Origin of the sequence: Exiguobacterium sp. s152 (genome assembly GCF_018618335.1) — a bacterium.
In the GTDB taxonomy this organism is placed as follows: Bacteria; Bacillota; Bacilli; order Exiguobacteriales; family Exiguobacteriaceae; genus Exiguobacterium; species Exiguobacterium chiriqhucha.
The window spans coordinates 1-52,775 of sequence record NZ_JACSLX010000009.1; the positions used below are offsets into that span (position 1 = coordinate 1).

Genomic DNA, 52,775 nt, shown 5'->3' on the forward strand with positions numbered 1-52,775 from the left:
TCTTCAGTTTTGAGAGAACGATCTCTCTATGTCTGGTGGCGATGGCGAAGTGGTCACACCCGTTCCCATGCCGAACACGGAAGTTAAGCACTTCAGCGCCGAAAGTAGTTGGGGGTCTCCCCCTGTGAGGATAGGACGTCGCCAGGCCAACGCGAAAGACGATCGAGCATCCGCTCGGTCGTCTTTCTTTATGTGATTATTTTAAACAAAATTACCTAATAGTATTGCTATATCCTAATCGATATGCTAATATAATAATTGTCTAGTGGCGATAGCGAAGTGGTCACACCCGTTCCCATGCCGAACACGGAAGTTAAGTACTTCAGCGCCGAAAGTAGTTGGGGGTCTCCCCCTGTGAGGATAGGACGTTGCTAGGCCAACGCAAAGGACGATTGAGCATCTGCTCAATCGTCCTTTTTGTCGTTCCCGAAACCTTTACATCTCTCTTCTCGTATAAAAACGTGAAGAGGGGGAAATCATCATGTACATACGTAGAGCCACAGCCTCGGACCAGAGAATGTTTACTGAGGTCTCACGGGCGAGTTTCAAACAAGAGGCAGATCGTCTCCGGTTGCCATACCGGGACTTAAATATTGAGCCACCCGGTTATGATGACGAGGCGATGAGCCTGTACTTGATTGAACAACTGGTATGCTATGTCATCGAGCTTGAAGGACAAGTCATCGGGGGAGCCGTCGTGACGTTGACAGGGCAAGATTACGGACGGATTGACCGCATCTTTATTCACCCATACAGACAAGGTAAAGGGATTGGGAAACAGGCACTACAGTCAATCGAGAAGCTTCATCCGACTGTTCGAATTTGGGAGTTGGAGACATCCACAGCCCAACCTAACAACGTAGCATTTTATCGGGCTGCTGGTTATCAATCCGTCTTCGAATCAGATGAAGAAGTTTGTTTCGTCAAGCGAGTGCAACAACGAACAGATTACATGGTATTGCGCTATGAAGAGCGTTCAATCACAGGTGCTCAAGCGTATGGGGTGGATGCGAGCCGTGTCTCCATAACGAATAGTAATGTCTCAGAGCTTCAGGCAAGCAACTGTAATTTCACGAAGAGTCAATTTCGGAATATCAACTTCAGGGAGACGGAGTTCGATGATTTGAATCTATCCGGTTCTCAGTATCGTTTCGTCACCATGTACGAGTCAGGGAGACCGACGACGTTTTTCCATACGAATCTGACGAACACAATCTTTGAAAACTGTCGGCTCGATGGTGTCCGCATCGAGGACTCATCGATTGATGGCTTAACGATTGACGGGGTGAACGTCAAAGATCTGTTGGAACATCATCGAAAAGAAACGGGAGGAATGAAACGCTATGAGTGATCTCTACCAAACACAGCACGACTTACAACAACAGATGGCCGAACGGGACCGACTCGCTCGTAAATTAAAGACACTCGATAAACAAATTGCCGAACACGAAGCTGTACGAAAACAACTTCTCAATTCGTTCACGAAGGAACAGCGTGACGTCTACGACTTAGATTCATTCTCGCTCGTCAATGCGTGGCGTAAGCTCCGGGGAACATTCAACGAACAAAAAACGATTGAGTTGGAAGAGGCGGCCCGGGCCGAATTGAAATTACGGGAACACGAGGCGATGTTGGATGAGTTAGCGCTTGAACGTCGTGACTTATATGAGACGTTTGAGACCTATAATGGAATTGACGCGGAATGGGAAACGTTCATAAAAGAGAAGGAAACTCATTTGAAGCAAGATTCTACTGTTAGGGAAGAGTTATATCGCCTCACGGATCAACAGGTGAAAATGACCGAGTTAGTTGTTGAATATAAAGAAGCTATCGTTGCCGGGAACTCAGCGCGAACGGCCATCTCCAAAACACTCAAACATCTCGATAGTGCGAAAGGTTGGTCGACGTATGATACGTTCTTTGGAGGTGGATTGATTGCGACTGCAATGAAACATGACGCCATCGATGCTTCGGAACGGAAGATGCATGAACTTCAAGCTGCGCTTGAGCGCTTCTCGCGGGAATTGGCTGATGTGAAAGGAGTTGTCAGCGGCTTACACATTGAACGCGGTTCGCTCATTCAATTCGCTGACTACTTCCTCGATGACATCTTTTCCGAGTGGACGATGCATGGACGAATCAATGATTCGCTCGACAAGGTAAAAGGTCTTGACCGTGAAATCACTCAACTCATCGAGAAAATGACGAGAGAAGTGGAACGGCTGGAGCGACAACTTGAAGAAACCGAAACGAAACGAAAACAGCTCATCCTCACACGATGAGCTGTTTGGTCATTCTGGTCGTTTCAACCAATGACGTAATCCTTTACCCGCGTGCGGGCCGTCGGCGTAACGAGGGATGACGTGCAAGTGAGCATGCGGAACTGTTTGATTTGAAGCGGTACCCACATTCCAACCGAGCGTATAGCCGTCAGGGCCATATGTCTCCTCGAGGAATGACTTCACTTCGTGAAGCAATACATATGTATCGTGCCATTCCGAAGGCGTGAGGTCGAACGTCGTTGCGCGATGTTGTTTCGGGACGATGACGCCAGAGCCGACGAGCACGTCCTGCTCACGGTCGTGCATCAAGAAGTAGCATGTCTCATTCTCGGCGACGATCGTCTGAGACGGATCTAGTTGCGGATGACAAAATGGACAAGTTGACATCGGATTGGTACACTTCCTTTCTGTATAAAGTGTATCAAAAGGGGGAGCAGTATGAATGAATTGATTGATAGAATTGTTGCCCAGGTCAAGCGCGAGCACCGCACGATTATTGGCATCTCAGGGCACGGGGGTGCGGGGAAGTCGACATTCGCTGACGCTTTACGAGCGAGTCTTGGAGACGTGAACTACATTAACACCGACCCATATATCACGGACTCGACGTTACGGAAAAGTGCCATGCTCGATTACAAGGTCGACGGGCAGGCACATCATTACAAGATGACAGCCTGTCATCCGGCGGCACACCACTTGCTGTCACTTGAGCGTGATGTCCGCATGGTACGTGAAGGCATCGGCTTCTATACGATTGACGTTCCATACCTTGAACGAACGTGGATCGACCCGACAAAGCAGATCACGATCATCGAAGGCATGAGCGTCGCGTTTCTTGCATCTGATTGGTGGGATGTGTCGGTTTATCTATATACCGACAGCGACACCGAGTTTGCGCGACGTTCCGTGCGCGACGTCCAACAACGAGGAATGGACATCGCGTACTTAAAGGAGTCACACGACGAGCGTCGACTCCAATACGAGCTGTTCATGCATCCGCAGCGCGAGAAGTTCCAAACGATCGTCTCGACGAGTAACGATGTTTGGACAATTGAAAACCACCGCTCATGAAGAACGGTGGCTACGTAACGTCTCTTGGATACCGAGTCCAAGTCGATCGTGTTCTCGTTCGAGTTGGTCCCACGTGAGCGAGCGATGGCGCATCGTGACGTCATTGGCGATCGACTCGAGCGTACGCTGCTTCTCGATATTGTCGAGCCAGTAATACACATCGACCCCATCTTCGTCGACCCGCCAAAACGATTTGACGACTTCAAATTCGTCGGCCCAATCACCGACCGGTTTGAATCCGTATTTCTCGACGAACGGATACGGTCGTTCTTCTCCGATTGGGTCGATGACGTTACGGACGAACATGAGTTCGAGCCCAGCGTGTTCAGTCGCCTCCAATAATCGTTTCAAGGCAGGGAGCGGTTCGACTTCGACTTTCTCGATGACATCGAACCAGACCCGTTTTCCATCGGTGTCCCAAACGGTCGCTTCGACGCTGTATGGTGCTCCGGCGGTGGAGGGGGCATACATCGTCAAATCGAACGTGAACGGGATGTGTTCTTCAGCACCTGGTTCGAGCACGGCCGATAGGGCGATTGGGACTTCTTGCAAGTCGGCCTCCCGATTAAACTCGTTGCCTTCGAGCGTGATATCTTTGAACGTCGTCAAAAAGTTAAGCGTCAACTCTTGCAGCCGCACGACATGCGAAGTGGTGTTCAGCACCCGCAGTGTTCCATGGACGGTCTCGTTCGGAATGAACGGGACGGTGTGAAAATAGACGGATGCGTCCAGTTCGGAAAAGAACCATTTTTTAAAGCGATTACCCCATTTCGACATGACGGTCGCGCTCCTTTTCTCTTATAAATTGTACTCTCTAAAATGTTCCCGATTCCAATTCTGAAAAAACATGAAGAAAAAGGTTGCATTATATAACTACTTCACTTATTATAGAGGATGTCGAAACAATTCAAACCATCGCGGGGTGGAGCAGTCTGGTAGCTCGTCGGGCTCATAACCCGAAGGTCGTCGGTTCAAATCCGGCCCCCGCAACCAATTTTTATTTAATTTCATATGTCGTCGCGGGGTGGAGCAGTCTGGTAGCTCGTCGGGCTCATAACCCGAAGGTCGTTGGTTCAAATCCAGCCCCCGCAACCAATTTTTAAATGAGATAGCGAAACGATGACGTTTCGTGTTTTTTTTTGCGTAAAATTGAGTGTACAATGAGTACGTATCGCTAGAACCGACTAAAGGAGAAACATCATGTATACATTGATTACCCATTCTGCGGCTGAGACGCAGGCAGTGGCAGAGAAGTTGGCCACACTTGTCAAAGCCGGGACGGTCATAACGCTGAACGGTGACCTCGGTGCCGGTAAGACGACGTTCACCCAGGGCTTTGGTAAAGGCCTCGGTGTCACGCGTAACGTCAACAGCCCGACGTTCACGATCATGAAGCAGTATCAGGGGCGCTTGCCGCTCTACCATATGGACGTCTATCGTCTCGAAGATACTGGGGACGATATCGGCCTTGAAGAATATATCAACGGCGATGGAGTCGCCATCGTCGAATGGTCAAACTTGATCGAGTCATCGCTTCCGACGGAGCGGCTTGCTATCACCATCGAGCGGATCGGGGACGAGGAGCGTCAACTGACGTTCGCGCCCGTCGGTGACGCATACGATGCGCTCGTGAAGGAGGTGCTCGCATGAAGCAATTGATGATGGACACGTCGACGACTCGTTTGTCTGTCGCCTTGAGCGAACATGGACAAATCCAAGCCGAAGCGACGGTCATGGTCTCGAAAAACCATGCCGTCACGCTCATGCCGATGATTGAACAACTGATGAACGCGGTCAAATGGACACCGACCGAGCTCGAGCGCATCGTCGTGACGACGGGGCCTGGATCGTATACAGGCATCCGCATCGGTGTCACGACCGCGAAGACGCTCGCCTACACGCTCCAACTCCCGCTCGTCGGGGTTTCGGCACTCCGTCTCATGGCGGCGGCGCCGAACACGGAGCTCCCGGTCGTCTCACTCATCGACGCCCGCCGTGGCAATGCCTATATCGGCCACTATCAACAGAACGAGGCCGTCTCACCGGATTGTCACGCCTCTGTCGTAACTTGGCTTGAAGCTAATATGACAGGACCGTTTGTCGTCGTCGGTGACGTCGAGCCGTTCCGTGACGCGCTCGTGTCTTACGACTATACAGAAGCCCCGGCTGCTCACAGCTATGGACGTGCGAGCGATCTCGTCGCCTTAGGTGACGTGACGGACGATGTCCATGCGTTTGAACCTGAGTATCTCCGCCTCGCTGAAGCGGAAGCGAAATGGCTTGAGGGACAAAACAATGGCTGATATTAAAATCCGGCGCATGAACTGGCTCGATGTCGAAGAAGTGACGAAAGTCGAAGAAGCGTCGTTCGCCATCCCGTGGACGAAAGAAGCGTTCATGAACGAGATGCTCAAGAATGATCAGGCCGTCTATTTCGTCGCTGTCCATGAACGTCGCGTCGTCGGATTCGTCGGCGTCTGGCAAATCGTGGACGAGGGACACATCACGAATATCGCCGTCTTGCCAGAATACCGTGGGCAAGGCATCGGCAATCTGCTGTTGACGCAACTCGTTGCATTCGCCCGCTCGAAGTCACTGGCGGCGCTCACGCTCGAAGTGCGCGTCTCGAACATCGGCGCCCAAAAGCTGTATGAACAGTTCGGTTTCGAAAATGCCGGACGCCGGAAACGCTACTATCAAGACAATAATGAAGACGCCTATATCTATTGGGCGAAGTTAGGAAGTGAAACAGAATGAACACATCGCTCATTCTCGCGATTGAGTCGAGCTGTGATGAGACGTCGGTCGCGCTCGTGCGTGACGGCAAGACGCTCTTATCGAACGTCGTCTCGTCGCAGATTGAAAGTCATAAACGGTTCGGTGGGGTCGTGCCCGAGGTCGCCTCGCGCCACCACGTCGAACGAATCACGTACGTCATCGATGACGCCCTCAGTGAGGCCGGTGTGACGATGCAAGACGTCGACGCCGTCGCGGTCACGCAAGGACCAGGTCTCGTCGGGGCGCTCCTCGTCGGCATCAGTGCGGCCAAGGCGCTCGCGTTCGCCCACAGTAAACCGCTCATCGGCGTCCACCATATCGCCGGGCACATTTACGCGAACGAACTCGTCGAAGAGATGGAGTTTCCACTCGTCTGTCTCGTCGTCTCAGGTGGACATACGGAGCTCGTCTACATGCCGGAGCACGGTGTGTTTGAAGTCATCGGTGAGACGCGTGACGATGCGGCCGGAGAAGCGTACGACAAAGTCGCGCGAACGCTCAGCCTGCCTTACCCGGGCGGCCCAGCCATCGACCGTCTCGCAGCCGACGGGGAAGATACGTATAAGTTCCCACGGGTCCGGCTCGAAGCCGGAAGTTTCGATTTCAGCTTTAGCGGACTCAAGTCGTCGGTCATCAATGCTGTCCATAACGCCGAACAACGCGGGGAGATGGTCATCCCTGAAAACTTGGCGGCCAGCTTCCAAGCGAGCGTCGTCGAAGTGCTCGTCGAGAAAGCGATTCGTGCCGTGAAAGAGAAGGGCGCGAAGCAACTGCTCGTCGCGGGCGGTGTCGCGGCCAACCGTGGACTCCGTGCTGCGCTTCAAGAAGCGACGGACCGTGAAGGGATCCGTCTCGTCATCCCACCGCTCGATCTATGCGGAGACAACGCCGGTATGATTGGGGTCGCGGCCCATCACGCGTATGTGCGCGGTAAGCGCGATACACTGGCGATGAATGCGGTTCCTGGGTTATCCTTAGAAGAGAGCATGACAGTCTAGGGGGAAATAGAGACATGACGAAACGCATCATCATTGGAGGTCTGGTCGTACTGCTCGTCGTCGCGACGTTTTTGCAAGTACGAGAGATTATCCGCGCTTATAATATCGCTTATCAAGAAGAAATCGTACCGGAAGCGACACGCGTCCGGTCGCTCACGGGAGCGGAATCAATCGAAGGCATCGGCCGGGTCACAGGTGAGAACACGCTCGTCGAGACGTTGTACGGTTATAAGAGCCTAGACGATCAAGACATCGAGAGTGTCATCGTCGTCGACCGCAATCTCGGCGTCCAACCGAAAGCGAGCGACGCGTATTATGAGATTGCCCCGGGCCGGGAAGCGACCGAAGAGGAAGCGGCCAAGTTCGAGGATATCGTCAACGAGTTTGACGAAGAGCAACTGTTCGCGCAAGTCATCTCGACACATGAGGCGAAGTATGTGACGAACCGTGAGGAGACGCTCACGTTCTATAAAGTGTTCGTCCGTGACGTCGATACGAACGAGTACGTGTTCTTTATCACGGAAGACGGTCTCAAGCTCGACTTCCATACACGCGGGTTCCAACCGCTACGTTATTTCTAACTGTTAAAAGGGAAGCCGGTCTCCAACTTGGAGACGGCTTCCCTTTTTTATACGTCCGGATGATGTTTGTTCTGTTTGTGCCACATATTCACCCAACTCACGATGAAGACGAGCAGGGCGAGCAGCCACATGAGGAGCGTTGACTGATAGAAGTGTCCCCACACTGAGCCTGGGGTGTAAAAGCTGTGCACGGTCACATCGACCGGCCAGACGACGAGGCGGATGAACAGCGTGCTCATGAGCAGGCCGCTCAACAAGCTGATCACAATCCCGCTCCACGTCTGGATGATGAAGCCGATGACGACCGGCAAGAAATAAAACAGGAACGACGGGACGACCGTCGGCTCCCCACGAATCAGTTCGGATACGAATTCCGTCCCCGTCGGCACGATATAGGCGAGACCGGTCAGGAAAGCATGCATCCATTCGATTCGCATCGCACGGAATCGCATCATGAATGGAGCTCCTCCCATTCTGCATACAGTGCCGTGATCGATTCTTTCGTCGCATCGGACTCGGTCGACAGTTCCTGTGCCCGAGCGAAGTCGTTGAAGACGTCCGGTTCACACAAGAGCTGCTCGATTTCCTCGAGACGGGCCTCGTGTTGTTCGATGGTGAGCTCGATTTCCTCGATCCGTTGTTTCATCCGGCGTTCCTCACGTTGCTGTTCCTTGTCGGCGCGCTGCTTCTTGACGATGACTTGTTTCGTCTCTTCGCGGGCGAGTCGGGCCAGGTCTTCGAGTTCTTCTTTCTTCTCGACGTAATATGAATAATCGCCGAGATACTCGTCGATGCCGTTCGGCGTGATCTCTAAGACGCGCGTCGCGAGCCGATCGATGAAGTAGCGGTCGTGCGACACGAACAGAATTGTGCCCGGATAGTCGACGAGGGCGTTCTCGAGAATCATCTTCGAATCGAGGTCCAAGTGGTTCGTCGGCTCATCCAAGATGAGCAAGTTCGGTTGCTCGAGCTTTAGTTTCGCGAGCGTCAAGCGGGCCCGTTCACCACCCGACAGTTCATGGACACGTTTCATGACATCGTCACCGCTGAACAGGAACTGTCCAAGCAGACTCCGCACTTCTTGTTCGCGCATGAGCGGCCAGTCGTTCCAAATCTCGTCGATGACACGGTTGGCGTCCGACAAGTTCTGTTGCTCCTGGTCGTAGTAGCCGATTTCGACGCCGGTGCCGTAGCGGATGTCACCGGTAAGGGGCGGCTGTTGTTTCGTCAACACTTTCAGGAGCGTTGATTTGCCGACTCCGTTCGGGCCGACGAGGGCGACCGATTCGCCGCGCTGCAATTGGAAGCGGAGATTTTGGGCGATCGGTTCTTCATAGCCGATGGCGAGGTCGCTGCCGCTCAATACGTCGTTCCCGCTTTGACGTTTGATTGAGAACGAGAGGACGGCGCTGCGCTCATCACCGTCCGGCGCTTCCATCCGGTCGACTTTCTCGAGCCGTTTACGGACACTCTGGGCCCGCTTCGTCGTTGTCGCCCGGGCGATGTTACGCTGAATGAAATCCTGCATCTTGGCAATCTCTTCTTGTTGCGACTCGAACTGTTTCTTCTCTTGCTCGTAAATGGCAGCCTTCTGTTCAAGGTACTTCGTGTAGTTGCCGACGAAGCGACGGCTCCGGTGGCGCGACAACTCATAGACGACCGAGACGACGCGGTCGAGGAAGTAGCGGTCGTGGGAGACGATGAGGACGGCGCCTTTATAGCCGCTCAAATACTTCTCGAGCCAACCGAGCGTCTCGATGTCCAAGTGGTTCGTCGGCTCATCCAAGATGAGCAGGTCTGGACTCTGGAGCAGCATTTTCGCGAGGGCGAGGCGTGTCCGTTGTCCGCCGGAGAGCGTATCGATGCGGCGTTCGAAGTCGTCCGGATAGAACCGCATCCCGTGAAGGACAGAGCGGATCGTCGCCTCATATTGATAGCCGCCACGGTCTTTGAACGTATGCTGTTCTTCATCGTAAGACGACAAGAGGCGCTCATAGGCGGCCGGGTCGTTCAAGATGCGCTCGGAACCCATGTCTTGCTCCATGCGGCGCAGCGTCTTTTCTTGTTCGATTAAATCGGTGAAGACAGTCAACATTTCGTTCCACATCGTCTCGTTCGACTCTAACCCTGAGTCTTGGGCGAGATAGCCGATGGTGACATCTTTCGGCTTCATGATGTCGCCCGAATCATAGTTGTATTCCCCGGCGATGACTTTAAGCAATGTCGACTTGCCGGCACCGTTACGGCCGACAAGGGCGACACGTTCGCCTTCTTGAATTTCTAGTTTGACGTTCTCTAAAATCGGCTCGACGCCGAATGATTTCGATAAGTTATTGACTTGCAGTAGGATCAAGTGAAAAAACCCCTTTCTCTCTATTTAGTATACTTTATTTCTTCCCCATTTCAGGTATATTCATTGAGTGGTCATGTGAATTCGTTTACAATCAAGGTGTATGAAATTAGATTCGTTTGAAACGCGTCGTAAAAAGGAGGCTCTTTCCGTTGAGTCAAAACGAACCAAAGATTCCGCAAGCGACAGCCAAACGGTTGCCACTATACTATCGGTTTATCCAAAGCCTACATTCATCAGGAAAACAGCGTGTCTCTTCTGCTGAACTGAGCGAGGCGGTCAAGGTCGATTCGGCCACAATCCGTCGCGATTTTTCGTACTTCGGTGCGCTCGGGAAAAAGGGATATGGCTATAACGTACAGTATCTGTTAGACTTTTTCCGTAAGACACTGAATCAGGACGAGATTACGAACGTCGCCTTGGTCGGGGTTGGTCATCTTGGGACAGCTTTCGTCAACTATAACTTCCTTAAAAACAATAACACACATATCGTCGTCGGGTTCGACGCAGACGAGACAAAAGTCGGCACGACGATGTCCGGTGTCCCGATTCATCACGTCGATGAGATGGAACAGATCATGAAACAGAACAAGATTGACGTCGCCATTCTCACGGTGCCGTCTGCCTATGCGCAACCGGTCGCGGACGACTTGGTCCGCTTCGGTATTCGCGGCATCTTGAACTTCACACCGGCCAGACTTACTGTGCCGGATACGGTCCGCGTCCACCACATCGACTTGTCGATCGAACTCCAGTCGCTCATTTACTTTATGCAACACTATCCATCTGCTGAGGGGGTCCATCAATAATGGAATTACTATCATCGTTGCTCGTCGTCGGTATTCCAGGCGGCGCAAGTATCTTCATTATCGCCATCGTCGCGCTCATTATCTTCGGGCCGAAGAAATTGCCTGAATTCGGACGCGCCGCTGGTCAAACGCTCCGTGAGTTTAAAAATGCCACGAACGGTATGATGAATGAACATGACGAGAAAGATAAGAAAGAACTTGAGAAGAAAGAGCAGTAATCATGAATCATCAACCTGATCAAGAGCGGGCGCTGTCCGATCACTTGACAGAGCTGCGGAGACGACTGATGCTGTCGGCATTTGTCGTCTTTGCCTTCTTTTTGATTGCTTTGCCGAGTGTCAAATACGTGCTCGCCTATCTGCAGGCGGACCTCGTCGAACGAGGGCTCGAGCTGAACGCCTTTGGGGTCGCGGACCCGCTCATGATTTACTTGAACTTGGCGCTCGTCATCGGGCTCGTCGCGTCCGGTCCGTTTCTACTGTATCAACTGTGGGCGTTCGTCGCACCTGGTCTGCATCCGAATGAGCGGAAAGCGACGCTCGCGTATATCCCGATCATCTTCATCTTGTTCCTGATTGGTCTCGCGTTCGCCTACTATTGGTTGTTCCCGCTCGTCCTCGATATTTCGACGGACCTCGGGCAAGACCTCGGTCTGACGCAAATCATCGGGGCGTCGAACTACTTCACGTTTTTGCTGCAACTGACCATCCCGTTCGGATTGTTGTTCCAGTTGCCGGTCGTGACGATGTTCTTGACGCGCATCGGTGTCGTGACACCGTACTTCCTCTCAAAAATCAGGAAGTACGCCTACTTCGCCTTATTCGTCATCGCGGCCTTCATCACGCCGCCGGATTTGACGTCGCACCTCATGGTGTCACTGCCTCTCTTTTTCTTGTATGAGATCAGTTTATCGATTTCACGCATCACGTACCGGGGCGTGCTCCGACGTGAGAAAGAGGCGATGGTGAAAGAGCAAGTCGATTTGATGAAACAAATGAATGAGAAGTAAGCATCGTTCTTTAACGGGACGATGCTTTTTTTGTGATTGGGAATAAATGTTTTTAACAACAAGATAAACATTGGACCCACGTGATACGATAAAACTACTTAAACATCAGTCAGGGGGAGAAGCGATGGCTTGGGAGTACTACGGGGATGAACTCATCATCATCGGCGTGTTGACGACAATTTTGTTGATTGCCGTGCTGAACTTTCTGAAGTCGCGATTCAAGCGGAGACTCGCCTTCTCGTTGACATTGCTCGTCGTGGGGTACGTATCGTGTATCATCGGACTCGTCTTCGTCCGTGGTTGGGACGCGCTGGGCTGGATTTTGATTGGCTTCAGTCTGTACGTGATCGGCCTCCTCACCTATATCAGCGTCGTCACTTACCACTGGTTTAAAGCAAGACGCACGACCCATTCATGAATGAACCGTTCCGGTTGCGGAGCGGTTTTTTGTTGTCACACCAGCCGTTCAAACTTTAGACATAATTACGTGAAAAATTGAGCAAAGGGATTGTCAAACCTTCTTGTGAAATAGTACACTAAGTTCAGAAAGCAAATGTGATATTTATCACAAACGCTAACTTGCCTAACACTCAAAGGAGAGACAACCATATGAAAATCGCAGTCATCGGATGTACACACGCAGGAACAGCAGCAGTCAAAGGATTACTCGCCAAGCACGACAATCTCGACATCACGGTGTATGAGCGGAACGACAACGTCAGCTTCCTCTCATGTGGGATCGCCCTCCACGTCGGCGGTGTCGTCAAACGTGCGGAAGAGCTCTTTTACGCGTCACCGACCGAGCTCGAAGAACTCGGCGCGACGATGCGCATGAAGCACGACGTGTTGAACATCGATACGGAAGCGAAGACGGTCCATGCGAAAAACCTCGACACGGGAGAAGACGTCTATGACACGTTCGACCGTTTGATCGTGACGACTGGTTCATGGCCGATCGTCCCGACGCTTCCTGGCATCGAGATGACTGGGATTGAGCTCTGCAAAAACTATGGCCACGCCCAACGCATCATCGAGCGGGCAAAAGACGCGACGAACATCGCCGTCATCGGTGCCGGCTATATCGGTGTCGAGCTCGTCGAGGCGTTCGAAGTGTACGGCAAACACGTCACGTTCATCGATAGTGCCGACCGCATCTTGAACAAGTATCTCGACAAGTCGTTCACAGACCAACTCGAGGCAGACATGACGTCACGCGGCATCGACCTCGAACTCGGCCAGACGGTCGAAGCGTTCCGTGGGACAGATGGAAACGTCACGCACGTCGTGACCGATAAAGGTGAGTTCGAGGCCGACCTCGTCATCCTCTGTGTCGGCTTCCGCCCAAACACGGGACTCCTTCAAGGCCAAGTCGACATGCTCGGCAACGGCGCCATTATCGTCGACGAATATATGCGCACGAGCAACCCGGACGTCTTCGCGGCTGGTGACAGCTGTGCCGTCTATTACAACCCGGCGCGCACACATGCCTACATCCCGCTCGCGACGAACGCCGTCCGCATGGGGACGCTCGTCGCCGAGAACTTGATCGCACCGCGTGTCCGTTATCAAGGGACGCAAGGAACGTCAGGTCTCCGTCTCTACGATTGGAACATTGCCTCGTCTGGACTTACAGAAGAAGCAGCTGGACTGTTCGGCCTCGACGTTGAGAGTGTTGTGATTGAGGATGCGTACCGTCCGGAGTTCATGCCGACGGCTGAACCGGTTCAGTTCAAACTCGTCTATGAAGTCGGCACACACCGCGTCGTCGGCGGACAAGTCCTCTCGAAAGCGGACATGACGCAAGCGGTCAACACGTTGTCGCTCGCCATCCAAAACGAGATGACGGTTGAAGAGCTCGCCTATGTCGACTTCTTCTTCCAACCGCACTACAACAAGCCATGGCACTTCATCAACAGTGGGGCGCTCGCGGCGATGAAAGATAAAGTCAACGCATAAAAAAACTCGGGAGCCGCGGCTTCCGAGTTTTTTTATAGATAGCGTGGGGCGTCCTTCATCGAGTTGGCGAGAATCATATAGATGAGGACGTTCCCCGGTACGATAAAAAAAAGCAGACGAACACCAAGCGGGGACAGGTCGAAGTATTCAGCGATCCCGCCACAGACACCGAAGAGTGAGCGGTTCGTGGCAGATTTTCGAAGCGGACGTTGCATAAGCGTGGCTCCCATCTCAACTATGATATGAAAATTTTACCATATAAATTGGTGGCAAGCGTACAATGCACACAGGTTTTTTTTCGTCTGAAGCCGGGGAAGGGGTAAGAGAAAGGCTACGGCACGCAGACGAAGAACTGTGAAGGGGAGTCGGACTACATGAAGATTGGTATTTTAGGAGCAGGGAAAGTCGGACGGACGCTCGGGCGCAAGTTCGAGGACGTCGGCTATGAAGTGTTGTATGGGACACGTTCAGAACGGGAAGGGACGATGTCGCTCCAAGAAGTGGCGTCGAACGCACAGATTTTGTTATTGACGACACCGTTCGCGGCAGCCGTTGATTTGATTCAATCACTTCGGGACTTGGACGATAAAATCGTCATCGATGTGACGAATCCGATTGCCAAAGAGTTTGATTCGATCGAGCGGCCGGAAGGGAAGTCGGGGGCCGAGCATCTGCAAAAACTTGCGCCACACGTCCGCATCGTCAAGGCGTTCAATCAGACCGGCGTCGAGAACTTGGAAAATCCGAACATGTCGATGATGTTCATCGCCGGAGACGAGCAAGAGTCGGTCCGAGCCGTTCAAGACCTTGCCTCGAAGATTGGTTTCGACGCCCACACGCTGCGTCACTTGAAACTGGCGCGAGAACTCGAGTCGCTCGCGTGGTTATGGATTCATTACGCGACGAAAGAACGGAAGCACCGGAACTTTGCGTTCTACTTGAAAGAGAATAGTTTTTAATAGAAAAGACGGTCACGCGTTGGCGTGACCGTCTTGGTCGTTAAAAGGCAGCTTGACGCTCAGAGCGAGTCTTCAACGATTCAATCGTCTCGCGCTCGATCGCTTCGACTTCGCGTTGTTGCCAGCCTGGCATGAGGAACGCGTCGACGAGCGCCCAAATGCCTGCTACGAACAATCCAACGAAACCAATCAAGACGACGGTAAGGATGATTGAACCAACCGTAAGAGCTAGCATCCCAAGGGCGCTACCTGTCTTTTTAAAGTAGAAACGGTGTGCGCCGAAACCGCCGAGGAAGAACCAAAGCAAGTACGCGACGACGAGATTGCGCTTCTTTTTCTCGACTTCGCTGTTGACGAGGAGCATTTCCTCTGTCGATAAATCGATACGTGAATAATTCATGATGTGATGTGCCTTCTTTCCAAAAATTGATATAATGAATGCAGTCTTTATTGTACCGGGAAACGGATGAATTCCCATGATTTTCTATTATTTATTTTTGGAAGCGAGGAACAACCGAATGGGTTTTGCGATTGTGACGTTCATCGTCGCGTTTATTCACGTGATCGCCGGAGCGGTCGTCTTACATAAGTATCCGCAATATAAATCAATCGCCATCAGTGTGATCGTGCTCGGTTTCTTATATGGTGTGTTGACGGTCGGGTTTATTGTGTTATGAAAAAATCACTGTGGCCCCGTGCATCACTCAAGCAAAGGGATAAACTGAAGCTCGGAATGTTCGCCATGCTCGGGTTTGTGATTGGGGATATTTGGTTTGGCGAGGTGCCGGATACGACCGTCATGATGTCTGCGCTGTTCTTTTATGCGTGGCGTCGAGACATCGCGTTTGCCCACGATGAAAAAGTCGGTCAAGCCATTGGACGTGAGGCGAATGAGCTCGCTTTACGTATCATCATCGTCACTTTGGTCATTGCTTCCTTCGTGTCGTTCATCGTCGACACAATGAGTTATCCGCTTGAATCATTTGTATATTTTACCTTGGCGCTTGTGTTCGGATTAAAAGGCATTGGACTTTGGTTTTTCATGCCGGACACAACGGTCGAAACCGAACTGAATTAATTATAAAGAACGATGCGGCACACGCCTCATCGTTCTTTGCTTATGGTTGATGTCAGACGAAAACGTGAATAGGACAAAGAGTGCTGTTATTGTCTGCATTGGATCGGAAGGAGTTTTGTTATGTGTACAGCAATCACGTACGCTCCGCACGCCCACTACTTCGGCAGAAACTTAGACTTGAACGTGTCCTATCACGAGCAAGTGACGATCACCCCCCGACACTATCCGTTTAACTTCAGACGGATGGGCGAGAACGTTAACCATTACGCGATGATCGGGATGGCGACCGTCGTGGAAGACTACCCGCTCTATTACGAGGCGACGAATGAAAAAGGGGTCAGCATGGCCGGGCTGAACTTCCCAGGGAATGCCGTATTCAAGCCGGAAGTCGACGGAAGAGACAACATCTCTCCATTCGAGTTCATTCCGTGGATCCTCGGGCAATGCGCGACAATCGAGGAAGTGAAAGAGCGACTGGCGACGATTCAGCTGGTTAATCTTAATTTCAGTGACGCTCTCCCGCTTCATCCGCTACACTGGATCATCGCCGACAGAGATGCCTCGATTGTCGTCGAGCCGATGGCGGACGGGTTGCGAATGTACGACAATCCAGTCGGCGTCTTGACGAACAATCCGTCGTTCGAGTATCAGCTGTTCAATCTGAATGATTATCGGCACGTCTCGACGAAACTGCCGGCCAATACGTTCGCGCCGACATTGAACCTCGATGCCTATTGTCTCGGTTTAGGCGGACAAGGCTTGCCGGGTGACTTATCGTCGACGTCGCGCTTCGTCCGGGCAACGTTCGCTACCTTCAACTCGGTCTGCGAACCGACCGAGGCGTCCGCGGTCGGTCAATTTTTCAAACTGTTGGATACGGTAATGCAAACGCGGGGCTTGAACGAGGCTTGGGACGGGACGTACGAGTACACGATCTATTCCTCATGTTGTAACGTCGATGATGGTATCTATTACTATCGGACGTATGACAACAACCAAATCACGGCCGTGTCACTGTTCCATGAACCGTTAGAAAGTGAGCAATTGATTGCGTATCGGCTACAACACCACCAACAGATTCATTATGAGAATTGAGAACAGCCCTCTTCGCGCGAAGGGGGCTGGGTTTTACAGTGTGCCGTTATAGAGCGGGGCCTCATCGTCCGTGCTGATGACTTTCAGGTGACGCTCGTCTTTTACATAGACGCTCTTATAGGCGACGCCTTCACCTGCATAGAACAAGATGACACGGTTGCCGTCGTTGTCCGTCTCGACTTTCGGTTCATACTGTGCGATCTCGATCGTCTCTTCGAGCACGCCATACTCGTCGTATGTAGACAGGTCGTCTTCGTTTGAGCAGGCGACGAGAAACAGGGAAGCGACCATCGCGAGAAATGCTTTCTTCATCGTATCTCTCCTTATTTGATAGTTTACCTATCAAATATACGCGGATTGATATCTTTTTCAAAAGCGAATGAAACTTCTATCATCTTTCTTCGTATAGTTTGAACAGAGGAGGGGAGATGATGAACGGACGTAACATGGCAGTAGCGGTGAGTATTGGTTTAGTAGCCGGGGCCGTCCTGTTTGGGGTGTCCTCGCATTTGTTGTTTCTCATAGCGAGTGTGTTGTTTTATCGGTGGCATCGACGAAAGGCCGGACAGTATCCGTCATCGACGCGAGAGCACCTGTTTTGGCGTTCGAGTGAGAAGACATGGCTGGTCTCCGTCATTTTGTTTGTCGTAATCTTTTTAATTGGGTTTGATGCGACTCGTGTGACCCAATCGACACAACAGCTCGCACTGACCGCGTTGACGTATTTGTTTGCGACAAAAGGGTTATTTTTAATGAATGAGATACATATGTACGAGCAGGAGCGGAACGAGACTTGAGTTTTGTCAGGATGTCATCATAGATTAAGCTAGAAACACCGCTCAAACTATAGAAGAGAGGTAAAGAATGAGACTCACTAAAAAATGGTTCATCGTTTTATTAATCCTGTGGTCCATGTTGCTCGGGATAGGTATATGGCACGGTGAATATGTGATGAGCGCAGTCACCGGATTCGGGGTGACGATGGCGACGTATTACGAACAAAAATTAGATCGAATAGACAAACAGAAAGCCGCAATGATTCGCGATTCGGCAAACTCGAAATTGATGACGTTCGTTTTTGTCGCGCTCATGCTCGCATTCATCATCGGTGTCTTCTTCTTCGATCAGCCAACGGTACCGTTACTCGAGACGTTTTATCTTGTCCTTGGTGTGTTATTGACGCTTCGAGGCCTATTTATGCGAAGCGCTTATCAAGATGCGTTGATCGATACTTCAAATGTGATTCGACTATGAAAAATCCCAAGCGAGTCCGCTTGGGATGTTTTTATGCCGATTTATCGGTCTTTTCTTTTTTTGCTTTTCGGGCGAGTGTTAAAATCTGGTACACCTTGAAGAAGTCATATGCTGCTACGGCGATGATGAAGTACGTCCAGAAGCTGAAGCCATACTCCTGCACCGAGTAGTAGGCGAGGACAGTGAACAGAATCCCGAATGAGAGACTGAACAAAAACATAACTTTTAAGTGTCGCGGCATCAATGCCACCTCATTTCTACATTAAGAATAATACGACCATGACGAGCGCGTTGTTAAACGCGTGAATCGCGATCGGTACGATCAAGCGACGCGTCTTAGCGTAAGCGACCGTGAAGGCGAAGCTCATCGCCACGTAAACGAGAATCTTGTTGTCCCCGTGGATGAGCGCGAACAAGAGAGAGCTGACCGCGAACGCGATCCAGAACCCGAAGCGGGCGCTCAAGTTCCCGAATAAGATATGACGGAAGAGAATCTCTTCCATGATTGGGCCGAGCAAGACGACTGAGAGCGTCATGACCGGGACGAGACGGACGATATCCGCGATTTCCTCAGTGTTCTGAGACCCCATGACGTCACCTGATATTGCCGTCTCAATCAAGTTGGCGACGATGACGAGCCCATACTGCATGAGAATCCCGAGCCCAATCCATTTGACCGTGTCGTTCAAATTTGACTGGATGCCCTGCTGCTTATACAGCTTCAAGTCGGGCCAGAGCAAGAAGATCGAGATGACGATCGTCAAACTGAACCCGATGGCGAACCAGAGGCCAGTTGCCGTCGGCGTGATCCATTCTGGGCGCACTTCGCTAATCAATACCGGAAAGAATTGAACAAACGCATACAGCAGAATCGGGATGATATGCCGGAGCCGAATGTTAGGCGCCATCGAAAAACGGGTATTTATCGATTGGTTTGAGTTTAGTGTAGCCAATTGAACACGTCCTTATTCCTAAGAGTCAACGTTCCTTTTGACCATTGTATCAAATAAGGTCTCTTGACCGCGAGTGGAAGCATTTTTTTGATGTTCCCGCTTGCATTTTCAGTCGTCTCATACTACACTAATCAGTGTTAGCACTCCTTTTTGATGAGTGCTAAAACTTACGATTCAACGATACATCATTCATATTCGGAGGAGGTTTTTTCTATGTTAAAACCACTAGGCGATCGCGTCGTCATCGAAGTCGTGGAGAAAGAAGAAAAGACGATCGGAGGCATCGTGCTTCCTGACACGGCGAAAGAGAAGCCGCAACAAGGACGCGTCCTCGCAGTCGGTACAGGCCGCGTCACGGACCAAGGTGAGCGGATCGCGCTCGACGTCAAAGAAAATGATTTGGTCATCTACTCGAAGTACGCGGGTACCGAAGTGAAGCATGAAGGCAAAGAATACTTAATCGTTCGAGAGAGCGACATTCTCGCAATCGTAGGCTAAGACTCACCATTCTTCAAAAACTTTTCTAGGGGGAAATGAACAATGGCAAAAGAAATCAAATTCTCAGAAGACGCACGTCACGCGATGCTTCGCGGTGTCGACGCACTCGCTGACGCGGTAAAAGTCACAATCGGACCGAAAGGACGCAACGTCGTCCTCGAGAAGAAATTCGGCTCACCGCTCATCACAAATGACGGTGTGACAATCGCAAAAGAAATCGAACTCGAAGACCACTTCGAAAACATGGGCGCGAAGCTCGTTGCTGAAGTCGCCTCGAAGACGAACGAAGTCGCAGGGGACGGTACGACAACGGCGACAGTCCTCGCTCAAGCGATGATTCGTGAAGGTCTCAAGAACGTGACAGCGGGCGCAAACCCGATGATTCTTCGTAAAGGAATCGACAAAGCGGTTCGTCGTTCACTCGAAGAGTTGAAAGAAATCTCGAAACCGATCGAGTCGAAAGAAGCGATCGCGCAAGTTGCGGCCATCTCGGCAGCGGACGAAGAAGTCGGCGAGTTGATCGCAGAAGCGATGGAGCGTGTCGGTAACGACGGCGTCATCACGATCGAAGAGTCACGCGGCTTCACGACAGAACTCGACGTCGTCGAAGGAATGCAGTTCGACCGTGGTTACTTGTCACCATACATGATCTCAGACTCAGACAAGATGGAAGCGGTGCTCGACAACCCGTTCATCTTGATCACAGATAAGAAGATCTCGAACATCCAAGAAATCATCCCAGTTCTCGAGCAAGTCGTGCAACAAGGGAAACCAATCCTCATCGTCGCAGAAGACATCGAAGGCGATGCGCTCGCGACACTCGTCTTGAACAAGCTTCGTGGTACGTTCAATGCGGTCGCAGTCAAGGCACCAGGATTCGGCGATCGTCGTAAAGCGATGCTCGAAGACCTCGCGACGCTCACAGGCGGCCAAGTCATCACCGAAGACCTCGGCCTCGAGCTCAAGTCGGCAACGCTTCAACAGCTCGGACGCGCATCGAAAGTCGTCGTCACGAAAGACACGACAACAATCGTTGAAGGTGCTGGAGACGAAGCAACGATTAAAGCACGCGTTCAAACGATTCGCAACCAAATCGAAGAGACGTCATCTGACTTCGATCGTGAGAAACTCCAAGAGCGTCTCGCGAAACTCGCGGGCGGTGTAGCCGTCGTCAAAGTCGGCGCAGCGACAGAGACAGAGCTGAAAGAACGTAAGCTCCGTATCGAAGACGCGCTCAACGCGACACGCGCAGCCGTCGAAGAAGGGATTGTCGCAGGTGGGGGTACAGCCTTCATCAACGTCATCCCAGCCGTTCGTGCGTTGCTTGCAGAAGTGACAGCGGATGAAGCGACAGGTGTGAAACTCGTCCTCCGTGCCCTCGAAGCACCGGTCCGTCAAATCGCGGAAAACGCGGGTGAAGAAGGTTCGGTCATCGTCGAGAAGCTCAAGAACGAGTCGGTCGGCATCGGCTACAACGCCGCAACTGGCGAGTACGTCGACATGATCGCACACGGTATCGTCGATCCGGCGAAAGTGACGCGCTCAGCGCTTCAAAACGCAGCATCAGTATCAGCCATGTTCCTCACGACAGAAGCGGTCATCGCAGACAAGCCAGAACCAGCAGGCGCTGGCGGTGGCATGCCTGACATGGGCGGCATGGGTGGAATGGGCGGAATGATGTAATAGGATATAGTAAAAGCGTCGAATCTTTTCATAAGATTCGACGCTTTTACTATATCTGTGGATAAAAATATACAATGAATGTTAATGTAATAATATGTATTTAGCTGAATGTATTACGATGATGACTTTTTTTATGCGTTTAAGAATTAAGAAATATATCAAAATTCAGAAACTGAGCATACCAATTGATTATAATAATTTGTGTACATGAAAGGTAGTGGTTTTTTGGGTTTGAATAGCCATAAAAACTTTATTTATGAGATAAGTCTAATGACAGAGGAAGAACTAAATACTGTAGATTTGCAAGTATACTTAGTTACTAAAGCTGCTCAGAGTGATGATCTGTATTTTGCAAAAAAAGAGATAATAGCTTCTGAATTGAGAAGTTGGTTAAAAATAAGAATAAGAGAAGAACTAAATGAAATAAAAGTTGATAGTGCAGAAGGGAAAAAGTTTTATACAGAAGAATATAGTCATGAATTAACAAAAGCAGACTATATTGCTGAATTGTCAATTAAAGATGATAAGGATTTAATGTTAAAATTTCAAAAACTTATGCAATCTTTAAATAAAGAGAAGGATTCATTTTTGGATAAAAAAATAAATTTTCAGATTGTTAAATTTTCTAAAAATGAAAAAAATGCTTACTTTATATTTTATCGAGGTGTTAAGATTTCTGCATTGGAACGGCGAAAGGTAAAAAGAATTCCAGCAGTAAGGAATGGTGAGCAACTCGTTATTCAAAATCAGAATATCATTGAATTTGGGGGTAAAATTGAACTTTTTGTATGTGAGGAAGTAATGTATATTTTGAATCCAAGAACATTGGAATATTCTTTTAGTTATGATGACCATATAAAAAAACAAAGAGACTCAAATATTAGTAGAATCGTTACAATGAAATTCTTTGATAATGAATCAAATGTAGAGGAATTTATTAGCATGTCTAGTCAATATATCCTGTCTAGAGGACTGGCTTCAATAAAAACCGAAACACTAGAGGCATTAGAAGAAAGCTTTAATGATAGGTGTGAGGAACTAAAAAAAATCAAAACTGATTTACCTAATGAGGAGCCGGATAAGGGAGAATATTTAAAGCGCTATGGTTCATTGTGGCCGCTTTATGAGCATATTGATATTGAAAATCGAAAAGTAAGGTTTAATCCGGATTACGAAGTAACGCCATTGCTCCATTTTTTCTCTGATAAAATTGTTGAGTCATTTCTTACGAAAAAAATCAAAACGGATATTTACTAATTGAAAAGAGGACTCGTGCTATGTGGAGTAAATTGCAACAAGCATTATTATGGATTATAACTTACTCGCCACTAGTCATTGTAATGATTTTTAGATTTATTGCGGGAAATAAATATTTCGGCTTCGATAAATGGTTAGTTAATCAATCCTGGATAGCTAAGGATCATATTTTAATTAGTTATTTTAGCGCCGAATTTTTTTTCGTTATTACTTTGATAATCTACACTTATTTTAGTTATAGGTATACTATAAAATGGTTCATGGCTGGATTTGAGGAGCGAATAAGAGTAGGGCAAGATGGTCAAAATATGTATATAAGGAAGGCAGAAAAATTGAGTGCGAATGATTATTCATTTTTCTTGTTAACATTACTTATTCCTCTAATCTCACTGGATCATTCCTCGATAATTAATTTAGCCGTTTCTTTAATTATAATTGGTTTTGTCATTAGTATTTATGTAAAAACAGACGCAATAAGTGTCTGTCCTTTGTTATTTTTCTCAGGAAGAAGTGTTTATAAAGGAGTAATTTCTTTCGGTGAAAAAGAACAAGAAGGTGAAGATAGTTCTCTAAGAAAAGATGTCATTTTTATAATGATGAAGGACAAAATAACATTTAATCAAAAAGTTCGTGGGGAAAAATTAGTTAACGATGTTTATTACTTAACAAATAATGAAAGTTAAAAAACGAAGTTATAAGTTAGAAGTTGTAATTTGGAAATATTATAAAAATAATAGTGTCCATTGTGAAAAAATATGAATATGTGTAAATCCTTTAAATTTGTTCAATTCAAATGATAGTTTGCAATCCTTAAAACATTCTCGATGTCGATGCATATTACCTGGAAATTATAATTCGACTTGTTACCACTTAAATCTTTTTAAAGTGAATTTCATTTGAAATTTTATCGGATAGATTATACTAGGCAGTATAATCTATCCGATTTTTATTTATTAATTTTTGATTGTATTCACATAATAAATATCCGGTAATCTTAATGTACTTTTAAAAGATTAATGGAATGATTTTAACAAATATGAATATTTATTAAAGGGGTGGATTACATATTATGTTTGAAATTACAGGTGAAGATATTTCAAATTTAAATGATACTGATTTAAGAACTCTAATTGCCCTTCTTTGCGAAGCAGATTTACGAAGCTCTGGATTATCAACTGCGGGTGTAACTTGGGGAGGAAATCAAGATGCAAAAGATGGCGGGATTGATGTTCGTGTATCGCTTGATAGAAAAGTGCCAACTGGTAGCTTCATTCCAAGTTCGATAACAGGCTTTCAAGTAAAGAGGCCGGATATGAGTCCAAAAGCGATATATAACGAGATGTGTCCTGGAAAAAAGCTTAGACCAGCAATTAAAGAATTAATTGATTCTAACGGAGCTTATGTAATAGCTAGTAGTCGAAGTTCAACTAGTGATACCGCTTTAAAAAACCGAAAAAAGGCTATGCACGAAGCATTGAAAGGGTATCCGAATGCTTCAAACTTAAAATTAGAATTCTATGACAATGTAAGAATTGCGAGTTGGGTAAGGAGTCATCCTTCACTTATTATTTGGGTTAGAGAAAAAAACAATCGAAAATTAAATGGATGGAAAAGCTTTGGCAACTGGTCAAGGTCACCAAAGGGGAGTGATGAAGAATATCTACTCGATGAACAGTTGCGTGTCTATAATAGCTCTAATATAGACAATGAAGGCAAATCTGTTGAAAAAGCTTTAAAGGAAATTCGAATTATTTTACATGAACCAAAATCTTCTGTTCGAATTGTTGGTTTGTCTGGGGTAGGAAAAACAAGATTTGTACAAGCACTGTTCGATGAACGGATAAGTGATAGTAGTGAATGTCTAAACAAATCTCAAGTATTCTACACTGATTTAAGTGATAGTCCAGAACCTAATCCGATAGCATTTGCTGAGTATTTAGTGGCATTAAGTACTCCTGCCATTTTAGTAATTGATAACTGTAACCCGCAGCTACATAAGCGTTTGAATGCAATTTGCCTAGAATCGAAAAGTTCAATAAGTTTAATCACAATAGAATACGACGTGAGAGACGATCTTTCAGAAGAAACAGAAGTATATAGGCTGGAAGCTTCTTCAGAAGAACTAATTGTTAATCTGATTCGGTCACGTTATGAACATATCAGTGATGTGGATAATCGAACTATAGCAAAATTTTCTGGGGGTAATGCACGTATTGCTCTAGCCTTATCGGCTACAATACGTCAAGGAGAAAATCTAGGAAATTTAAGAGATACTGAACTTTTTGATAGATTGTTTCATCAAAGAAATGAAAACAATAATGAGTTGAAAAGAGTCGCGGAAGTTTGTTCACTTTTATACTCGTTTAATATTGAGACAGTAGAAACAGAAGATGGCATCAACGAATTAAAGATTCTAGGATCTCTCATTAGTATGGAGATTGAGGACATTTATCGAAATGTGAAGTTGCTAGAACGTCGGCAACTTATTCAAGAAAGAAGCAAGTGGAGGGCGGTTTTACCTCATGCTATAGCAAACAGATTGGCGAAATCAGCTTTAGAAACTATTCCTGTAAATAAAATATGTTCTATTTTAGAAGGTGAAGGGTGCGAAAGGTTACTAAAGTCTTTCTCTCGACGTTTAAGTTATCTTCACGACTCTAAAGAAGCGAATCAAATTGCATCTAGATGGTTGCACAAAAATGGTTTATTGAGTGATGTAGAAAAATTAGATCAACTTCATATTGATATTTTTAAGAATATTGCTCCTGTAAATCAATCATTAACCATTAAAGCTATTGAAAGAGTTTTGAAGAAAGAAAGTAAGAACGAGTTTTTTTCGAGAAAAAATGTATACTTTAACAAAATCACAACACTCCTCACATCTTTAGCATATGATAGCGATTTATTTACTTCCTCAACTGAACTTCTTTGTAGATTTGCAATTTCTGAACAACCAAATGAAAATAATAATTCAGTAAGGGAAAAATTAAACTCATTGTTCTATCTGTATTTGTCTGGCACACATGCTACGGCAATTCAAAGACTTCAAATTATTAAAAATTTAATAGAAAAAAAATCCAAAAATGAAGTGCATCTTGGTTTTTCTCTATTAAGCTCGACTTTAAAGACAAGACAATTTAGCTCTTACTACAATTATGAGTTCGGTGCGCATTCAAGAAATTATGGTTATATGCCAAATTCGAGAGCAGAAACTGAAGAATGGTATAGAACTTTTATCGACTACACTGCAAATTTGGCTATATCGAGTCCATATTCAAAAGAAGCGAAACTATTGTTAGCAAACAAATTCAGAGGCTTGTGGATAATAGGTTGGATGCATGAAAGTTTGGAAGAGGCGGCTTTAGCAATCTTGGGCAATTCTTCGTGGATTGAGGGATATTTAGCTGTAAAAAGTATTTCGAAATATCATGTTAATGAAATGAATGAAGAGAGTTCGGAAAAAATTAATCACCTTTTATCCCTAATGAAACCGAATACTTTGATTGATAGAATCGAACTATTTGTTATGACCAATAATTTACAACAATTGGATTTGATTGATTTAGAAAGTGAATTTACAGAAAAACTCGAAATTGACAGAAATGAAGAAATGAATCTAATAGTTTTTTCGTTAGCCGAAGAAGCAGTTTTAAATCAAGAAATATTAAATGAATTAATCCCTACATTATTGACTAATCAAGGGATAATGATTTCTGCTTTTGGCGAAGGATTGGCGAATGCGTGTACTTCTCTTGATGAGATTTGGAAAACCATGTATGACGCGATGATATCTATAGCTAAAAATGAACGGAATTACGATTTGATTAAAGGTTTTTTAACTGGAACAGGTCGTATTGATAGAGAACGTTATAATCAATATTTAGATTTTGCAAGTCATGATGCGGAACTAATAGAAATTTATCCTTATCTCCAAAACTGTGCAGTAATGAACAGTAAAGACATAAAACGTTTGAAAGACTCACTCATGTTTAATGATGTATCAATCAGCCACTATAAAGCTTTAGGATATGGGGAAATCCATGAAGCAATTAAAAATGATTCATTGTGTAAGCTTTTAACCATAATTTCCTCTAAATTAAAGGGACAGGGCGTAGCAATCTATATCTTGAGTATGCAACTGCACAGAATGAAAATAGATTCTCTTAGTAAAGAAATCCTAGTAACAGGACAAAAAATAATTGCAGAGTACAATTTTGAGAATAATGAAAATGAAAGCTTACTCTTCCATTTATCGTATGTGATAAAGAAATGTTTTTCAGAACAATCGAAAGCGAAATTAATTCAGATGGTGTGCGATAATGTTATTAATGCAACTACTCATCGCGTTATTCGCTTCAAAGATTATTCGCAAGTTATAGAAGCTATCATTGAAACGCATCCAGTTATTTTCTTAGATTCATTTCTGAAGCAAGGTGTAATGGATGGGCTAAGAAAATGGCAATTATCCAACTTCAATCCATTGAATCTTATTGAGGATAGTACAATAATAGCTTGGTGTAACGATGACCCCATAAAAATTTTAAAAGTCGCATACGCTATCGAGCCATTTAAAACAGAAAATGAAGCTTTAGAATGGACTCCACTAGCATTAGAATTAATTTCTAAATCAAAAAATCCAATAGACATCTTAAATATATTTAAACACTCCTTGAAACCTAATTCGTGGTGGGGTTCAAGAGCGACTATAATGAAATTACGTCTGAAATTACTTTTAGATTTACAAACGAGCGACGACATAGTGATTGTTAATTGGGCAAAGGACGAAGAACGATTATTCGAAAAAGAAATTGAATCAGAGAAGGAATGGGAGTTAGAAAGAGAAAAACAAAAAAATGAAAGCTTTGAATAAATTATTTAGGATGTACTTTTGTCGAAAATTTTCTAATGACGTATTTGTTGCACTGAAAGCTGTAATGCCTCTATGGTTAAGAGGCATTACAGCTTTTAATCCGTCTGTTTCCGGTTATACATCACGATACTTCCAACGAACATGACGAGTGCCCAAGCGGACAGAATCACAAGCTCCACCCATGTAGAGCCGAGTCCAGCTCCCGCCTCGATTTGATGCGCGAGGTCGATCAAGACGATGTTCGGCAAATACTCGAGTAAACCGATGATAGAGAAACGGTCCTCGTACACCAACAACATCGGTGAGAACGAGAAGAAGAAAAACGCCGGCATGACGATGAGCGAAGCTTCCATGACCGTCTTCGTCATCAATCCGAGAATCGTCCCAATCCCGATGTAAAAGAACGTCGATACAATCAATGCGAGTGAGATGACGAGCAGGTTCGCAGGAGTGTATCCCATAATAAAGGCACATGCCGCGATGAGGATGAGCGTCGTCACGAATGTGAGTGCACTCTTCCCAAGCAAGATGTCGAGCGTGCTCGCCGGCGACAACATCAACCCACGGAGCGTATTCTTCTCTTTCTCTTCGGCGATCAAGGCACACTGGACGAACGTCGCGACGAGGCTGAACGTGATGTTGATGACGAAGTACGTCACATCGATGCCTTCTCCACCGAGCTGTGAATAGAAGACGGCGAAGAACAGCGGCATGATCAACGTCGAGGAGACGAATAAGTTCCGCGACAAGTCTTTGTAGTCTTTCTGAAAAATGGCGAGTGCCCGTTTCATTGAAAATGTCATGATAATTTCCTCCCCGTCACTTCGATAAAGATATCCCCGAGCGTCGGCTCGTTCGAATGAATGGCCGCGATGTTTTGGTCGCGCATCTGTTCATGAAGCCAGTCGGCCCCGTCTTTTCCTTGTTTCAAGTCAACAATTTCCCCGTCATGCAGTTCGACGCGCATCGAGCCATTCGCATATTTCCGGCGCAATCGTTTCGGAGCGTCGAGCAGTTGAATCTCTCCTTGATGCAAGAAGGCGACGCGATCGCACAGTTCCTCTGCCTCGTTCATGTCGTGCGTCGTCAAGAAGATCGTCGTCCCTTTTGCCTTTAATCGTTCAATCCCTTTATAAATGTGGCGCGAGTTGACCGGGTCGAGCGCGGACGTCGGCTCATCTAAAAACAATAGTTCTGGTTCATGTAACAACGCCCGGGCCAGTGTCACCCGTTGCAGCATCCCGCGTGAGAGTGCCGCGATGCGTTTTTTGCGTTCCCCGGCCAAATTTACCATCTGTAGGACGTCATCGATTCGTGGCCGCGGTTCGTCATACAGGTCACAATAGAGCTGCAGATTCTCTTCAATCGAGAGGCGCGTGTATAGGCCACTGTTGTCGGTCAACACGCCAATCCGCTTCCGATACTGTTCTTGTTTCAACTCCGAGACCGGAACGCCGAACACGGTGGCGTCACCCGACGTCTGGGCGAGCTGCGACGTCAAAATTTTAATGGTCGTCGTCTTCCCGGATCCACTCGGTCCGAGGAAGCCGAACACTTCTCCCTTGCCGACAGAAAACGTCACGTTGCGTAACGCCTCTTCATTGCCGAATAGCTTTTTTAATCCGTTCACTTGAATGATTGAGTCCATTCTTGTTCCTCCTCGTCGATGTCGTCTTGCTTGCTTTCATCATATCGAGAGGAAGAGGAGAACGCATTAGAATGGCGGTAAATGGCGCTTTACGAGGAGTGAGTGGAGCGAATCGGACTGTGAATGGAGCCTATTTCACCCAATCATCGTCTTCAATTCGGCCATTTTCGTCTTCGAGAGGGGAATCGTTGTCTTCGCCGAATCATCGAGCACGAGGCTAAAACTGTTCTTCGTGTACGTGATCACTTCCCGCACCCGTTGAAGATTGACGATGTACGACCGGTGACAACGGAAGAAGCCGTACGGAGTCAAACGCGTCTCGAGCTCGTTCATCGTGAAGACGCTCGGGAATTGCTCCGATTGACTGTGTAATACGGATTGTCCATCCTGGCTCTCGATGTAGTCGATTTCTGGTGGATCGAGCAAGACGATTTTCTCGTTCACTTTCGTTGGAATCTTCTCGAAGCGGACGTGCATGACGTCAGGGGTGACGTCTTCGTTCGCATCCGGTTCATCCGGTTCTACGTCGAGCAGACGCAAGTGCCGGTGGTCGATGCGATAGACGGTCGACGTGACGAAGAGGGCGCTTTCCATGTTGCTCGTCAGAAGCAGGATGACTTTTTGTTGTTGCTTCAGTTGCATCAAGACGGTCGCGAACAAGTGCCGTGTCTCTTGGTCGACGTTTTGATCCGGTTCTTCAAGCACATAGATGTCCCGATTATGTAAGAGCAAGGCCGCGTATTGGACGCGCCGGACGAGAGACAAGCTGAGCCGGTTCAATCGTTTGTTCCGATACGGTGTGAGTTGAACGGTTTGCAGGACGATATCCAGCGATTCCGTCGATTCGTAAAGCGTGTGCGTAAATCGCAAGTACTCCTCGACAGTCAGCCGGTCATACAATCCGTCACGAATGGAGAAGACAGAGAGCGTACGATTCGCTGTATCGATGGTCCCGGAGTAGTTTGAGTGCGTGTCCGTCAATAATGCGAACAATATTTCCCGGGAAGTGACGCCACAATGAATGGCTGCGATTTCACCCGGATTGATGGTGAAGGAGATATTTTCAAGGATGAGCGTGTCCTGTTGGCGAACAGAGACGTTGTCGAACGTAAGCACCGAATCCCTCCCTTTTTAGTTGGAGTATACCATTGATTCAGGAAAGACTTGAGTAATGAATTGGAATAAGGCTATGCTAAACTGGAGATAATTTGAAATTAGATGAGGGTGTGTCAGTGAAGATGATTGAGGTCATTCCGTTAGATTTTGATAAAACGAGTATAGATGAGATTGATCGGACAGCCGATTATTTGAACTATCCGGTGATTTATATTTTGAACGGAGAGAAGGAAGCGTATATCGGGGAAACGGTGCATTTCCAAAAACGTATGAAACAACATCTGAAGCTGAAACAAGCTGATCGGAAAAATGTAGACCAAATCAATCTCGTGAAGCATGAGACGTTCAATCGATCGGCGACGTTTCATCTTGAGACGAAGTTGATCAACTACTTTTTAGGGGACGAGAAGTATACGTTACAAAACAAAAGCAAGACGGCAAGCGACTTCACACACAATTATTACAATAAATCGTTCTACGACAATGAGCTGTTTCCTGAGTTATGGGGTGTGCTACATAAGAATGGGCTCGTCGAAAACGACCTGCACGCCATCGAGAACAAAGACATCTTCAAATTGTCGCCGTTCAAAGAACTATCCGTTGAACAGATGGATTTAAAAGAGCGTGTGCTCGAGTTCTGTGAGACACGGATTGCGAAGGCCAAGCCCGAAGAAACGTATGGAGACTTGTATGTCATTGAAGGCGAGGCCGGTGTCGGCAAGAGTGTTGTACTGAGCTCCATCTTCAATACGATTCAGGCGCGAACGAATGAGGCGGGTTCGAATCTGTATCAAACGGAGAACTATCTGGTCGTCAATCACGAGGAGATGCTGAAGACGTATAAAGGGATTGCCAAACAAGTCAAACACTTGAAGGCTGTCAATTTCGTCAAACCGACGCCGCTCCTTAACAAGTTAAAAGATAAGAAGGTCGATATCATTTTGGTCGACGAGGCGCACCTCCTGTTGACGAAGTCAGATGCATACAACAACTTTCGGGCAGATAATCATCTCGAAGAATTGATGAAGATCGCCAAGGTTGTCATTGTTATCTTCGATCAAGACCAAGTGTTAAAGCTGAAGAGTCGGTGGGATCAAAGCAAGTTGGATGAGTTTAAAGAAAAAGCGAAGTGTTTGAAAACATATAAACTGACGAATCAGTTTCGGATGCAGGCGGATGAGGATGTCATCGATTGGATTAACACCTTCAAAGCTAAGCAGATACAAGCATTCCCAGCTTCTAAAAACTATGATTTACGCGTGTTTGAAACGTTGGAAGAGATGCACCTAATGATTATCGAACAAGACAAGAAACATGGGCTCAGCCGAGTGGTGTCGACGTTCGATTACCTTCATAAAAAAGATGGGGAAACGTATTACGTATATGGGTCGAACGGGTCGTACAAGATGCCGTGGAATACGACGGGAGGCAAGACGACGTGGGCCGAGAAATCTGAGACGATTGCCGAGGCTGGATCGATTTATACGATTCAAGGTTTTGACTTGAATTACGTTGGCGTCGTGTTAGGTCCTTCGGTAACGTACGATGAGACGAAGGATTGCTTGGTGATCGACACGAATCTTTATAAAGATACAGGAGCTTACGCTGGGATTGACGGTGTCAAAGATGTCGAGTTGGCGAAAGAACAGATTGTATTGAACTCGATTAATGTGTTGATGAAGCGAGGCGTCCGAGGACTTTATTTGTATGCGAGCAATCAAGCGTTGCGAGATAAGTTGTTACACATTCAAAGAGAGAAGGTACAGACATGAACGAAGTACAACGATTGATGGACAAAGTGATTGAATTCCGTGACGAGCGTGATTGGGCGTTCCACCATAACCCGAAAGACTTGGCATTATCGCTATCGCTCGAGGCGAGCGAACTGTTGGAGTTGTTCCAATGGGTGTCGAGCGAAGAAGCGATCGAGACGAAATACGTCGAGATGAAAGAAGAGCTCGCGGATGTCCTCATCTACGCGCTGACGTTCGCTCATGCGGCAGGGATCGATGTGTCGCAGGCGATTGAAGAGAAGCTCGAGAAAAATGCGGTGAAGTATCCGAGTCCACAATCATGAGTGAAACGCTCGAAAGGTATCCTCCAGATCAATTTATGATTCCTTGCCATTTAACCGGAGAGAATTTCTCACCTCGCGTTGCAACAGAAAAAACAGGCATTCAATTTTATAAACAAACAGAAGTCGGGGAGATTGAGCGCGTAGGGAAATGGCAAGGAATTGCTACGTACGGTCATGCGTCATTTGAACCACCACTTGAATTTCAACAAATGGAAAATCCGTATATCGGACTCTTTTGGATGGTGGACATCCTTACGGAGCATATCGACACCCTTCGTTCTTGTGGAGCCGATTGTATCCATATCAATTTAGGTGTCGTCTATCACCTTGATGTGAAACTAGAGTTTGAACCCGATTTCTTAATGAAGCTTGCGAATTTAAAGATTCCATTTTTAATTAGTGGCTATAAAGAAGAAATTGCTGAATAACGTTACAGGAACTAGTTGGATAAGTACGGTATTAACATCGAGAAAAAAGCAGTACAGCCCGTTATTGGGTCTGTACTACTTTCGTTTGAACCATCGCGATGACCTCATCCATCGTTTGGATGGTCGCGAACTCTTCGTTCAAGTTGGCGAGGGAGACGTCATGGATGAAATCTGCTGGAATCAACGAACCGCTCAATGAACGGCGGTCGAACGTCGCCGTCGCATCGGACACGACAATTGGTCCGAATCCGAGATTGCCGGCCATGCGGGCGGTCGTCTCGACACAGTGGTTCGTGATCAATCCTGTGACGATGATGGATTTCGCTTGATACGCTTCGAGAAGCTCTTGCAGGTTCGTACCGATGAAGGCGCTGTTGACCTGCTTGGTGAGGATGGTGTCTTGTTCGCGTGGACGAATGAAGTCATGGAACAAATGACCGTCCTTCAGGAAGTAAAATAATGATTCAGGCACTTGAGAGACGTGTTGGACGTAAATGATCGGTTGATTGGCATCTTCCCAAGTCGAGATGAGACGTGCAGTGTTTGCTTCAAACATCGGATTATTCCGATTGCCCCAACTCGGATCGTGGAACGCTTTTTGGACGTCGATAATCAATAATGGTACGACTGTGTTTTGCTTCGTGTCTGTTTCCCCCTTGTTGACGTTATATTAAGTTTAGCCGGGGGAGAGATTTGATTACATACGATATCAACGGAGTTCTGCATGTGATTCCTTAAAATGCACGGAAGACTGGACGCACAACTTACGATTTGAAAGTAGGGACGGAAATGGACGAAATTGATCGACATATCGTTAGTTTGATGCAAGAGAACGCCAGGATTTCTGTCACGGAACTTGGGAAGCGGATTGGCTTATCGACGCCTGCTGCGAATGAACGTTTGAAGCGGCTCGAAGAACGCGAAGTCATCACCGGATATCGTGCCGTAATCAATCCTGAAAAGTTAGGAAAGCATGTTACAGCCTTCATTTTGTATGACACGACACGGTGTGAAGCGTTCCGTGAGTTCTGCCGACAACAAGCGAGCGTGATGGAATGCCATCGTCTCGCCGGCCAATATAGCTACTTGGTCAAAGTGGTGACGGAAAACGTGCGTACGCTCGAGGCGTTCATCGATGAATCGATGGCATACGGCCAGCCATCGTCGCTTATCAACCTGTCGTCGCCGGTTCCTTTTAAAGCGGTGGAATGAAGGCGGAAGTGATTCGGATTTAAGTCATGAATAGTCCTCTTCATACGGATTCGAATATAAATCAATGTCAAACTCGGCACGAATCCGATCGACGAATTGAATCGTCTCCAAATCAAACACAAGCGACGGTGTTTGACCGTTTTCCATCACGACTACGATGGTGAATTTCGCTCGGATGTCATCGTACGCGTTATAAATGTCCTCTAAAGTTGTTTCTTTGCCGCGAAGTTGAGCGATGATGTGTTGCAGCTGATTGTTCACATCAAATGAGGGCTGATAGCCCGTACAGAGTGACCACGATGTATATGCACGAGGACGAGACGAGTAGGTACTCTTATCGCCTCGTTCAAATGTTTCGGTAGGGGTTAATCCGAGTCGATGTGAAACGTCTTCGATTGAAAAATCGTCGGCTAGCAGTTGGAAATAGACCAGGACTTCGGTTTGTGCAGGATTCATGAACATTCTCTTTTCTTTGTATAACAGTCTATTTGAATAGTAACGATGCAACCGTAAGAAAGGAACATGAATATGACCCAACGTGAACGGTTCGAACAACTCTATCACTCAGGGAAGCGCTCGACCCGACAGGCGGCACTTCTGTTTTCCTTGGTCACGATTATTGGATTTATTTTATTGATGAACGAGGAACGGCAACTTGCTGAACTGGTCTGGTTTGTACTTTTAGTCCCCTCCATCTTTCTCGTTAAGATTTGGGCACGGACGAGCACGTTACTACGATTCAACTCGTCCTCCGAATACACGCGACTAGTTCGCCTTGAGTTTTGGGTGGCGATGGGCCTCATTGCACTCTATTGTCTGTTGATACTGACAACGCTCTTACATCCCGAACAGTTCGGTTTGAGTGTTGTCATAGTAGCCCTCTATGGGATTGGATGGATTATGTCATCTAATATTGATCAAAAGCTTACGAAGATTGACCCAGAACACGTCACACATAAAGTATATGAGCGTGGGAAAGTGGATTCCTTTCCTAAATGAAGGCAGTCAAAAAGGAGTAGCGCGCTACTCCTTTTTATGATGTTGATCGACCTGTAATGCGATCGACTAGTCGTTTTGCTTCAAGCAGGGACATGCCATGAGTCTCACGCAAGAATTTAACGGTCGGAATCATGCCAATCGTATCGATTTTTTCTTTAATCGACGCATGAAACTCAGCATCTTGAACGATTGGTTCGGTATGAAGTTGTTTTCGTTTCAATGCACTCATATCCTTTGCTTGTTGCGCAATGATATTGAGCAAGAAGGCGTTCAAGATCAATGAAGCAATCAACATGACAGTAGTCCAATCCATTCAACCACTCCTTTCGACTTAATCATCAATGATATCGAAACTGTAAGCATTGGTGAGCGGGTTATGGATGATCAACTCATAACTGAGTTGTTGTTCGTCCGCTTTATCGATCAACAGATTGATTTCCGACATATTGAATATGTGTTGGCAGGTAACAGTCGCAACGAGTAACAGACCACCGATGATGGCTGTGGTGACGAGACGTTTCGTCCACATCGTGAGCGATGTCGACATTAAGGGCGTGTCTCTATTTTTTCTTCGATTCGCTCGAGGCGCTCCACTAAGACGTCGAACTGTTGCTGCTGATGAGCCGCGGTTTGACGATCCAACTCGAGTCGCGCGTCCGCCCGCGTCTCGTAGCGACCGATAAATCGAACAATCATCACGATGACCGCGATGAGTAACGCGAGTGGGACAAGTATTGCCAATAAACTAAATAGTAACGTCATTAAAACATTCATGCTTTTTCCTCCTTTATGTAATCCATACGGCTAGTATACTTCCAAATTCAGACAAACCCAAACGATTCCCATGATGGATAAGGAAACAGCAGGTCAGTTATGCTAACAGTATCTTCTTAAAAAAGGGTGGACCTATGGCCATTTACTATACACATCAACATGCGGGCGCCTGGGAAGCCGCCAATACATGTGGCTACTTGTTTGGGAATCCGGCGTACGGCATTTTTCAAGACGAGGACTACGCGTATCATCGCCCTGCTTACGACTGGCTCGCGGGACAATATGAGCAACGGACGAAAATCTCGCTTCGTGGAAACTATCCGGTTTGGTTGAGTAAAACAAGACCAGACGTCGCACGAGGTGATCTCGAGCAAGTGCTCGACGTGACGACGTTTATTGAGGAGGGTGTGTGATGGAGCGACCAACGCGACTAGGTACAGACGAGGCGGGTTACGTCATCAATCAAACAGACGTGACACGGATTCAACCGATGTTTTGGCCAGTGCTCGATGCAGTGATTCAGTTGTTGCGAGAAGAATTCGCAGAAGCGCTACATAGCGTATATGTATACGGTAGCGTCGGTCGTGGGACTGCTGTGGCCGGACGGTCCGATTTAGACGTGACGGTCATCGTCAAACGGGAAGTGGACGTTGACGTATTAAAGCGACGGACTATGCTTCTGTTGCAGGAACATCCGGAAGTAATCAAAATTGATTATGACATCGGGCTGTTGGATACAGTGCTTGAGCCCACTAATCATGTTGAATGGGGATTTTGGTTACGTCACATGTGTGCATGTGTTGACGGGACTGACTTGTCTCATCGTTTTCCGTACATGAAACCTGACGAGCGGATCAGCCGAGTGTTGAATCGAGATTTGTTCGATCAGTTACGAGAAGCGCAAGTGAAATTGAAGACAAGACGTATGACGGGAAACGAAAAACGGTCACTCGTCAAACGGATGATTCGAGGCGCGTATTTGACCATCAACGTCGACGATCAAAGTTTTGTATCGACGATCACAGACAGTCTGTTTGTGTTACGCCTTTATTTTCCGAACAGTGAAATCATAGATGACTTAGAGCGAGGCATGGAATCAGAAGAAGTACAGGATGACTGGTTGGATAAGTTGATTGAGCAGTATGAATCGTTGTTCCTTCCAAGGTGATAGTCATCTATCAAAGCGACTCCTTCCGGTCTAAATCATCAAAATGAAATTCGACGTAAATCATCCCGAGGATGAGATACATGATTACAAAGGTCCGAAGTAAATTGGGTACGTAGAGAATTTGGAAAAACAGCAACCCTTCAAACGAGAATACGAATAGATAGGCAAGGAGATACATTAATATCTTGCCTCTTTGAAATCGAGAGAACAGACGAATGCCTGCAAGGAACGGATAAAGTAGCATCTTAACGGTATTGGGCATGTTGGGAATTCCTTTCTTAGACGTTACCGTTCATTGAGCGGAACATATCCTGGCTTTGTGCGTCTAAGTCTGACATCCGATTCGAAGTAATACATCGGCGTAAACAATCCTGCTGAAAGATAAATCATAAAAGCGGTTTCTAGTAAGAGCGACACTTGGAGGCCATATCCGATGACGAGGACATGGACGGGGACAAAGAACAGCATGAATGCATAAGTCATTGTACTTTCTGTTTTGATCAATCGATATAACCCTCGCATCACCCAGATGTAGGGAAATAAGATGTAAAAGAAGAAACGCTTCACCTCGTAACGCCCTTTCTTGAGCAGTGAGCCCAAATTATGTATATTCGTCTTTTTCAGTATAATAGGAACACTACATACAAAGAAGGAGCTTTTTCATGAATCCATCAATTGCGATTATCGGAGCGGGCGTGGGCTGTATGCCGCGTCGCTCCTCATCGAGTAAGGCTATGACGTCACCGTGTTCGAGGCGCGCGACCGCATCGGGGGACGTGTGTTAAGCCAAAATGGTTTCGACCTTGGCCCGACCTGGTACTGGCCAGAGACGGAGACGACAATCACGCAACTGGTTGACCAACTGGGTCTTCGAACGTTCTCGCAATATACAGCCGGAGACTTGATGCTCGAGCGGCAGTTCGGTGTCATCGAGCGCCATACGCTCCCGTCCGGTCACACCGTCCCCTCGATGCGACTCGTCGGAGGCATGGCCAGCTTGACGACGGCACTCGCTGCGACTTTGCCTGCCGGAACGATTCAACTTAAGTCGACCGTCACCTCGATTCACCAGACTGAAAACGAGGTCTCCATCGAACTCGAAACAGGACGGTCCCAAACGTTCAAGTACGTCATCCTAGCTATCCCGCCACGACTTGTCTCACGCATCTCGTTTCAACCGGAACTGTCTGAAACGACGAAGTCAAAGCTGGCAAATACGCCGACCTGGATGGCTGGACAGGCGAAAGTACTCGCCGTGTATGACCGCCCGTTTTGGCGCGACAGTGGTCAATCTGGTCAAGGCATGAGCTGGGCCGGGGTGTTGCAGGAAATCCATGACGCCTCACAGCCGGGTGGACTTGCGGCGTTATTCGGCTTCTTCCGGTTGTCTGCTACCGAACGCTCGGTATTCGACCAAGACGAACTGAATCGTCGCGTCATCGATCAACTCGTGCGACTATTCGGGGAAGAGGCGAGACAGCCGCGAGACGTCTTATACGTCGATTGGTCGAGCGACCGGCATACGGCCACGGTTCGAGACGAGGAACCGTTGACCGATTTCCCCGTCTATCAGCCGATCGCGCTCGATCCACCTTGGGAAGGACGGCTCTCACTCGCTGGGACGGAGACGGACTCCTTGTTCGGTGGTCATATCGAAGGCGCGCTCCGGGCAGCGGAGCGGGTCGTCGAGCACCTCTAACCAAAAATGCGTATCATCCCAAGCAAGGGACGATACGCATTTTTCATTTGAACTTCTTGATCATCAGCGCGAGCGAACGATTGATCATCGTCATCTCGTCATCTTCGAGCACGGAGAACATCTCTTCGGCGAGCCGTTCCTCGATGGCATCGATTTGTTTCGAATACTCCATACCGATTGGGCCGAGCCGGATGAAGCTCTCGCGCAAGTTGTCCGGGTTCTTCTCTTTTTTTACGAACTGACGCTGTTCGAGCACTTTGAGCACTTGGCTGACCGCACTTTTCGAGATATTCATCTTCGCGGCAATCTCGGTCGTCGTCCACGTGTCTTGGCGTTTGAACAGGAGTAACATCTGTTCTTGCTGGTAACTGAGTTCGAATTCGTTCAACTCGGTAAAGTATTTGGTGAACAACAAGTCGAGCTCGTCAATTTGACGGTACATCTCGATGACTTGCTGTTTGCGTGTGTCATTCAATCGTCGTTCTCCTTTCATCGCGTGTCACGGAACGTCTGGCTCCGCACGTATAACACGCTACTCAATACTAATCCGATTATACCAAACGAGATGAGTAACGTTTGAATCGGCACGGCCAAGGCGACCAAAATCGACAGGACGGCGAACGCGATCGGCTCTAACCCGGATGCGGCGAGCGCCATGATGCTCATGACGCGTCCAATCTTGTCGTGGTCGCTATGTTCTTGCATGAGCGTGACCGTCGGCAAATAGACGAGCATCAACATAAATCCGCTCGCAGCTGCAGCCAAGGCAAGGAGTGTGATGGACTGCGCCTGCGTATAGAGGAAGAATGCCCCAATCGTCAAAAACAGGACGCGGAAGACGAAGCGACCTCGGTGGACCGAGCGGAACAACAGGACGAGAAAACTCGCCACGAACGTCCCGACAGCAAGTCCACCTTCAATCAAACTCAAATCAAACGCGTTGCCACCCCGTTCACCGACGAGAATCGGGATGCTCATGATGAGCGGTCCCATGACGAACAAGTTGACGATAGCAATCGACAGCGTCCCGCTCCGTAAAATCGGCGTGCTCGAGACGTAACGAATGCCTTCTTTCAAATCGACGATGACATGACCGAGCGACATCGCACGGGCTAGGGGGATGGAGTCACGAATCAAACGCGGCATGATCAAGATAGCGGCGATGAAAATCAAGACGGCCGCCGTCCCGAAGCTGAGCCCGAAGCCGCCCCATGTGAGTAAGGCACCGGCGAGGAACGGTCCGAACACGAACATGAGCTCGAGCGTCCCTTGGAAGAGCGAGTTGGCACGCTGCAGCTCTTCTTGTTTGACGAGCGACGGAATCAAAGATGACAACGCCGGATAAGACATGCCGTCGAGCAGTCCGAACACGATGGAAATCATAATCAAGGCGAACACCGAATACGCGTCCGCAAGATGAAGCGCCACGACCGCGACCATGAGAAGACCTTGTCCGAGGTTCGTCAAAAATAAGAGCCGACTCTTTTGGAATCGGTCGGCGAATACACCGCCGAATATCATCATCACGACACGCGGCAACGAGACGGCGGTCATGATAATCCCGAGGAGGGCGGGTTGCTTCAGCACATCGATTGTGAGCCACGATACGCTCAAGAAGAAAATCGAGAAGCCGAGCGTGAGCGTCATGCCGGATAACCATGTGAATACGAAGCGTGGATTTCGTAGCAAATTCATAAAGAAAACCTCAGTCTTTCTACCTTTTAATATAGTTAAGTTAACTAAACTATAAAAGGAAATATATTGTTAGTCAAGCGAGAGACCTGTCGCGAATTAATTGTAAAAAAACGGAACTTTTTTTCTGGTGGAATCGTATAGTGAGATAAGAGGTGAACAAGATGAATAAACATCAGCGTTTGAAGCAAATGGTTACCGCAAACCGAAAATGGCTTCTCGTACGACTTGGCTTTGCGATTCCAATAGGAGTATTACTCTTTTTCTTTTTACAAACCGAGACACGATTAATCTTGTATGGCAGTTTGATGATTGCATCGTTGCTGATATACGGCGTGATGATTGGACGGGAAAGTCGATTCATGAGCAGTTTCACAGACCACATTCGAGCGAAGCGGGTCATCCATATCCAATATGTGTTCGACTACATGATGGTCGTCTTTATCTGTTTGTTTTTCCCGTTGCTCATGAAGCTCGAAACAATCAGTTGGGTCCCATTCTTCATCTTCTCTTTTACAGCGTTAGCGCTAGTGATTGTCGAGCGGTTACTTGATGAGAAAGTAAAGCTGATTGATCCCCAGCAACCGACGCGTCGAGACGTCAAGCGGGAAAGTTTTTAAGGGGGGATTTGATGAACAAACAAGAACGCATCAATCTGATTTATAAAACCAATATAAAGACGGCCGTTTTCCAAAGTCTGCTCACGTTTCCAATGGTGTTTTGTCTCGTCGAATTTATCGAATCGGATTCATGGAACGGTTGGTACGTGGCGGGAGCGCTCGTCTGTCTGTTACTATTAGGCGGAATCTTCTTCAAGGCGAATCGAGTCGAGACCGAGTTGACCGAGCAAGAGGAAGCCAAAAAGATGATCGTCCGTCGGAACGGATTTGTCTTTGCGCTGTTCGTCCTTTTCCTTTTGTCGTTTGCCCTGACGCTTAAGCTAGGGTGGACGTACGCGTGGATATTGGGTGTAGCGGTCGGTGTCATCTATGTCGGGTATCGTTTGATCCGAAAGCAAGACGAGCGGTTGATGAACATCGATCCGGAGCATCCGATGCTTCGTGAGATACGGCTCGACAACGTCAGAGACTGAGGAGGGATGAGATGGATCGAGAAGCCCGGACTGAGGCATTGTTACAAATCTACACGACGTATCGTCGTTTCATGATTGGAAGCAGTGTCGTCATCTTTGTGAGCGCGCTTTATTTCATGATGCACACGACGTATTCTGGTGTGATTGCGGTGGCCAGTCTTGTGCCGACACTGTTTTTCGAATGGAAACAGACCGTCCTGTATCTTCGGTTCAATGACGACTGGACATATCGGCGTCTCGTGAAAGGACAATTCTTTATCTTAGTAGCTACCTTCCTCACGTTGTTCAGTCTCATCACCCTGTTTTTGACGGGGCAGATTCATCCGGACGTATTGATGTGGGCGATGGTCATCGGGGCACCACCGTCTGTGTTGTTGCCGCTGTGGATGGATCGAAAACTGCTCAAACTCGACCCAGAACACGTTACGTCAAACATGCTGGCTAAAGCCAATCGTGAGAAGCTGAAGCGTCGACTTGACGGAATCAATGATTAGAAAAGGAATGGAATCGTATGACGAAACAACAACGGATTGACGAAATGAACCGATACCGTGAGCAAAAGAAGCGGCGGCGGGACATGCTATTCGCTCCTGTCCCTGGACTATTGTTTGTCACGCTGCTCGCCGATCAACTGTGGTGGGTATGGGCAGGTTTGATGAGTATATTCGCAATCGGTTCGATTGTATATGTAATACAAGAGGGCAAGGCGCTCGCCAATCTGTCTGCGGAACCGAAAGCACAAGTCGCGACGAGAAACGTCTACTGGGTGTTAAGCGGATGGTACGTCATTATCGTCGGTAGCGTGGCAAGTTATAAATTGGAGGCTCCATGGTGGACGTGGATTCTCACCATTGGGATTGCCGTCACGTTGCCGCCTTTGTATAAACGCTTCAACGAAGCTGTCCAAAGCGCAGATACAGTCCAACCGGTCCGATCTGAATTGATGACGACGCGGGGGTTGATGTGATGATCTTGACGAAACAAGAACGAATCGAGCGATTATTCGCGCATGAGGATGCGACGTGGCACTGGCGCTACTGGGGACTTTTCTTCAGCTTGATCGCTGTCGCATTCATCTCGTATCAGACATCGATTTACTTACCGCTCATTCTATTTGCAGTGTATTTGCCCCAATTGTGTGTCGCGTGGTGCAAGACGAAAGTGTTGCTGACATTTAATCCGGATCCTCGCTATCGACGTTGGATTTACAGTGATTTCATCGTCGAATGGTTCATCTTTTTGCTGTTCATCTGTCTACTCGCTGCCTATCACACGGGCCTTCTCACGATTTGGCCACTCATGGTCATGTTGGTGACTGGGACGATTGGCGGGTTACTGTTTTCATACATGGTCACCCGAATCGTTCTGACATTTGATCAACATCACGTCACGAATCGGATGTTCGACGAAGCGAAAACTGAGCGGCGTACACATCAAAAGACGGGTTCCTGATAGTCGGAACTCGTCTTTTTTCATATTTCAGGACATCGGTCCTTTATGCTCGAGCGCTCGAGGAGTAAGCTTGAAACGTACACAGTATATAGAGAGAATCGAGGAAGAGAATATGTTAGCCATTATTATTGGACTCGTCATCGGGATTTTGTTACCGATACAGACGAGCGTGAACTCACGTCTGCGCACCATCGTCGGGTCACCATTCGTCGCGTCGTTCCTGTCGTTCGCCATCGGGACGACTTTTTTAACACTTACGTTACTGCTCACCGGGCAGTCGTTCGGGATTGAATCATCCATTTTCCAAGGAGAACCGTTTTGGATGTGGTCGGGTGGTTTGTTAGGGGTCATCTTTTTAACGGGGAACATCTTGTTGTTCCCAAGACTCGGTAGTGTCCAGACCGTCATCATGCCGATCTTCGGACAGATTTTGATGGGACTGTTGATTGATCACTTCGGTTGGTTCAATTCAGCCGTCAACGTCCTCACGCCGTGGCGTGTATTCGGGGCTTTGCTCGTGTTACTCGGCGTCGTCGGGACGGTCGCGCTCACGGACTGGATTAACCGTCGTCGCGGCAAACTGGTCGCCTCGTCGCAGACCGGAACCGGCAATTTGAACGCCTGGCGCCTCGTCGGAATCGGGACCGGTATGATGAGTGCGACACAGACGGCCATCAACGGTTATTTAGGAACGGTGCTCGAATCGGCCTTGAAAGGGGCCCTCGTTTCGTTCATTGTCGGGACGGTCACGTTACTGCTCATCTTGCTCGTCTTGCGGCCGAGCGTCGAATGGCGCGGGTTACGCGGTCAGCCGTGGTGGATTTGGCTCGGTGGGATCATCGGGGCACTGTTCATCGGCGGGAACGTCTTAATCGTGCCGATGGTCGGGACCGGCATCGCCGTCGTCATCGTCATTGTCGGCTTGCTATGCGGAAGCCTGCTCATCGACCGTTTTGGTTGGTTCGGGGCCGCCAAGAACCCGGTCACTGGGATACAACTCGTCAGTTTACTCGTCATGGTCATCGGGATCATGCTGATTCGATTGTCATAAGGGAGGAGAGACATCATGCGCGGAGTACTGTTCGCCATCAGTGGCGGCTTCTTTTTAACGCTACAGAGCGTAGCCAACGCACGCATCAGTTCAAGTATCGGGACGTGGCAAGCTGCGACGTTGACGCAATTGACGGGCTTCGTCGTTGCGCTCATGATTATGCTTCTCGTTCGCGACCGGTCGTATGTTCACATGCGTCGCGTCGAGCCGCTTTATTTGTCAGGGGGAGCGTTCGCTGCGTTCATCTTGTTCAGCAATATGACGGCCGTGCATGAGCTCGGCGTCACCCTCACCATCTCATTATTTTTAATCGCCCAGCTTGCCCTCGCGCTCGTCATTGACTGGCGCGGCTGGTTCGGGATGTTGCGCCGTGACTTGAACCGGACGCAACTGTTCGGTGTCGTCATGATGATTGTTGGGATTCTCGTATTGAAAGGATGACGTGCGATGGAACAGATTGACCACTACATGAAGCGGTATGGGCTGGATGAGGTACTCCCATCAGCTGTACGTCCTCAACTCAAGCTCGTCCGTTACGCGACGGGGGAGGCGATTTGCATCCAAGGCGCTAAGGCCGAGCATCTTCACTTTCTCGTCAGTGGAAAGATTCGGGTGGCCCACACGTCGGCGGCCGGGAAGCGGCTCGTCTTGTCGTTCAAATATCCGCTCGACTTGATTGGCGACATCGAATACGTTCGCCGCACGCCGTTCTTGAACACGGTCGAGGCGGTTACGCCGGTCGAGATGCTCGTCGTCCGCTTCGATGATCTCGCGCGTCATGCGAAAGATGATGTGACGTGGCTCCACTATTTGCTGGCAGGCATCACAAAAAAGTTCGAGATGAAGTCGCAGTCGATGAGTTTCAACTTGTTTTACCCAGTCGATGTGCGGCTCGCGAGCTATCTGTTGTCGATGACACCGGAAGAGACGACGCTCGGGTCGACCGTCGATGAGTTGACCGATATCGCCGATTTGATTGGAACGAGCTATCGCCACGTCAACCGGACGCTCAAGCGGTTCGTCGAGCAGGGATTGATTGAACGGGATCGTCGATCGATTGCAATCATGGATCGCGCCGGGTTGATTGCCGTCGCCGGGGAGAGTATTTATGAATGAGGAGGACACATCATGGCACTTGGAATGATGCTCGCGGTCATGGGCGGCATGCTCGTCTGTGTGCAGAATACGTTCAACGCCAAAGTGAAAGAACAGGTTGGGGCGTGGGCGACGACGACGCTCGTGCTCGCCCTCGGCTTCTTGGCGTCGCTACTCGTCGGATTGATCAGTGAAGGATTTGGTCTGTTCGCGGTCACGGGGATGGAGACGTGGTACTGGTTCAGCGGCATCATTGGGGTCGGCGTCGTCATGAGTGTGACGCAAGGCGTCCAACAGCTCGGACCGAGCCACGCCATCTCAATTGTCATGGTGTCGCAAATCCTATTCGCGCTCCTATGGGACACGCTCGGCTGGTTCGGGCTCGAAGCCATCCCGTTCACATGGAAGACAGCGCTTAGCATCGTGTTAATCGTTGGTGGGGTGTTGTTGTTCCAGTTGAGTGGAAATAAAGAGACGGCCCACCAAAAAGCAAAGCAAGCCGTCTAAAAGGATTTTCGACAAGTCGAACAAGTCTGCCCGTGTTCCTGCCGTTTGACGACGGTTTGGCAATGCGGGCATTTTGTTGTGAGCGAGGCGTGAGGCTGGACGGGTGAACGGTCGCCGAAAGATGACGGATAGACGGTATAAGAACGGGTTACGATGAATCCGGCGATACCGAGCAAGGCGACTAAAATCAGAATATCCATCGAAATACCTCCTAATTATTGGTATGCTACTTGTATATACGGTAAATGTCCGAATTGGTTTCAAGGAGGAACAAATGATGATGACGCGAGAAGAACGAATCGAGCAGTTACAGATACGACCGAAAAAAGGGGTCTTTAAATTATTATGGGCTGCCGCGGCTGGACTAGGGCTAGGGTGGTGGATTTACGCCAATGCGTCGTTGCCACTACTAGCCATACTCTCCTTTTTGATGATGACGGCTGTCCCGCTCAGTCATGTAGCTTGGAAGAAGACACGCGTATCTGTGACGTTCAATGAAAGTCGATCCTACAAACGGTTGATTCGGGCGAAAGGCGTCATCGCGATTGCGATGTTATGGGTCATGCTCGGTCTGATGGGCGGGTATGTATCAGGATACTTCGGATTGCCGGTATTCAGTGGACTGTCGGCGGTGTTGATTGCAGGCATGTTAGTGGTTGAGACGTGGCTCGATACCCGCTTGCTTCGGATCGATCACGAGCATGTCGTGGATAGCTTGCTTGGCTTTACGAAACGGGAGCGGTTGAAGCGGAGTTGGGATAAGAAATATAGCGATTGAAGAAAGCAGGGGACTAATGATCATTTGGAATGATATACCGGACGACCCGAATAGGTTGCCCACATTAACGGAAGAAGTGTTGAAGGAAGTGGAGACGCGACTCGGGGTGAAGCTGCCGGACGATTATCTTGAGTCAATCCGGATACAAAACGGGGGATACGTCGAACAGCGCGACTTGCCTATAAAATGGAATGGTCAAGATGACATCGCTCTCGTCGACTCGATTTCGGGGGTCGGGTTACATAATGGGTTAATTGAATCGAAGGCCTTGTTAACCGAATGGGGTGTCGAGGACGAGCGCTTGATTGCCTTCGCCGGTGACGGACACTTTTTCCTCGCGTTTGATTACCGGGAAGGAACGACGCCAAAGATTGCCTATATCGATACGGATACGGAAGAGATTGATGTCTTGTTCGATTCGTTCAGTCAATTTAGTGAAGCGATCACGACCGTTGACATGGGAATGTTTGCAGAAATGATTCCAGAATCGATCACTGAAATGAACCAGGGTAAAACACTCTTGGACGATGCACGACGCCTGCTCTATAGCAATCATCCGGAAGAAAAAATCGATGGCGCGATTATTTGGTTCAACGGGTTGGATTCACTCGAAGCGGACGAACTCGTTCGAGAACTGTTTACTTGGGTGAATGATAAGGTGCTACGAGATACCGCAATCAGCGTTATCCAAGAAGTCATCATTCGCCGGAAGCCGCTTCATCGAGAATTGTACGAAGCGTTTTTCGAGATGCTACGCCAACAAGACGATCGTGACAGTAAACAACGCTACGAAGAGACAATGTACATTCTCGATAACGATATTCGAGTCGAGTGAAACGTTTTGCCGTTTCCTTTCGTAAAAGAAGGTAATGAGGTTTGATGAGGGGGATTGGATGGTTGATCATAACACAAGACTTGAGCGCATGATGGAGAACGATCGAAAGCGACAAAAACAAATGTTGTACCCGACGATAGGAATCATCGCACTGTTCATGATCTATTTTTGGGTGACAGACGTCCTCTTGCTGTTGCCGATCATCTTGGTTGGACAGCTGCCCGTACTGTATAAAGGGTGGCATCGGATGAAGTTGCTTCTCACTTTCAACGACGATGCTCGCTACCAACAGAAAGTACGGTCCGAGTTCGGGTTGGCCGTCGGGAACCTCGTGTTTCTCTTGCTGTTGATCGCGAGCTCGATGCTCGGATGGATCACGCTACTCACGCTCGTCATCGTCGTTATCGTGGGTCTGATCACGTTCCTAGCGCTTGGGATTCGCATCGACCGTGAGTTGAAAACGATTGACCCGGAGCACGTGACCGCGACAGAGCTTGGCAAAGCGCAACTCGAGCGCGAAAAACGAAAGACATCATGATGGGAGTACTAACTATGATTGAAAAGAACGAACGATTAAAACAAATGGTCGAGAATGAGCGGAAAGTGAACCGGACAGCACTTCTGCTCACATTCGCGATTTTAGGAATCGCCTTTTACTTCATCTTCACGCAAGAAATCTCGTTATTGACGTTTGCCGTCATCATTATGGCGACCCAATTGCCGAGCCTCTATCGGGCGTGGCACCGGATGAAGTTGCTGCTCACGTTCAATGACGAGGCACGCTATCAGAAGTTCGTGCGTCTCGAGTTCGGTATCGTGCTCGCGAACGTCATTTTGCTTGGTATCTTCATCGCCATCGCCTGGGCGATTGAAGGCTCGCTCGTCATCTTCGCGGTCATGCTGCTCGCTTTGTTCATCCCGTTCATCTTCTTGTCGGTATGGGTGAACCGAAAAATCGAGTTGATTGATCCGGAACACGTGACGAACCATGAGCTGCGGACAGCGCATCGGGATGCGTCTAAAAATCAGTTTAAGTAAACCAAAGGGACGTGCAGATGGATGAGACGAAGACTAGTCTTCTTTCTAATTGTGGAATTACTATTTTTGAACGCATGTAATGAGAATGGTCGTGAACTCGTCGTCGGGACGTATACAGATGAGAGCAACATCGTCTATTCTGGCGATACGCTCACGGACGAAGCGGAAATTGGACGATTTCTTGAGTTGATTGAGACGAGTCCTTTGTCCGCGGCGGAGGTCGAGGGTATGCCCGACTACGTCATTACAGTGAACAATCCATCTGAGTTCACGATGGAGGCGACGGTGAACGTCTGGGTTTTAGAAGATGACAAGATGCTCTTCACTCGTGGGATGGAAGGGACCGATGTATTTGAAGTCGACTCGATGTACATTGAAGATGTGAACGAGATCTTGAGTCTAAATAACTTTTGAATGGAGTGCGTAGATTAAAATGGATATGCGAGTGGTTGACATGCTCTTTTTGCTTGGTACCTATGCTATCGTGTTAGGCGGAATCATTTTCGTGCTAAAGCTAATGATTGGAACAGCGAACAAGCAGAACTGAATAGAACCAAAAAGCCATAAAATTCGAGAGCCTCGACTTTTATGGCTTTTTAAATTGATTGGCGTTTCACTGCTTCTCCACTACCTGTATTTTAAACACACCTGTGCCCGAACGGTTCGTCAACAAGGTGATTAAAATCAAATCACCTTTGGATAAATCTGATAGAGAGAGCGTCTCCTCTTGTTTATAAATGGATACTTGTTCCTCAAAAACTTCATATTCCATAAGTGTTTGATTCGTTTCATCGTTAAATGAATTACCTTTAACCGTTATCTGATTGTCTTCGATTCCTTGAATTTCAGCATAAAATGTCTGAATATCAGACGGAGCGAGAACCCAGATATCTTCCTCATATGCTTTGTACGCATTGGTGTATCCCGCAAAATAACTAATCAACACACTGATTACTAAGAGAACAATTGACAGGATGACAGTGATTTTATAAGGCGGCATCATCGGGGAACGTGTTTTTAAGTTGCCAATTAGCGCTTGATTGATGTGTCGCTTGTAGGCCTGAAAATAAAGCGTGATAGTCACAATAAAGGTGAATAGAACGATGCATGTCGCGATGATGTAAATAGGGATGCTCATAAAGTTGTCTCCTTCAGATATGAAAATGATCTTTAAAGATATAGTAATAGCTCCTTGTCACATCAACGCGTTTTCCGTTCGTTAGAGTAAGGATAAATTTTGTGGAAAGAGTGGGTTTGATTTGTTTGATTTGATTTGTTGCAATGACAACAGAGTTACTGATTCGTAAAAAAGACGTCGGATCGAGCAAACTGACGAGCCGGTATAATCGATCAGTAGCGACATAAACGGATGCTTGCGTTTCAATTTCCACTGTATGGCCAAAGGATTCGATACAAATAATATCCGCTACTGGTAACACGATCCGTTCATTCGTGTCCTTCTCTTTAACAGTCAAATGCTGAACAAAAGGAGTAGATGTACTCAGTACCAGGTCGGCCGTATCATCTATTTCAATTCCTTTTTCCTCGAGCATAGACTTAATCTTGTCATAGCGCTCGTTACTAATATCGAGCTTGATTTTCATGCACGAACCGCCTTCCTCTGTACCAATCCATATATTTGAAATCAGTGTAGCAACTACCTCCTTGTTCATCAATACAAGATGAACACTTTACAGAAATATCCACATAAGTTGCATCATAGAGATTGAGTCTAATAAACAAAATGGATCATCGTATCTCGTCACGATAAAAACCCTATGGATGAATACAGATTGGTGAGTCCATCTGCTTCTCCATAGGGTGTTTTAAATTAAGATATAATTTGGCTTCGTTAGGCGAACATGCCCACCAAAATCCCGCAGATGACCATGCCAATCGTATAGAACTTGAAGCGGTATCGTTCCCAAAACGAGTCGGTCATCGATTCGCGACCCCGTCGCGCTTCGCAATCTGATCACTTACTTGCTGGCCGCTCAGTGTCACCATCGGCATGCCGCCGCCGGGATTGACCGTGCCGCCGACGAAGTAGAGGTTGTCGTACAGCTTGCTCTGCTTCTTGTGCTTGAAGCCGCCGTTTCGTTTCTTATCGGCGACGGTCCCATAAATCGCGCCACGGTCCGAACCGTACGTGCGCTCGATGTCGTGCGGCGTCCAGACGTCACGTGTCACCGTATGTTCGCGCAACCCGTCCAAGCCCATCCGCTCGAGTTTGTCGAGGACGCGCTCTTCGAATGCGGCGTAGTCCTCTGGCGTGAACGGGTTGTCTTGAATGTACGGGATATGCGGCAAGATTTTAATGTTCTCATGCCCGGGCGGTGCCTGTGTCGGGTCGGTCTTATTGACGTTCACCAAATAAATGGTCGGGTCGTCCGGCAGTTCGTGCTGCTCGAAAATCTTGTCCATTTGCTCATGCAAGTTCTCCGAGAAGAAGAAGTTGTGGTGGCCGAGCGCCGGATACTCTTTGTTCACACCGAGATGAAGCACGAAGCCGGAACTGGCCGGTTCATACTTCTCGACGAGCTTGTCGACGAACTGTTCGTCGGCCTCGACCATCTTCTGATAGAACGGAATGACTTCCATATTGGAGACGAAATAGTCAGCAGAGCGTAGCCGTCCATCCTCGAGTTCAATGGCCGTCAGTTGGCCGTTCAGCGTGTGCGCGCGGACGACGCCTTGACCGGTATGGAGCTGAACGCCAATCTCTTCCGCGAGTTTCGTCAGCCCTTCCGCCAGTTTATGTGTCCCGCCTTCGACGTACCAGCAGCCTTGGGCGTGCTGCATGTAAATCATCATGTTCAGAACGGCCGGTGCGCTGTACGGGGACGACCCGACATACTTCACGTAATACGACAACATCGTCCGTAAATGCGGGTTGCTGATCCGCTTGGCGATGCCGTCGTACATCGTCGACGTCAAATCGAAGCCGAACAACGTCGAAAACAGACCGTTCTTCGCGACCGCTTCGCGCGGTGATTCAAAGCCTTCTTTCAAGTACGCTTTCTCCGTCGTGTTGTAAATCCGCTCGGCATATTTCAACAGCTCGCGGTACTCGTACATGTCTTTGCGGGACAACGTCGGGTTGGCGCGCTCCATCACGTCCAAATCATGGTAGAGATCGAGCACGGTGCCGTCCGGGAAGAACGAGCGCCACTCGAGGTCGAGCCGTTTGATTGGCACGTAGTCTTCCATCCGCTTGCTGCTACCTTCGAACAGCTTCTCGAAAATTTGTGGCATCGTTAAAATCGACGGGCCGAGGTCAAAGCCGAAGCCGTCTTGTTCGAGCCGGTTCACTTTCCCGCCGATATGGTCGTTCTTTTCGTATAAGGAGACGTCGTATCCTTTTTGTGCGAGTGAGATCGCCGCGGAAATCCCGCCGAGTCCGCCACCGATCACAATCACCGATTTGTTCACGTTTTGCATATGTGTTTCGCCCTTCTTCCACCATGTATTTTTTATTGTTAAGTAGGAACGCGTGATGTCTACTCTAACAGTTTGCCATCACGTCTCTTATTCCCTGCTTCGCGTAGAATGAACATGCATATCGGGCTCGAATGTACAAAATGATCAAAGTGGATGTTGGGAAAAAACTTACGGCTTCAGACCGCCGGCTGTCACCGGTCCTTCGAACGTGATTGTATAGATGATGCGGGCGATGTCCTCTGCGGTTTCGGGACGGTCGTTATACAGCCATTCGTAGATGACCCCCATATGGGCCGCGGAAATATAAGACACGAGATAGTCGGCCGGCACAAGTGCTTTCGTCGCATCGAACAACACCGTCGGGGAGCGTTGGAAGAGCGCCGCGTGCATGTACGACCGGAGCCGGGCTTGAAACTGGGGGTCACCGTTCGGGCCTAGGAGCGGTTTCATCAAGATTTTATCGTCTTCGATGAAGCGGATGAACGGGACGAGCAGTTCATGAGCGCCCGGTCCGCGCTGGTCACCAAAGACACGCGGAATCTGTTTGACCAGTTTCCGTTCGGCCTCGTGAAAAATGACTTCAATCAGCTTCTCCATCAAGTCGAACTTATCCGCATAATGACTGTAAAACGTCCCGCGATTGATGCCGGCCCGTTCGGTGACAGCTTTCACCGTGACCGCCTCGAACCCGTGCTCGTCAATCAAGTCAAAAAAGGCATTCTTAATCAATTGTTTCGTTCGCGTGATGCGTAAATCTTCATGTCCCATCTGTTTTTTCTCCTTTATCCAACACTTGGGTGTGAACTGTCTGATAACCGACACGATGGCCGATATTGCCGATTGTTGGGCTGTCGGACGAGGTCTATACTGAACGTATAAACCAACACGGTGTCTATTAATCAAGTGTACATGAATCGGGCATCGAAAAGGAGAATCGCTATGGACATCCAACTGAACGGCGTCAGTAAATCGTTCGGTGACCAATTGGCCATCGACCACGTCGACTTTACCATCAACTCAGGGGATATCTGTTGCCTGCTCGGCCCATCCGGTTCAGGGAAGACGACGCTCATCCGACTGATGATTGGTGCCTTGGCCACAGACAACGGTTCGATTCAAATAGGGGAGACGGTCATGCCAAACATGCATATGCTGCACAACATCGGCTTCATGCCTCAGAACGATGGATTG

General features: G+C 48.1%; 71 protein-coding genes, 2 tRNA genes, 2 rRNA genes and 1 pseudogene (1 of these 76 running past the window's edge). 51 read left to right on the forward strand and 25 right to left on the reverse strand.

Translation table 11 applies throughout. The features are described 5' to 3' along the window. The first annotated feature begins 31 nt into the window (after positions 1–31). From rrf (KNP72_RS13220) to KNP72_RS13235, 4 genes are all read left to right on the forward strand, one after another. A 5S ribosomal RNA gene (gene rrf / locus KNP72_RS13220) occupies positions 32–147 on the forward strand. Between the two features lie 114 nt (positions 148–261). Further along, positions 262–377, forward strand: a 5S ribosomal RNA gene (gene rrf, locus KNP72_RS13225). Positions 378–517: 140 nt separating this feature from the next. Then, entirely contained in the window at positions 518–1,351 is an 834-nt protein-coding gene (locus tag KNP72_RS13230) for a GNAT family N-acetyltransferase (protein WP_214833858.1), read from the forward strand. Next, positions 1,344–2,282, forward strand: coding sequence for a coiled-coil domain-containing protein (locus tag KNP72_RS13235; protein WP_214720071.1), 939 nt, complete (start codon positions 1,344–1,346; stop codon positions 2,280–2,282). The genes KNP72_RS13230 and KNP72_RS13235 overlap by 8 nt, the downstream gene beginning before the upstream one ends. 9 nt (positions 2,283–2,291) lie before the next feature. Here KNP72_RS13235 and KNP72_RS13240 read toward each other — a convergent pair whose 3' ends face one another. Then, the gene (locus KNP72_RS13240) at positions 2,292–2,669 is read right to left on the reverse strand and encodes an HIT family protein (protein WP_214833861.1); all 378 of its coding nucleotides are present in this window, start codon (positions 2,667–2,669) and stop codon (positions 2,292–2,294) included. Positions 2,670–2,720: 51 nt separating this feature from the next. Here KNP72_RS13240 and KNP72_RS13245 point away from each other — a divergent pair, with 51 nt between their 5' ends. Beyond that, positions 2,721–3,353, forward strand: coding sequence for a uridine kinase family protein (locus KNP72_RS13245; protein WP_214833864.1), 633 nt, complete (start codon positions 2,721–2,723; stop codon positions 3,351–3,353). Here KNP72_RS13245 and KNP72_RS13250 read toward each other — a convergent pair. After that, complete coding sequence (locus KNP72_RS13250; protein ID WP_214716506.1) at positions 3,348–4,130, reverse strand: sporulation protein; 783 nt, start codon at positions 4,128–4,130, stop codon at positions 3,348–3,350. The two genes, KNP72_RS13245 and KNP72_RS13250, sit on opposite strands and share 6 nt — an antisense overlap. A 139-nt stretch (positions 4,131–4,269) precedes the next feature. Here KNP72_RS13250 and KNP72_RS13255 point away from each other — a divergent pair. The 7 genes from KNP72_RS13255 (at position 4,270) to KNP72_RS13285 (ending at position 7,710) form a co-directional block, all read left to right on the forward strand. Continuing rightward, a tRNA-Met gene (locus KNP72_RS13255) sits at positions 4,270–4,346 on the forward strand. A gap of 25 nt (positions 4,347–4,371) precedes the next feature. Beyond that, a tRNA-Met gene (locus KNP72_RS13260) sits at positions 4,372–4,448 on the forward strand. A 105-nt stretch (positions 4,449–4,553) separates the two neighbouring features. Next, positions 4,554–5,003, forward strand: a complete 450-nt coding sequence (tsaE, locus tag KNP72_RS13265) for a tRNA (adenosine(37)-N6)-threonylcarbamoyltransferase complex ATPase subunit type 1 TsaE (protein WP_214716513.1) — start codon at positions 4,554–4,556, stop codon at positions 5,001–5,003. After that, positions 5,000–5,656 (forward strand): tRNA (adenosine(37)-N6)-threonylcarbamoyltransferase complex dimerization subunit type 1 TsaB, encoded by a 657-nt coding sequence (tsaB, locus tag KNP72_RS13270; protein WP_214833867.1) that lies wholly within the window; start codon positions 5,000–5,002, stop codon positions 5,654–5,656. The genes tsaE and tsaB overlap by 4 nt, the downstream gene beginning before the upstream one ends. Further along, positions 5,649–6,110, forward strand: coding sequence for a ribosomal protein S18-alanine N-acetyltransferase (gene rimI / locus KNP72_RS13275; RefSeq protein WP_214716527.1), 462 nt, complete (start codon positions 5,649–5,651; stop codon positions 6,108–6,110). The genes tsaB and rimI overlap by 8 nt, the downstream gene beginning before the upstream one ends. Next, positions 6,107–7,129, forward strand: coding sequence for a tRNA (adenosine(37)-N6)-threonylcarbamoyltransferase complex transferase subunit TsaD (tsaD, locus tag KNP72_RS13280; RefSeq protein WP_214833870.1), 1,023 nt, complete (start codon positions 6,107–6,109; stop codon positions 7,127–7,129). Before rimI ends, tsaD begins: the two co-directional genes overlap by 4 nt. Before the next feature lie 14 nt (positions 7,130–7,143). Further along, complete coding sequence (locus tag KNP72_RS13285) at positions 7,144–7,710, forward strand: hypothetical protein (RefSeq protein ID WP_214716531.1); 567 nt, start codon at positions 7,144–7,146, stop codon at positions 7,708–7,710. 47 nt (positions 7,711–7,757) lie between these two features. Here KNP72_RS13285 and KNP72_RS13290 read toward each other — a convergent pair whose 3' ends face one another. Together KNP72_RS13290 and KNP72_RS13295 are read right to left on the reverse strand one after the other, a co-directional pair. Further along, the gene (locus KNP72_RS13290) at positions 7,758–8,165 is read right to left on the reverse strand and encodes a hypothetical protein (RefSeq protein ID WP_214716533.1); all 408 of its coding nucleotides are present in this window, start codon (positions 8,163–8,165) and stop codon (positions 7,758–7,760) included. After that, complete coding sequence (locus KNP72_RS13295) at positions 8,162–10,063, reverse strand: ABC-F family ATP-binding cassette domain-containing protein (RefSeq protein ID WP_214833873.1); 1,902 nt, start codon at positions 10,061–10,063, stop codon at positions 8,162–8,164. Before KNP72_RS13295 ends, KNP72_RS13290 begins: the two co-directional genes overlap by 4 nt. Before the next feature lie 149 nt (positions 10,064–10,212). Here KNP72_RS13295 and KNP72_RS13300 point away from each other — a divergent pair, with 149 nt between their 5' ends. From KNP72_RS13300 to KNP72_RS13320, 5 genes are all read left to right on the forward strand, one after another. Next, entirely contained in the window at positions 10,213–10,869 is a 657-nt protein-coding gene (locus KNP72_RS13300) for a redox-sensing transcriptional repressor Rex (RefSeq protein ID WP_214716537.1), read from the forward strand. Beyond that, on the forward strand, positions 10,869–11,087 hold the full coding sequence (locus tag KNP72_RS13305; RefSeq protein ID WP_021065382.1) for a twin-arginine translocase TatA/TatE family subunit: 219 nt from the start codon (positions 10,869–10,871) through the stop codon (positions 11,085–11,087). Before KNP72_RS13300 ends, KNP72_RS13305 begins: the two co-directional genes overlap by 1 nt. A 2-nt stretch (positions 11,088–11,089) precedes the next feature. Beyond that, positions 11,090–11,878 (forward strand): twin-arginine translocase subunit TatC, encoded by a 789-nt coding sequence (gene tatC, locus KNP72_RS13310; protein ID WP_214833876.1) that lies wholly within the window; start codon positions 11,090–11,092, stop codon positions 11,876–11,878. A 124-nt stretch (positions 11,879–12,002) separates the two neighbouring features. Next, the gene (locus tag KNP72_RS13315) at positions 12,003–12,296 is read left to right on the forward strand and encodes a YesK family protein (RefSeq protein ID WP_058765573.1); all 294 of its coding nucleotides are present in this window, start codon (positions 12,003–12,005) and stop codon (positions 12,294–12,296) included. Positions 12,297–12,487: 191 nt separating this feature from the next. Next, positions 12,488–13,834 (forward strand): FAD-dependent oxidoreductase, encoded by a 1,347-nt coding sequence (locus KNP72_RS13320; RefSeq protein ID WP_058765575.1) that lies wholly within the window; start codon positions 12,488–12,490, stop codon positions 13,832–13,834. Positions 13,835–13,866: 32 nt separating this feature from the next. On the opposite strand, the gene KNP72_RS13325 is transcribed toward KNP72_RS13320, so the two are convergent. Beyond that, positions 13,867–14,049 (reverse strand): PspC domain-containing protein, encoded by a 183-nt coding sequence (locus KNP72_RS13325; RefSeq protein WP_214833879.1) that lies wholly within the window; start codon positions 14,047–14,049, stop codon positions 13,867–13,869. A 156-nt stretch (positions 14,050–14,205) separates the two neighbouring features. Between KNP72_RS13325 and KNP72_RS13330 the strand changes: the two are divergent. Further along, positions 14,206–14,793 (forward strand): annotated as a pseudogene (locus KNP72_RS13330) (NADPH-dependent F420 reductase); the annotation flags it as partial. Positions 14,794–14,833: 40 nt separating this feature from the next. On the opposite strand, the gene KNP72_RS13335 reads toward KNP72_RS13330, so the two are convergent. Beyond that, positions 14,834–15,193: a TM2 domain-containing protein gene (locus KNP72_RS13335; protein WP_214716034.1), complete on the reverse strand. Its 360-nt coding sequence runs from the start codon at positions 15,191–15,193 to the stop codon at positions 14,834–14,836. Between the two features lie 118 nt (positions 15,194–15,311). On the opposite strand from KNP72_RS13335, the gene KNP72_RS13340 reads away from it, so the two are divergent. The 3 genes from KNP72_RS13340 (at position 15,312) to bsh (ending at position 16,966) form a co-directional block, all read left to right on the forward strand. Beyond that, positions 15,312–15,470, forward strand: coding sequence for a hypothetical protein (locus tag KNP72_RS13340; protein WP_029596201.1), 159 nt, complete (start codon positions 15,312–15,314; stop codon positions 15,468–15,470). A gap of 56 nt (positions 15,471–15,526) precedes the next feature. Continuing rightward, positions 15,527–15,871 carry a hypothetical protein gene (locus KNP72_RS13345; protein ID WP_214833885.1) on the forward strand — a complete coding sequence of 115 codons (345 nt, stop codon included), beginning with the start codon at positions 15,527–15,529 and terminating at the stop codon, positions 15,869–15,871. Positions 15,872–15,991: 120 nt separating this feature from the next. Then, on the forward strand, positions 15,992–16,966 hold the full coding sequence (bsh, locus tag KNP72_RS13350) for a choloylglycine hydrolase (RefSeq protein WP_214833887.1): 975 nt from the start codon (positions 15,992–15,994) through the stop codon (positions 16,964–16,966). 33 nt (positions 16,967–16,999) lie between these two features. Here the strand turns inward: bsh and KNP72_RS13355 are convergent, their stop codons facing one another. Then, positions 17,000–17,278 carry a hypothetical protein gene (locus KNP72_RS13355; protein ID WP_214833890.1) on the reverse strand — a complete coding sequence of 93 codons (279 nt, stop codon included), beginning with the start codon at positions 17,276–17,278 and terminating at the stop codon, positions 17,000–17,002. A gap of 119 nt (positions 17,279–17,397) precedes the next feature. On the opposite strand from KNP72_RS13355, the gene KNP72_RS13360 reads away from it, so the two are divergent. Both KNP72_RS13360 and KNP72_RS13365 read left to right on the forward strand, forming a co-directional pair. Then, positions 17,398–17,763: a hypothetical protein gene (locus KNP72_RS13360; protein ID WP_214833893.1), complete on the forward strand. Its 366-nt coding sequence runs from the start codon at positions 17,398–17,400 to the stop codon at positions 17,761–17,763. Between the two features lie 67 nt (positions 17,764–17,830). After that, on the forward strand, positions 17,831–18,220 hold the full coding sequence (locus tag KNP72_RS13365) for a hypothetical protein (RefSeq protein ID WP_214833896.1): 390 nt from the start codon (positions 17,831–17,833) through the stop codon (positions 18,218–18,220). Positions 18,221–18,251: 31 nt separating this feature from the next. Here KNP72_RS13365 and KNP72_RS13370 read toward each other — a convergent pair whose 3' ends face one another. After that, entirely contained in the window at positions 18,252–18,461 is a 210-nt protein-coding gene (locus KNP72_RS13370; RefSeq protein WP_021065367.1) for a YdiK family protein, read from the reverse strand. A 16-nt stretch (positions 18,462–18,477) separates the two neighbouring features. Next, positions 18,478–19,128, reverse strand: coding sequence for a CPBP family intramembrane glutamic endopeptidase (locus KNP72_RS13375; RefSeq protein ID WP_214833899.1), 651 nt, complete (start codon positions 19,126–19,128; stop codon positions 18,478–18,480). Between the two features lie 258 nt (positions 19,129–19,386). Here KNP72_RS13375 and groES point away from each other — a divergent pair, with 258 nt between their 5' ends. The 5 genes from groES to KNP72_RS13400 all read left to right on the forward strand — a co-directional run bounded on the left by groES (position 19,387) and on the right by KNP72_RS13400 (position 27,481). Beyond that, positions 19,387–19,671 carry a co-chaperone GroES gene (gene groES / locus KNP72_RS13380; RefSeq protein ID WP_214833902.1) on the forward strand — a complete coding sequence of 95 codons (285 nt, stop codon included), beginning with the start codon at positions 19,387–19,389 and terminating at the stop codon, positions 19,669–19,671. A gap of 42 nt (positions 19,672–19,713) precedes the next feature. After that, complete coding sequence (gene groL, locus KNP72_RS13385) at positions 19,714–21,354, forward strand: chaperonin GroEL (protein ID WP_214709404.1); 1,641 nt, start codon at positions 19,714–19,716, stop codon at positions 21,352–21,354. A gap of 270 nt (positions 21,355–21,624) precedes the next feature. Next, the gene (locus tag KNP72_RS13390) at positions 21,625–22,611 is read left to right on the forward strand and encodes a Kiwa anti-phage protein KwaB-like domain-containing protein (RefSeq protein ID WP_214833905.1); all 987 of its coding nucleotides are present in this window, start codon (positions 21,625–21,627) and stop codon (positions 22,609–22,611) included. A gap of 32 nt (positions 22,612–22,643) precedes the next feature. Beyond that, positions 22,644–23,294, forward strand: a complete 651-nt coding sequence (locus KNP72_RS13395; protein WP_214833908.1) for a hypothetical protein — start codon at positions 22,644–22,646, stop codon at positions 23,292–23,294. Between the two features lie 386 nt (positions 23,295–23,680). After that, positions 23,681–27,481 carry a hypothetical protein gene (locus KNP72_RS13400; RefSeq protein WP_214833911.1) on the forward strand — a complete coding sequence of 1,267 codons (3,801 nt, stop codon included), beginning with the start codon at positions 23,681–23,683 and terminating at the stop codon, positions 27,479–27,481. A gap of 95 nt (positions 27,482–27,576) precedes the next feature. On the opposite strand, the gene KNP72_RS13405 is transcribed toward KNP72_RS13400, so the two are convergent. From KNP72_RS13405 to KNP72_RS16045, 3 genes are all read right to left on the reverse strand, one after another. Then, positions 27,577–28,284, reverse strand: a complete 708-nt coding sequence (locus KNP72_RS13405) for an ABC transporter permease (RefSeq protein ID WP_214833914.1) — start codon at positions 28,282–28,284, stop codon at positions 27,577–27,579. Further along, the gene (locus KNP72_RS13410; protein ID WP_214833916.1) at positions 28,281–29,129 is read right to left on the reverse strand and encodes an ABC transporter ATP-binding protein; all 849 of its coding nucleotides are present in this window, start codon (positions 29,127–29,129) and stop codon (positions 28,281–28,283) included. Before KNP72_RS13410 ends, KNP72_RS13405 begins: the two co-directional genes overlap by 4 nt. A gap of 135 nt (positions 29,130–29,264) precedes the next feature. Beyond that, positions 29,265–30,245 (reverse strand): LytTR family transcriptional regulator DNA-binding domain-containing protein, encoded by a 981-nt coding sequence (locus KNP72_RS16045; RefSeq protein WP_214833919.1) that lies wholly within the window; start codon positions 30,243–30,245, stop codon positions 29,265–29,267. Positions 30,246–30,367: 122 nt separating this feature from the next. On the opposite strand from KNP72_RS16045, the gene KNP72_RS13420 reads away from it, so the two are divergent. The 3 genes from KNP72_RS13420 to KNP72_RS13430 are packed head-to-tail and all read left to right on the forward strand — an operon-like array spanning position 30,368 to position 32,750. After that, positions 30,368–32,017, forward strand: a complete 1,650-nt coding sequence (locus KNP72_RS13420) for a DUF2075 domain-containing protein (RefSeq protein ID WP_214834045.1) — start codon at positions 30,368–30,370, stop codon at positions 32,015–32,017. Next, positions 32,014–32,322 (forward strand): nucleotide pyrophosphohydrolase, encoded by a 309-nt coding sequence (locus tag KNP72_RS13425; RefSeq protein ID WP_214833922.1) that lies wholly within the window; start codon positions 32,014–32,016, stop codon positions 32,320–32,322. Before KNP72_RS13420 ends, KNP72_RS13425 begins: the two co-directional genes overlap by 4 nt. Further along, positions 32,319–32,750 (forward strand): hypothetical protein, encoded by a 432-nt coding sequence (locus tag KNP72_RS13430; protein ID WP_214833925.1) that lies wholly within the window; start codon positions 32,319–32,321, stop codon positions 32,748–32,750. Before KNP72_RS13425 ends, KNP72_RS13430 begins: the two co-directional genes overlap by 4 nt. A gap of 61 nt (positions 32,751–32,811) precedes the next feature. Here the strand turns inward: KNP72_RS13430 and KNP72_RS13435 are convergent, their stop codons facing one another. Next, a complete protein-coding gene (locus KNP72_RS13435) occupies positions 32,812–33,366 on the reverse strand; it encodes a cysteine hydrolase family protein (RefSeq protein ID WP_214833928.1) in 555 nt (184 codons plus the stop codon). Positions 33,367–33,539: 173 nt separating this feature from the next. Between KNP72_RS13435 and KNP72_RS13440 the strand changes: the two genes are divergently transcribed. Next, entirely contained in the window at positions 33,540–33,962 is a 423-nt protein-coding gene (locus KNP72_RS13440; RefSeq protein WP_214833930.1) for an Lrp/AsnC family transcriptional regulator, read from the forward strand. A gap of 24 nt (positions 33,963–33,986) precedes the next feature. Here the strand turns inward: KNP72_RS13440 and KNP72_RS13445 are convergent, their stop codons facing one another. After that, positions 33,987–34,418 (reverse strand): DUF4279 domain-containing protein, encoded by a 432-nt coding sequence (locus KNP72_RS13445; protein WP_214833931.1) that lies wholly within the window; start codon positions 34,416–34,418, stop codon positions 33,987–33,989. A 72-nt stretch (positions 34,419–34,490) separates the two neighbouring features. On the opposite strand from KNP72_RS13445, the gene KNP72_RS13450 reads away from it, so the two are divergent. Beyond that, on the forward strand, positions 34,491–34,961 hold the full coding sequence (locus KNP72_RS13450) for a hypothetical protein (protein WP_214833933.1): 471 nt from the start codon (positions 34,491–34,493) through the stop codon (positions 34,959–34,961). 34 nt (positions 34,962–34,995) lie between these two features. Here KNP72_RS13450 and KNP72_RS13455 read toward each other — a convergent pair whose 3' ends face one another. Genes KNP72_RS13455 through KNP72_RS13465 form a run of 3 tightly spaced genes read right to left on the reverse strand, consistent with a single transcriptional unit; the run spans position 34,996 to position 35,735 of the window. After that, positions 34,996–35,274: a hypothetical protein gene (locus tag KNP72_RS13455; RefSeq protein ID WP_214833935.1), complete on the reverse strand. Its 279-nt coding sequence runs from the start codon at positions 35,272–35,274 to the stop codon at positions 34,996–34,998. Positions 35,275–35,292: 18 nt separating this feature from the next. Then, positions 35,293–35,508, reverse strand: coding sequence for a hypothetical protein (locus KNP72_RS13460; protein ID WP_214833937.1), 216 nt, complete (start codon positions 35,506–35,508; stop codon positions 35,293–35,295). Next, entirely contained in the window at positions 35,508–35,735 is a 228-nt protein-coding gene (locus KNP72_RS13465; RefSeq protein ID WP_214720099.1) for a hypothetical protein, read from the reverse strand. The genes KNP72_RS13460 and KNP72_RS13465 overlap by 1 nt, the downstream gene beginning before the upstream one ends. A gap of 134 nt (positions 35,736–35,869) precedes the next feature. Between KNP72_RS13465 and KNP72_RS13470 the strand changes: the two genes are divergently transcribed. Continuing rightward, positions 35,870–36,148: a DUF3841 domain-containing protein gene (locus tag KNP72_RS13470; RefSeq protein ID WP_214833940.1), complete on the forward strand. Its 279-nt coding sequence runs from the start codon at positions 35,870–35,872 to the stop codon at positions 36,146–36,148. Continuing rightward, entirely contained in the window at positions 36,148–36,903 is a 756-nt protein-coding gene (locus KNP72_RS13475) for a nucleotidyltransferase domain-containing protein (protein WP_214833943.1), read from the forward strand. Before KNP72_RS13470 ends, KNP72_RS13475 begins: the two co-directional genes overlap by 1 nt. A 285-nt stretch (positions 36,904–37,188) precedes the next feature. On the opposite strand, the gene KNP72_RS13480 is transcribed toward KNP72_RS13475, so the two are convergent. After that, positions 37,189–37,386, reverse strand: a complete 198-nt coding sequence (locus tag KNP72_RS13480) for a hypothetical protein (RefSeq protein ID WP_214833946.1) — start codon at positions 37,384–37,386, stop codon at positions 37,189–37,191. A gap of 262 nt (positions 37,387–37,648) precedes the next feature. Here KNP72_RS13480 and KNP72_RS13485 point away from each other — a divergent pair, with 262 nt between their 5' ends. After that, positions 37,649–38,602 carry a flavin monoamine oxidase family protein gene (locus KNP72_RS13485; protein WP_353048461.1) on the forward strand — a complete coding sequence of 318 codons (954 nt, stop codon included), beginning with the start codon at positions 37,649–37,651 and terminating at the stop codon, positions 38,600–38,602. Between the two features lie 43 nt (positions 38,603–38,645). Here KNP72_RS13485 and KNP72_RS13490 read toward each other — a convergent pair whose 3' ends face one another. Both KNP72_RS13490 and KNP72_RS13495 read right to left on the reverse strand, forming a co-directional pair. Continuing rightward, complete coding sequence (locus KNP72_RS13490; protein ID WP_236634598.1) at positions 38,646–39,077, reverse strand: MarR family winged helix-turn-helix transcriptional regulator; 432 nt, start codon at positions 39,075–39,077, stop codon at positions 38,646–38,648. Positions 39,078–39,091: 14 nt separating this feature from the next. Next, positions 39,092–40,297: an MFS transporter gene (locus tag KNP72_RS13495; protein WP_214833949.1), complete on the reverse strand. Its 1,206-nt coding sequence runs from the start codon at positions 40,295–40,297 to the stop codon at positions 39,092–39,094. 161 nt (positions 40,298–40,458) lie between these two features. Between KNP72_RS13495 and KNP72_RS13500 the strand changes: the two genes are divergently transcribed. The 9 genes from KNP72_RS13500 (at position 40,459) to KNP72_RS13540 (ending at position 45,492) form a co-directional block, all read left to right on the forward strand. Next, positions 40,459–40,914, forward strand: a complete 456-nt coding sequence (locus tag KNP72_RS13500) for a hypothetical protein (protein WP_214833952.1) — start codon at positions 40,459–40,461, stop codon at positions 40,912–40,914. Positions 40,915–40,925: 11 nt separating this feature from the next. After that, complete coding sequence (locus KNP72_RS13505; protein WP_214833955.1) at positions 40,926–41,387, forward strand: hypothetical protein; 462 nt, start codon at positions 40,926–40,928, stop codon at positions 41,385–41,387. An 11-nt stretch (positions 41,388–41,398) separates the two neighbouring features. Further along, complete coding sequence (locus KNP72_RS13510; RefSeq protein WP_029596174.1) at positions 41,399–41,881, forward strand: hypothetical protein; 483 nt, start codon at positions 41,399–41,401, stop codon at positions 41,879–41,881. A 17-nt stretch (positions 41,882–41,898) separates the two neighbouring features. After that, entirely contained in the window at positions 41,899–42,354 is a 456-nt protein-coding gene (locus KNP72_RS13515) for a hypothetical protein (protein ID WP_214833958.1), read from the forward strand. Then, a complete protein-coding gene (locus KNP72_RS13520; protein ID WP_214833961.1) occupies positions 42,354–42,839 on the forward strand; it encodes a hypothetical protein in 486 nt (161 codons plus the stop codon). Before KNP72_RS13515 ends, KNP72_RS13520 begins: the two co-directional genes overlap by 1 nt. Positions 42,840–42,951: 112 nt before the next feature. Next, the gene (locus tag KNP72_RS13525) at positions 42,952–43,890 is read left to right on the forward strand and encodes a DMT family transporter (RefSeq protein WP_214833963.1); all 939 of its coding nucleotides are present in this window, start codon (positions 42,952–42,954) and stop codon (positions 43,888–43,890) included. Between the two features lie 15 nt (positions 43,891–43,905). Further along, positions 43,906–44,331, forward strand: a complete 426-nt coding sequence (locus tag KNP72_RS13530) for a DMT family transporter (RefSeq protein ID WP_214833966.1) — start codon at positions 43,906–43,908, stop codon at positions 44,329–44,331. Between the two features lie 6 nt (positions 44,332–44,337). Then, positions 44,338–45,006 (forward strand): Crp/Fnr family transcriptional regulator, encoded by a 669-nt coding sequence (locus tag KNP72_RS13535; RefSeq protein ID WP_214833968.1) that lies wholly within the window; start codon positions 44,338–44,340, stop codon positions 45,004–45,006. 12 nt (positions 45,007–45,018) lie between these two features. Continuing rightward, entirely contained in the window at positions 45,019–45,492 is a 474-nt protein-coding gene (locus KNP72_RS13540; protein WP_214833971.1) for a DMT family transporter, read from the forward strand. On the opposite strand, the gene KNP72_RS13545 is transcribed toward KNP72_RS13540, so the two are convergent. Then, positions 45,489–45,692, reverse strand: coding sequence for a hypothetical protein (locus KNP72_RS13545; RefSeq protein WP_214716092.1), 204 nt, complete (start codon positions 45,690–45,692; stop codon positions 45,489–45,491). The genes KNP72_RS13540 and KNP72_RS13545 overlap by 4 nt on opposite strands. Before the next feature lie 77 nt (positions 45,693–45,769). On the opposite strand from KNP72_RS13545, the gene KNP72_RS13550 reads away from it, so the two are divergent. The 5 genes from KNP72_RS13550 to KNP72_RS13570 are packed head-to-tail and all read left to right on the forward strand — an operon-like array spanning position 45,770 to position 48,557. Then, positions 45,770–46,270, forward strand: coding sequence for a hypothetical protein (locus KNP72_RS13550; protein WP_214833974.1), 501 nt, complete (start codon positions 45,770–45,772; stop codon positions 46,268–46,270). A 16-nt stretch (positions 46,271–46,286) separates the two neighbouring features. After that, a complete protein-coding gene (locus KNP72_RS13555) occupies positions 46,287–47,105 on the forward strand; it encodes an SMI1/KNR4 family protein (protein ID WP_214833976.1) in 819 nt (272 codons plus the stop codon). Positions 47,106–47,163: 58 nt separating this feature from the next. Continuing rightward, on the forward strand, positions 47,164–47,643 hold the full coding sequence (locus KNP72_RS13560; RefSeq protein WP_214833979.1) for a hypothetical protein: 480 nt from the start codon (positions 47,164–47,166) through the stop codon (positions 47,641–47,643). Positions 47,644–47,657: 14 nt separating this feature from the next. Further along, positions 47,658–48,143, forward strand: coding sequence for a hypothetical protein (locus KNP72_RS13565; RefSeq protein ID WP_214833982.1), 486 nt, complete (start codon positions 47,658–47,660; stop codon positions 48,141–48,143). Between the two features lie 51 nt (positions 48,144–48,194). Then, positions 48,195–48,557: a hypothetical protein gene (locus tag KNP72_RS13570; protein WP_214833985.1), complete on the forward strand. Its 363-nt coding sequence runs from the start codon at positions 48,195–48,197 to the stop codon at positions 48,555–48,557. A gap of 199 nt (positions 48,558–48,756) precedes the next feature. On the opposite strand, the gene KNP72_RS13575 is transcribed toward KNP72_RS13570, so the two are convergent. The 4 genes from KNP72_RS13575 to KNP72_RS13590 form a co-directional block, all read right to left on the reverse strand. Further along, on the reverse strand, positions 48,757–49,281 hold the full coding sequence (locus KNP72_RS13575; RefSeq protein ID WP_251129026.1) for a hypothetical protein: 525 nt from the start codon (positions 49,279–49,281) through the stop codon (positions 48,757–48,759). 13 nt (positions 49,282–49,294) lie between these two features. Further along, positions 49,295–49,747: a LytTR family DNA-binding domain-containing protein gene (locus tag KNP72_RS13580; protein WP_214833987.1), complete on the reverse strand. Its 453-nt coding sequence runs from the start codon at positions 49,745–49,747 to the stop codon at positions 49,295–49,297. Between the two features lie 334 nt (positions 49,748–50,081). Next, on the reverse strand, positions 50,082–51,584 hold the full coding sequence (locus KNP72_RS13585) for a phytoene desaturase family protein (protein WP_214833990.1): 1,503 nt from the start codon (positions 51,582–51,584) through the stop codon (positions 50,082–50,084). A 168-nt stretch (positions 51,585–51,752) separates the two neighbouring features. Then, positions 51,753–52,352, reverse strand: a complete 600-nt coding sequence (locus KNP72_RS13590) for a TetR/AcrR family transcriptional regulator (protein WP_214833993.1) — start codon at positions 52,350–52,352, stop codon at positions 51,753–51,755. 171 nt (positions 52,353–52,523) lie between these two features. Between KNP72_RS13590 and KNP72_RS13595 the strand changes: the two genes are divergently transcribed. Beyond that, positions 52,524–52,775 carry the beginning of an ABC transporter ATP-binding protein gene (locus tag KNP72_RS13595; RefSeq protein ID WP_214833995.1) on the forward strand. The gene runs 477 nt beyond the window's last position, so only the first 252 of its 729 coding nucleotides appear in the window; it begins with the start codon at positions 52,524–52,526; its stop codon lies beyond the right edge, outside the window.

What these genes read in the sequence shown, in the direction of transcription:
- groES (WP_214833902.1), top strand. Translation starts at nt 19,387, where the DNA reads ATGTTAAAACCACTAGGCGATCGCGTCGTCATCGAAGTCGTGGAGAAA.
- KNP72_RS13575 (WP_251129026.1), bottom strand. Translation starts at nt 49,281, where the DNA reads ATGAGCATCCCTATTTACATCATCGCGACATGCATCGTTCTATTCACC.
- KNP72_RS13545 (WP_214716092.1), bottom strand. Translation starts at nt 45,692, where the DNA reads ATGGATATTCTGATTTTAGTCGCCTTGCTCGGTATCGCCGGATTCATC.
- KNP72_RS13355 (WP_214833890.1), bottom strand. Translation starts at nt 17,278, where the DNA reads ATGAAGAAAGCATTTCTCGCGATGGTCGCTTCCCTGTTTCTCGTCGCC.
- KNP72_RS13345 (WP_214833885.1), top strand. Translation starts at nt 15,527, where the DNA reads ATGTTCGCCATGCTCGGGTTTGTGATTGGGGATATTTGGTTTGGCGAG.
- KNP72_RS13375 (WP_214833899.1), bottom strand. Translation starts at nt 19,128, where the DNA reads ATGGCGCCTAACATTCGGCTCCGGCATATCATCCCGATTCTGCTGTAT.
- KNP72_RS13325 (WP_214833879.1), bottom strand. Translation starts at nt 14,049, where the DNA reads ATGCAACGTCCGCTTCGAAAATCTGCCACGAACCGCTCACTCTTCGGT.
- KNP72_RS13400 (WP_214833911.1), top strand. Translation starts at nt 23,681, where the DNA reads ATGTTTGAAATTACAGGTGAAGATATTTCAAATTTAAATGATACTGAT.
- KNP72_RS13370 (WP_021065367.1), bottom strand. Translation starts at nt 18,461, where the DNA reads ATGCCGCGACACTTAAAAGTTATGTTTTTGTTCAGTCTCTCATTCGGG.
- KNP72_RS13560 (WP_214833979.1), top strand. Translation starts at nt 47,164, where the DNA reads ATGGTTGATCATAACACAAGACTTGAGCGCATGATGGAGAACGATCGA.
- KNP72_RS13590 (WP_214833993.1), bottom strand. Translation starts at nt 52,352, where the DNA reads ATGGGACATGAAGATTTACGCATCACGCGAACGAAACAATTGATTAAG.
- KNP72_RS13585 (WP_214833990.1), bottom strand. Translation starts at nt 51,584, where the DNA reads ATGCAAAACGTGAACAAATCGGTGATTGTGATCGGTGGCGGACTCGGC.
- KNP72_RS13360 (WP_214833893.1), top strand. Translation starts at nt 17,398, where the DNA reads ATGAACGGACGTAACATGGCAGTAGCGGTGAGTATTGGTTTAGTAGCC.
- KNP72_RS13495 (WP_214833949.1), bottom strand. Translation starts at nt 40,297, where the DNA reads ATGAATTTGCTACGAAATCCACGCTTCGTATTCACATGGTTATCCGGC.
- tsaB (WP_214833867.1), top strand. Translation starts at nt 5,000, where the DNA reads ATGAAGCAATTGATGATGGACACGTCGACGACTCGTTTGTCTGTCGCC.
- KNP72_RS13425 (WP_214833922.1), top strand. Translation starts at nt 32,014, where the DNA reads ATGAACGAAGTACAACGATTGATGGACAAAGTGATTGAATTCCGTGAC.
- KNP72_RS13515 (WP_214833958.1), top strand. Translation starts at nt 41,899, where the DNA reads ATGACGAAACAACAACGGATTGACGAAATGAACCGATACCGTGAGCAA.
- KNP72_RS13305 (WP_021065382.1), top strand. Translation starts at nt 10,869, where the DNA reads ATGGAATTACTATCATCGTTGCTCGTCGTCGGTATTCCAGGCGGCGCA.
- KNP72_RS13455 (WP_214833935.1), bottom strand. Translation starts at nt 35,274, where the DNA reads ATGGATTGGACTACTGTCATGTTGATTGCTTCATTGATCTTGAACGCC.
- KNP72_RS13460 (WP_214833937.1), bottom strand. Translation starts at nt 35,508, where the DNA reads ATGTCGACATCGCTCACGATGTGGACGAAACGTCTCGTCACCACAGCC.
- KNP72_RS13235 (WP_214720071.1), top strand. Translation starts at nt 1,344, where the DNA reads ATGAGTGATCTCTACCAAACACAGCACGACTTACAACAACAGATGGCC.
- KNP72_RS13420 (WP_214834045.1), top strand. Translation starts at nt 30,368, where the DNA reads ATGATTGAGGTCATTCCGTTAGATTTTGATAAAACGAGTATAGATGAG.
- KNP72_RS13540 (WP_214833971.1), top strand. Translation starts at nt 45,019, where the DNA reads ATGGCACTTGGAATGATGCTCGCGGTCATGGGCGGCATGCTCGTCTGT.
- tatC (WP_214833876.1), top strand. Translation starts at nt 11,090, where the DNA reads ATGAATCATCAACCTGATCAAGAGCGGGCGCTGTCCGATCACTTGACA.
- KNP72_RS13240 (WP_214833861.1), bottom strand. Translation starts at nt 2,669, where the DNA reads ATGTCAACTTGTCCATTTTGTCATCCGCAACTAGATCCGTCTCAGACG.
- KNP72_RS13340 (WP_029596201.1), top strand. Translation starts at nt 15,312, where the DNA reads ATGGGTTTTGCGATTGTGACGTTCATCGTCGCGTTTATTCACGTGATC.
- KNP72_RS13405 (WP_214833914.1), bottom strand. Translation starts at nt 28,284, where the DNA reads ATGACATTTTCAATGAAACGGGCACTCGCCATTTTTCAGAAAGACTAC.
- KNP72_RS13440 (WP_214833930.1), top strand. Translation starts at nt 33,540, where the DNA reads ATGGACGAAATTGATCGACATATCGTTAGTTTGATGCAAGAGAACGCC.
- KNP72_RS13445 (WP_214833931.1), bottom strand. Translation starts at nt 34,418, where the DNA reads ATGAATCCTGCACAAACCGAAGTCCTGGTCTATTTCCAACTGCTAGCC.
- KNP72_RS13245 (WP_214833864.1), top strand. Translation starts at nt 2,721, where the DNA reads ATGAATGAATTGATTGATAGAATTGTTGCCCAGGTCAAGCGCGAGCAC.
- KNP72_RS13500 (WP_214833952.1), top strand. Translation starts at nt 40,459, where the DNA reads ATGAATAAACATCAGCGTTTGAAGCAAATGGTTACCGCAAACCGAAAA.
- tsaD (WP_214833870.1), top strand. Translation starts at nt 6,107, where the DNA reads ATGAACACATCGCTCATTCTCGCGATTGAGTCGAGCTGTGATGAGACG.
- KNP72_RS13555 (WP_214833976.1), top strand. Translation starts at nt 46,287, where the DNA reads ATGATCATTTGGAATGATATACCGGACGACCCGAATAGGTTGCCCACA.
- KNP72_RS13285 (WP_214716531.1), top strand. Translation starts at nt 7,144, where the DNA reads ATGACGAAACGCATCATCATTGGAGGTCTGGTCGTACTGCTCGTCGTC.
- rimI (WP_214716527.1), top strand. Translation starts at nt 5,649, where the DNA reads ATGGCTGATATTAAAATCCGGCGCATGAACTGGCTCGATGTCGAAGAA.
- KNP72_RS13390 (WP_214833905.1), top strand. Translation starts at nt 21,625, where the DNA reads ATGACAGAGGAAGAACTAAATACTGTAGATTTGCAAGTATACTTAGTT.
- tsaE (WP_214716513.1), top strand. Translation starts at nt 4,554, where the DNA reads ATGTATACATTGATTACCCATTCTGCGGCTGAGACGCAGGCAGTGGCA.
- KNP72_RS13365 (WP_214833896.1), top strand. Translation starts at nt 17,831, where the DNA reads ATGAGACTCACTAAAAAATGGTTCATCGTTTTATTAATCCTGTGGTCC.
- KNP72_RS13320 (WP_058765575.1), top strand. Translation starts at nt 12,488, where the DNA reads ATGAAAATCGCAGTCATCGGATGTACACACGCAGGAACAGCAGCAGTC.
- KNP72_RS13535 (WP_214833968.1), top strand. Translation starts at nt 44,338, where the DNA reads ATGGAACAGATTGACCACTACATGAAGCGGTATGGGCTGGATGAGGTA.
- groL (WP_214709404.1), top strand. Translation starts at nt 19,714, where the DNA reads ATGGCAAAAGAAATCAAATTCTCAGAAGACGCACGTCACGCGATGCTT.
- KNP72_RS13510 (WP_029596174.1), top strand. Translation starts at nt 41,399, where the DNA reads ATGGATCGAGAAGCCCGGACTGAGGCATTGTTACAAATCTACACGACG.
- KNP72_RS13580 (WP_214833987.1), bottom strand. Translation starts at nt 49,747, where the DNA reads ATGAAAATCAAGCTCGATATTAGTAACGAGCGCTATGACAAGATTAAG.
- KNP72_RS13230 (WP_214833858.1), top strand. Translation starts at nt 518, where the DNA reads ATGTTTACTGAGGTCTCACGGGCGAGTTTCAAACAAGAGGCAGATCGT.
- KNP72_RS13530 (WP_214833966.1), top strand. Translation starts at nt 43,906, where the DNA reads ATGCGCGGAGTACTGTTCGCCATCAGTGGCGGCTTCTTTTTAACGCTA.
- KNP72_RS13290 (WP_214716533.1), bottom strand. Translation starts at nt 8,165, where the DNA reads ATGATGCGATTCCGTGCGATGCGAATCGAATGGATGCATGCTTTCCTG.
- KNP72_RS13480 (WP_214833946.1), bottom strand. Translation starts at nt 37,386, where the DNA reads ATGACTTATGCATTCATGCTGTTCTTTGTCCCCGTCCATGTCCTCGTC.
- KNP72_RS13430 (WP_214833925.1), top strand. Translation starts at nt 32,319, where the DNA reads ATGAGTGAAACGCTCGAAAGGTATCCTCCAGATCAATTTATGATTCCT.
- KNP72_RS13335 (WP_214716034.1), bottom strand. Translation starts at nt 15,193, where the DNA reads ATGAATTATTCACGTATCGATTTATCGACAGAGGAAATGCTCCTCGTC.
- bsh (WP_214833887.1), top strand. Translation starts at nt 15,992, where the DNA reads ATGTGTACAGCAATCACGTACGCTCCGCACGCCCACTACTTCGGCAGA.
- KNP72_RS13470 (WP_214833940.1), top strand. Translation starts at nt 35,870, where the DNA reads ATGGCCATTTACTATACACATCAACATGCGGGCGCCTGGGAAGCCGCC.
- KNP72_RS13465 (WP_214720099.1), bottom strand. Translation starts at nt 35,735, where the DNA reads ATGAATGTTTTAATGACGTTACTATTTAGTTTATTGGCAATACTTGTC.
- KNP72_RS13315 (WP_058765573.1), top strand. Translation starts at nt 12,003, where the DNA reads ATGGCTTGGGAGTACTACGGGGATGAACTCATCATCATCGGCGTGTTG.
- KNP72_RS13410 (WP_214833916.1), bottom strand. Translation starts at nt 29,129, where the DNA reads ATGGACTCAATCATTCAAGTGAACGGATTAAAAAAGCTATTCGGCAAT.
- KNP72_RS13550 (WP_214833974.1), top strand. Translation starts at nt 45,770, where the DNA reads ATGATGACGCGAGAAGAACGAATCGAGCAGTTACAGATACGACCGAAA.
- KNP72_RS13250 (WP_214716506.1), bottom strand. Translation starts at nt 4,130, where the DNA reads ATGTCGAAATGGGGTAATCGCTTTAAAAAATGGTTCTTTTCCGAACTG.
- KNP72_RS13505 (WP_214833955.1), top strand. Translation starts at nt 40,926, where the DNA reads ATGAACAAACAAGAACGCATCAATCTGATTTATAAAACCAATATAAAG.
- KNP72_RS13450 (WP_214833933.1), top strand. Translation starts at nt 34,491, where the DNA reads ATGACCCAACGTGAACGGTTCGAACAACTCTATCACTCAGGGAAGCGC.
- KNP72_RS13525 (WP_214833963.1), top strand. Translation starts at nt 42,952, where the DNA reads ATGTTAGCCATTATTATTGGACTCGTCATCGGGATTTTGTTACCGATA.
- KNP72_RS13565 (WP_214833982.1), top strand. Translation starts at nt 47,658, where the DNA reads ATGATTGAAAAGAACGAACGATTAAAACAAATGGTCGAGAATGAGCGG.
- KNP72_RS13475 (WP_214833943.1), top strand. Translation starts at nt 36,148, where the DNA reads ATGGAGCGACCAACGCGACTAGGTACAGACGAGGCGGGTTACGTCATC.
- KNP72_RS13520 (WP_214833961.1), top strand. Translation starts at nt 42,354, where the DNA reads ATGATCTTGACGAAACAAGAACGAATCGAGCGATTATTCGCGCATGAG.